Raw genomic sequence first — 53710 nt, 5'->3', positions numbered from 1 at the left:
CACCTCGATGCCTTCCGGCACGTTGATGTTCACGTCGTGGCTGTAGCCGAGCTTCAGGTTCAGATTACGACCCTGCGCTGCGGCACGATAGCCGACGCCGTTGATCAGCAGCTTCTTGGTGAAACCATCCGATACGCCGGTGATCAGGTTCTGCACCATGGTCCGCTGCATGCCCCAGAACGCCCGCGCACGCTTGGTGTCGTTCGCCGGGTTCACTGCGATGCCGCCGTCTTCCAGCACATAGCTGATCTCGTCGCGCATCGGCATGGAGAGAGTGCCCTTGGGGCCCTTCACGCTGAGGATCGCGCCTTCGATGTTCGCCGTCACGCCCGCTGGGATCGTGACCGGCTTTTTGCCGATGCGGCTCATCAGAATACCTCCGCCAGCACTTCACCACCGACATTCTGTTCGCGCGCTTCGGCGTCGGACAGAACGCCACGGGGCGTCGATACGATGGTGATGCCCAGGCCGTTCATGACGCGGGGCAGTTCGGTCGAACCCGAATAGACGCGGCGACCGGGCTTCGAAACGCGGGCGACGTGCTTGATCGCGGGCTGACCCTCGAAATATTTCAGCTCGATGCGGATGCCGGCCGCTGGGCCCATCTGCTCTTCGCTGTAGCCACGGATATAGCCCTCACGCTGCAGCACGTCGAGGACGCGCTGACGCAGCTTGGAACCCGGAGTCAGGACGGAGTCCTTCTTCGCGCGCTGGCCGTTACGGATGCGGGTGAGCATATCACCCAGGGGATCGGTCAATGCCATCTTCTGATCCTTACCAGCTCGACTTCGTGACACCCGGGATCATGCCGCGGACGGCAAGATCGCGCAGCATGACGCGGGCAAGACGGAACTTGCGATAATAAGCGCGCGGACGGCCGGTGATCTCGCAACGGTTGCGGATCCGGGTCGGATTCCCGTTACGGGGAATCTCGGCCATCTTCAGGCGCGCCTCGATGCGTTCGCCATCGCTCAGCGTGCTGTCGGCGGCAATCGCCTTGAGCTTCGCATACTTCGGGGCGTACTTCTTGACGAGCAGCTTGCGGCGCTCGTTCTTGTTGATCGAACTTTTCTTCGCCATCTTACGCCGCCTTCTTTTCGTCTGCGGTTTCTTCGATCGGGAACGGGAAACCGAACAGGCGGAGCAGCTCGCGCGCTTCGTCATCGGTCTTGGCCGTGGTCGTCACGATCACATCCATACCGCGCACCTGATCGACCTGGTCATAGCTGATCTCCGGGAAGATCAGCTGTTCCTTCAGGCCGCAGGCGTAATTGCCACGGCCATCGAACGACTTCGGGTTCAGGCCACGGAAATCGCGGACGCGCGGCAGTGCGATGGTGATGAAGCGATCGAGGAATTCGTACATCCGCTCGCGACGCAGCGTGACCTTCACGCCGATTGGCATGCCTTCGCGCAGCTTGAACTGGGCGATCGACTTCTTGGCCTTGGTCACGACGGGCTTCTGCCCTGCGATCAATTCCATTTCGCCGGCGGCCTTGTCGACCTTCTTCTTATCCTGCGTCGCTTCTCCAACGCCCATGTTCAGGACGATCTTGTCGAGACGGGGGATTTCCATCACGTTCTTGTAACCGAACTTCTCGGTCATCGCCTTGATGATCGTGTCGTCGTACATCTGCCGCATGCGCGGCTTTGCGTTCTGGGCCTCAGCCACCGACTTTCTCCCCGGTCTTGACGGCCACACGGACCTTCTTGCCATCCTGGGTCTCGAAACGGACGCGGGTCGGCTTGCCGTCCGCCGTCACGTGCGCAACCTTGGAGGCGTGCATCGGTGCTTCCGAACGGACCAGGCCACCCTGCGGGTCGCCCTGGCTCGGCTTGGTATGACGAACGTGAATGTTCACGCCCGCAACGATGACCTTGCCGTCGCGCGGCAGAGCCTGAGTGACGTCGCCGGTCTTACCCTTGTCCTTGCCGGACAGGACGATGACGCGGTCACCCTTCTTGATCTTGGCAGCGGCCATTACAGCACCTCCGGCGCAAGCGAGATGATCTTCATGTGCTTCTTGCCCCGCAGCTCGCGCACCACTGGACCGAAGATACGGGTGCCGATCGGCTCCTCGTTCTTGTTGACCAGCACGGCAGCGTTGCCGTCGAAGCGAATCACGGTGCCATCGGCACGACGGATGTCCTTGGCCGTCCGCACGATGACGGCGCGATGAACGTCGCCCTTCTTCACGCGGCCGCGGGGAGCGGCTTCTTTCACGCTGACGACGATGATGTCGCCCACGCCTGCAACACGACGCTTGGACCCGCCAAGCACCTTGATGCACTGAACCCGCTTCGCGCCGCTGTTGTCAGCGACGTCGAGATTGGATTGCATCTGGATCATGTGATCCCGTTCCTTCTCACTATGGCACCGATTCCGACCGGTGCCGCCTACAAATGGCCGTTAGGCCGTTGCGTCGGTCTCGACCCGCTCAGGCGTCGCATGGGTGTTAACCCGATCGATCACCTTCCAGGTCTTCAGCTTGGAAATCGGCGCGGTCTCTTCGATCCGCACGGTCTCGCCCTGCTTGAACTCGTTGCTCTCGTCATGAGCATGATACTTCTTCGAACGACGGATGATCTTGCCGTAGAGCGGGTGCTTGACCTTGCGCTCCACGTTCACGACCACCGTCTTGTCGCCCTTGTCGGAGACGATCAGCCCCGTCAGCACGCGCTTTGGCATGGTCTAATCCTTACTTGGCTGCCGCGTCGCGCGAGCGAGCGGTTTGCAGCGTCTTGATACGAGCGATGTCGCGGCGAACTTCGCGGACCCGGCTCGGCTTTTCGAGCTGGTTGGTCGCGGCCTGGAAGCGCAGGTTGAAGGCCTCGCGCTTCAGGTTGCCGAGCTCTTCGCCCAGCTGGTCCTCGGACTTCGCCTTGAGGTCGTCGATACGGGCCATGTTATGCAACTCCCAGATGCGTGGTGTCGCCGAGACGGGCAACGACCTTCACCTTGATCGGCAGCTTCATCGCTGCACGGCTGAACGCGATCGCCGCGATATCGCCGGGAACACCATCCAGTTCGAACAGGATACGGCCGGGCTTGACGCGCGCCGCCCAATATTCCGGCGAACCCTTGCCCTTACCCATGCGGACTTCCGCCGGCTTGCCGGTGACCGGCAGATCCGGGAACACGCGGATCCACAAACGACCCTGACGCTTGATGTGACGCGTGATCGCGCGGCGGGCCGCTTCGATCTGGCGCGCGGTCAAACGCTCCGGCTCCATCGCCTTCAGCCCGTACGAGCCGAAGTTCAGCGTCGTGCCGCCCTTGGCGTCGCCGTGAATCTTGCCCTTGAAGGCTTTGCGAAACTTGGTTTTCTTCGGTTGAAGCATGTTTCAGTCCTTAGCGGCGGTCGTCGCGCGCCGGGCGCACGCCGGAGGTCTGAGCCTCCATCATGATCCGGTCGGTCGCCATCGGGTCGTGACCCAGGATTTCGCCCTTGAAGATCCACACCTTCACGCCGCACACGCCATAAGCGGTGTGCGCAGAAGCTTCGGCATAATCGACGTTCGCACGCAGCGTGTGCAGCGGGACGCGGCCTTCACGATACCATTCCGAGCGAGCGATTTCGGCGCCGCCGAGACGGCCACCGCAATTGATCCGGATACCCTCGGCACCCAGGCGCATGGCCGACTGAACCGCGCGCTTCATGGCACGACGGAACGCGATACGACGCTCGAGCTGATCGGCAATGCCTTGAGCCACGAGCTTGGCATCGACTTCCGGCTTGCGGATCTCGACGATGTTCAGGCTCACGTCCGACGAGGTCAGCTTGCCGAGCGTGCGGCGCAGCTTCTCGATGTCCGCGCCCTTCTTGCCGATGATCACGCCGGGGCGCGCAGCCAAGATGGACACGCGACACAACTTGGCCGGACGCTCGATCACCACCTTGGAGATCGCGGCCTGCGGCAGCGTCTTCATGATGTAAGCGCGCATCTTGAGGTCTTCGAGAAGGAGACGACCATAGTCGGCGCCTTCCGCATACCAGCGGCTGTCCCACGTGCGGTTGATCTGCAGGCGCAGACCGATGGGATTCGATTTCTGACCCATTAGGCTTCTTCTTCTTGCTGTTCGCGAACGACGATGCGCAGGCGGCTGAAGGGCTTCAGGATGCGCGTCGACTTGCCGCGACCGCGCGTGGCGAACCGCTTCATGGTGATCGACTTGCCAACCGATGCCTCGGCGACGACGAGCGCGTCGACATCGAGATTATGGTTGTTCTCGGCATTGGCGATCGCGGATGCGAGCACCTTGCGCGCATCAACGGCCATGCCCTTGGTCGAGAATTGCAGGATGTTCATCGCATCCCCGACCTTCTTGTTGCGGATCAGCGCAGCAACGAGGCCAAGCTTCTGCGCCGAGCCACGAATCTGCGTGCCGACCGACAACGCTTCGTTGTCGGCGACCTTGCGGGGGGATTTAGGCTTGGACATGTTAGCGCTTGCCCTTCTTGTCGGACGCATGGCCCGGGAAGTAGCGCGTCGGCGCGAACTCGCCGAGCTTCATCCCAACCATATCCTCGTTGACCGTGACCGGCACGAACTTGCGGCCGTTATAGACGCTGAACGTGAGGCCGACGAACTGCGGCAGGATCGTGGAGCGACGTGACCAGGTCTTGATCGCGCCACGCGCATTAGCTTCCTGCGCGGTTTCTGCCTTCTTGAGCAGGTGAAGGTCGACAAACGGACCTTTCCAGACGGAACGTGCCATGAGCTCTTAGCCCTTCTTCTTGGCGTGACGCGACCGGATGATCATCTTGTCGGTCGACTTGTTATGACGAGTGCGAGCACCCTTGGTCGGCTTGCCCCACGGTGTAACCGGATGACGACCACCCGAGGTACGGCCTTCACCACCGCCGTGCGGATGGTCGACCGGGTTCTTGGCGACACCACGCGTCAGCGGGCGGATGCCCTTCCAACGATTGCGGCCGGCCTTCGCGAGGTTGGTGTTGCCGTTGTCCGGGTTGGACACGGCACCGACCGTCGCCATGCAGTTCGCATGGATGTAGCGCTGCTCGCCCGAGTTCAGGCGGATCATCACCATGCCCTTGTCGCGACCGACGACCTGCACATAGGTGCCGGCCGAACGTGCGAGCTGACCACCCTTGCCGGGCTTCATCTCGACGTTATGGACGATCGTGCCAACCGGCATCTGGCCTAGTTCCATCGCGTTGCCAGGCTTCACGTCGGTCTTCTTGGCAGCAATGACCTTGTCACCAACGGCCAAACGCTGCGGCGCGATGATATAGGCAACGTTGTCCTTGCCTGCTTCATCGGCACCATAGTTGATCAGCGCGATGAACGCGGTGCGGTTGGGATCATATTCGATCCGCTCGACCGTGCCTTCGACTTCCCACAGGCGGCGCTTGAAATCGATGATACGATAACGCTGCTTGTGGCCGCCGGCGATGCCGCGCGACGTAACGTGACCCTTGTTGTTACGGCCACCGGTCTTGCGCTTGCCTTCGGTCAGCGCCTTGACGGGGCCGCCCTTGTGCAGACCCGAACGGTCGACGAGGATCAGACCACGCCGTGCCGGGCTGGTCGGATTATAATGCTTGAGTGCCATTACGCGCTGACCCCCTGCGTCACGTCGATCGACTGGCCATCGGCCAGCGTGACGATCGCCTTCTTGATATCGGACTTAGTGTAGGGAACGCCCTTCCACTTCTTGGTCTTGCCCTTCTGGACGATCGTATTGACCCCCAGAACCTTGACCGAGAACAGCGCCTCGACGGCAGCCTTGATCTCGGGCTTGGTCGCGTCGTTGCTGACGCGGAACACGACGGCGTTATTCTCGCTGAGCAAGGTCGCCTTCTCGGTAATGTGCGGGGCAACGATCACGTCGTAATGACGCAGATCGATGTCTCCCTTTTGCTTCTTAGCCATTGAAGCGCGCCTCCAGCATTTCGACGGCAGCGCGGGTCAAGACCAGCGTGTCGTGCTTCAGGATATCGTAAACGTTCGCGCCGGCAGCCGGCAGAACGTTGATCGTGTGAACGTTGCCCGCGGCAAGCGCAAAGCTCTGCTCGACCATGTCGCCATCGATCACGAGAGCGGTCTTGCCGAAGCCGAGGTTCGCCCAATTCGCCAGCAGCGTCTTGGTCTTGTTTTCCTCGACCGTGAGGCTGTCCATGACGACCAGCGTGCCCGCCTTGGCATGGCTGCTGAGCGCCATCTTCAGGCCCAGCGCACGAACTTTCTTGTTCAGCGACGGGTTGAAGTCGCGAACACGGGCACCGTGTGCCTTACCGCCGCCCACGAACACCGGTGCACGGCGATCGCCGTGACGTGCCGTACCGCCGCCCTTCTGGCGACCGAACTTCTTGCCGGTGCGCGCAACATCGGCGCGCTCACGCGTGCCGCGTGCGGTCGCACGGCGCTTCTCCAGCTGCCAAGTGACAACGCGGTGCAGGATGTCCGCGCGCGGATCGAGGCCGAAAACCTCGTCGTTGAGCTCGATGTCGGCGCCGGTGGCGTTCGCATCGAAGGACTGAGTGGTGACCTTCATGTTCAGCCCTCCTGGCCGTCGGTCGCGTCCACGGTCGCGACGTCAGCGGGCGTCTCGGCGGGAGCGGTATCGTTGTTGTTGGCGACCTGGCGCAGACCGGCGGGGTACGGCGCATCGGCGTGACGCGCGACCTTCATCGAATCCTTGACGAGCAGCCAGCCACCCTTCGAGCCAGGGACCGAGCCCTTGACGAAGATCAGGCCGCGCTCGACGTCGGTCGAGACGATTTCCAGGTTCTGCTGGGTGCGGTTCTTGTTACCCATCTGGCCGGCCATCTTCTTGTTCTTGAAGACCTTGCCCGGATCCTGGCGCTGACCGGTCGAACCGAGCGAACGGTGCGAGACGGACACGCCGTGGGTAGCGCGCAGACCGCCGAAGCCCCAACGCTTCATACCGCCGGCGAAGCCCTTACCCTGGGTCACGCCCTGGATATCGACAATCTGGCCAGCGACATAATGGTCGGCGGAAATGGTCGCGCCGACTTCGAGCAGCGCATCGTCGCTGACACGGAATTCGGCGACCTTCGCCTTGGGCTCGACTTCGGCCTTGCCGAAATGGCCACGCTGCGGCTTGGCAACGTTCTTTGCTTTTGCGGTACCCGCGCCCAGCTGGACTGCGACATACCCGTCTCGATCGGCCTCGCGAACGGCCACTACCTGAAGATTCTCCAACGCCAGCACGGTGACGGGCACGTGGCGCCCATCATCCCGGAACAAGCGGGTCATCCCCATTTTCTTCGCGATCACGCCAGTGCGCATGATCATGCTCCTTGTAACAGAGGCACCCCGGGGGAATTCCCGAAGGTGCGTGAAGGCCCCCAGCAAAGCGTTCCGCCTCGCTGGAGACCTAAGTCAGCCCGATAGATTTTATACTGCTGCCCCGACCCGGGCTGGTGCCCCCGTGGGGAGCGTGTCGGGGGACGCAGACCCGAACGAATTCGGCGGTATCCCTGTATCTGGCGCCGCGCCCGCTCAAAGGCGGAAACGGCACCGAATCTCGTGAAGCGCGGCCTTAGGCCAACTTGATCTCAACGTCAACGCCAGCGGCGAGATCGAGCTTCATCAAAGCATCGACCGTCTGCGGCGTTGGCTGCACGATATCGAGCAGGCGCTTGTAGGTGCGAGTCTCGAACTGCTCGCGCGACTTCTTATCGATGTGCGGGCCGCGGTTGACGGTGAACTTGTCGATATGCGTCGGCAACGGAATCGGACCACGGATGAGCGCGCCGGTGCGGCGTGCGGTGTCGGCAATGTCGCCGGCGGCCTGATCGAGCACGCGGTGATCGAAAGCCTTCAGACGAATACGGATATTCTGCGTTTCCATGAGTCCCTACCGATGCGAAAGAGCGGGCGCCGTTGCCGGCGCTCTTGCTGTTGAATGAAATCGAAGGCGGGCCACTACACAGGCCGAGCGGAGAGATCAAGGAGGAAAGCGCGACGCGGCAGATGCGATTAGCATGCAGCCCCTGCCCATTCGTCACCCCGGGCTTGTTCCGGGGTCTGCCGCGCCGCGGATCGCTGCCGGTAACGGCGGAAGTCCAAACCCCACCGCGAGATCATTCCACCCCGGATTTGCCGCCTCGATAAGATTACGTTTCCACTCCCGCCGCCACCGCTTCAGCTGCTTTTCCCGCGCAATCGCAGCCTCCATCGTGCCCGCCACTTCGAAATAGACCAGCCGCGCGATGCCGTACTTCTTGGTATGCCCGTCGAAGCGACCTTCGCGATGCTGGATGATCCGTCCGACCAAGTTCGACGTCACCCCGACATACATCGCTCCATATTCGCGGTTAGCGAGAATATAGACGCAAGGCGTTCGCTCGATCATCGATGACAATGTTTGCCGCGCAGCAGACCCCGGAACAAGTCCGGGGCGACAGAGGGGGTAACCGCGGCCGCTCCCCAGATAGGACGTCACCCCGGACCTGTTCCGGGGTCTGCCGAGCACCAGGACGCCGGCGCTGACGTGAATGCGAACCGCAGCAAGCCGGCCTCGCCGCTGCTACCCAATCCCATCCAGCCCAGACGCAAAGAGCCCGGCCTTCCCATACGGGAAGGCCGGGCCCCTATCTCAAACCCTTGGCGGGTAAGAATTAAGCGGTGATGCCGCTGACGATGCCCGAACCAACGGTGCGGCCACCTTCACGGATCGTGAAGCGCTGGCCCACGTCCATGGCGATCGGTGCGATCAGCTTCACGCCGAGGGCGACGTTGTCGCCTGGCATGACCATTTCGGTGCCCTCAGGCAGCTCGACCGTGCCGGTGACGTCCGTGGTGCGGAAGTAGAACTGCGGGCGATAGTTGGCGAAGAATGGCGTGTGACGGCCACCTTCGTCCTTCGACAGCACGTACACTTCCGACTGGAAGTCGGTGTGCGGCTTGATCGAGCCGGGCTTGCAAAGCACCTGGCCACGCTCGACTTCTTCACGACCAACGCCGCGGATCAGCGCGCCGATGTTGTCGCCAGCCTGGCCCTGATCAAGCAGCTTGCGGAACATTTCAACGCCCGTAACCGTGGTCTTGCGGACGGCTGGCTGGATGCCGACGATCTCGACTTCCTCGCCGACCTTGACGATGCCGGTCTCGACGCGGCCGGTGACAACCGTACCACGACCCGAGATCGAGAACACGTCCTCGATCGGCATCATGAAGGGCTTGTCGAGCGGACGCTCGGGCTGCGGCAGATACGTGTCGACAGCCTGCATCAGCTTGAGCACGGCGTCATGGCCGATCTCGGGCTGCTTGTCGTCGAGCGCGCAAACGGCCGAACCCTGGATGACCGGGATGTTGTCGCCGTCGAAATCATACGACGAGAGCAGCTCGCGGATTTCCAGCTCGACCAGCTCGAGGATCTCGGCGTCGTCGACCAGATCGACCTTGTTCATGAACACGACCATCGTCGGCACGCCGACCTGACGGGCGAGCAGGATGTGCTCGCGGGTCTGTGGCATCGGGCCATCGGTTGCCGAAACGACCAGGATCGCGCCGTCCATCTGTGCCGCGCCGGTGATCATGTTCTTCACATAATCGGCGTGGCCCGGGCAATCGACGTGCGCGTAGTGACGGGCTTCCGTCTCATACTCGACGTGTGCGGTCGAAATCGTGATGCCGCGCTCGCGCTCTTCCGGAGCCTTGTCGATGTTCGCATAGCTCGTGAACGTCGCGCCGCCGGTCTCGGCCAGCACCTTGGTGATCGCTGCGGTCAGCGAGGTCTTGCCATGATCGACGTGACCGATGGTGCCGATGTTGAGATGCGGCTTGTTCCGCTCAAACTTTGCTTTTGCCATTTTCGCCTCTTCTTGATTCAGATTCGCGGCCAAGGGGCTCCACGCGAACGTGGCCCCTTAACGACCTAGTTGATGTTACGCCAGCCCTAGCGGACCTATCCCGAAATTTGGGCCTTAAGCCAATTTCGCCTTAACTTCGTCAGCCACGTTCGACGGCACTTCCTCGTAATGCGAGAACTGCATCGAATATTGCGCACGCCCCTGCGTGAACGAGCGCAGCGCGTTCACATACCCGAACATGTTGGCCAGCGGGACCATCGCGTCGACCGACTGTGCGTTGCCGCGGCTGTCGGTGCCCTGGATCTGGCCACGACGGCTGTTGAGATCGCCGATCACGTCACCGAGATAATCCTCAGGCGTCACCACCTCGACCTTCATCACCGGCTCGAGCAGCGTGATGCCCGATTTCTGCGCCGCTTCGCGCATCGCGCCACGGGCACAGATCTCGAACGCCAGCGCCGACGAATCGACGTCATGATAGGCACCGTCATACAGCAGGATCTCAAAATCGATGATCGGGAAGCCGACCAGCGAACCGGTCGCCGCCGTCTCGCGGAAGCCCTTCTCGATCGCCGGGATATATTCCTTGGGAATATTACCGCCCTTGATCTCATCCTTAAAGATGATGCCCGAACCACGCTCGCCTGGCTGCAGCTTCACCTTCACGCGACCGAACTGGCCGGTGCCGCCCGACTGCTTCTTGTGCGTATAATCGATATCGACCGGCTTCTTGAGATACTCGCGATACGCCACCTGCGGCGCGCCGACATTGGCCTCGACCTTGAACTCGCGCTTCATGCGATCGACCAGGATCTCGAGATGGAGCTCGCCCATGCCCTTGATGATCGTCTGGCCGCTTTCGGCATCCGACGACACGCGGAACGATGGATCCTCGCGCGCCAGACGATTGAGCGCGATACCCATCTTTTCCTGGTCGGCCTTGGTCTTCGGCTCCACCGAGAGCTCGATCACCGGCTCCGGGAATTCCATCCGCTCGAGGATGATCGGTGCGTTCATCGCGCACAGCGTGTCACCGGTCGTGGTATCCTTGAGACCCGCCAGAGCGACGATGTCGCCGGCATAGGCCACCTGGATGTCCTCACGCTCGTTGGCATGCATGAGCAGCATGCGGCCGACCTTTTCCTTCTTGTCCTTGACCGAGTTGGTAACCTGCGATGCGGTCTCCAGCTTGCCCGAATAGATGCGGGCGAACGTCAGCGTGCCGACGAACGGATCGTTCATGATCTTGAACGCCAGCGCCGAGAACGGCACGTCATCCGACGAGGCGCGCTCGTCCGGCGTTACGCCATCGAGCTTGAGGCCCTGAATGGCGGGAACGTCGAGCGGGCTCGGCAGATAATCGACCACGGCGTCGAGCAGGGGCTGCACGCCCTTGTTCTTGAACGCCGAGCCGCACACCACCGGCACGAACGCCATGGCCAGCGCGCCCTTGCGGATCAGCTTCTTGAGGTCGGCCGTGCTCGGCTCGTTGCCCTCGAGATAGGCTTCCATCAGGTCGTCGTCCTGCTCGACGGCCATTTCGATCAGGTCGCTGCGATACTTCGCCGCCTTCTCGACCATGTCCTCAGGGATTTCCTGATATTCGAACTTGGCGCCCAGGCTCTCTTCGAGCCAGATGATCGCGCGGTTCTCGACCAGATCGACCAGGCCCTTGAAGCCGCCTTCGATACCGATCGGCAGATACAGCACGGCAGGACGCGCACCAAGGCGATCGATGATCGAATTGACGCAGAAATAGAAGTCGGCGCCGGTGCGATCCAGCTTGTTGATGAAGCACATGCGCGGCACGCCATACTTGTCGGCCTGGCGCCACACCGTCTCGGACTGCGGCTCGACGCCGGCAACACCATCGAAGCAGGCAACCGCGCCATCGAGCACGCGCAGCGAACGCTCGACTTCGATCGTGAAGTCGACGTGGCCGGGGGTGTCGATGATGTTGATCAGATGCTCTTCGCCCTTGCCCTCTTCGGCGCGCCATTTGCACGTCGTTGCGGCGGACGTGATCGTGATCCCGCGCTCCTGCTCCTGCTCCATCCAATCCATCGTCGCGGTGCCTTCATGCACTTCGCCGATCTTGTAGGACTTGCCGGTGTAATACAGGATACGCTCGGTCGTCGTCGTCTTGCCGGCGTCGATATGCGCCATGATGCCGATGTTGCGATAGCGGTCGAGCGGATGGCTGCGGGCCATGATCGTTATTCCTTGGATGTGGAGAAGCCGGGGTTGCCCCCGGCTCATCCGATATAGGTAGTTTACGTTACCGGAGGAAGGCCTGCCGGCATTGCCGGCGCGTCCCTGACCAGCGCCGCTGTTACCAGCGGTAGTGCGAGAAGGCGCGGTTGGCTTCGGCCATGCGATGCGTATCTTCGCGCTTCTTCACCGCGTTGCCGCGGTTGTTGGCGGCGTCCAGCAGCTCGCCCGACAGCCGTGCGGCCATCGTGTTCTCGCTGCGGTTGCGCGCCGCGCCGATCAGCCAGCGGATGGCCAAGGCCTGCGACCGCTCGAAGCGCACTTCGACCGGCACCTGGTACGTAGCACCACCAACGCGGCGGCTGCGCACTTCGATGTTCGGCTTCACGTTGTTCAGCGCGTCATGGAACACGCTGAGCGGATCCTTCTTCGCACGCGATTCGACGGTCTCGAGCGCACCATAAACGATCAGTTCCGCGACGGACTTCTTGCCGTCGAGCATGACCGAATTCATGAACTTGGAGAGAACCTCATCACCGTACTTAGGATCGGGGAGGATGATACGCTTTTCTGGGCGACGACGACGTGCCATTTCAATTTCCTTCTAAACTTCAGCCTTGGTGGGTCAGATAACTGCCCGGCTTACTTCGGACGCTTGGCGCCGTACTTGGAACGCGACTGGCGACGATCCTTCACACCCTGTGTATCGAGCACGCCGCGCAGGACGTGGTAACGAACACCGGGAAGATCGCGCACACGACCGCCGCGGATCAGGACCACGGAGTGCTCCTGCAGGTTGTGGCCTTCACCCGGAATGTACGAAATCACTTCGCGCTGGTTGGTCAGGCGGACCTTGGCTACCTTGCGCAATGCCGAGTTCGGCTTCTTCGGGGTCGTCGTGTAAACGCGCGTGCAAACGCCGCGCTTCTGCGGGTTCTGTTCCATCGCAGGGACCTTGGATTTGGCCTTCTGCGGATCGCGGCCCTTGCGGACCAGCTGGTTAATCGTCGGCATTGAAGCCTTCACCTTTCAAATGGTTACTTTGCTGGAGCCCTAAAGCGCCGAGGAATACAAAAAGGACCGTTAGAGGCGTTACCGCCTCCCGGGCCCTGGAATGCATCCAGCAATGTTCAAGCTTGCCCAGGAGACACAATGGCCCTCCAAGCAGCCGCGCCTATACAAGCCGACTCGGCACCGGTCAATCTGTTGCACGCCCGATCCTTGGGGCGGGGCGCCAGGTGTCCCAGAGCATCCGGTGACCGGCGGTGGCGCGCACCTTCCCCCGATCGTGGCCCGTGCTTGGTCCCGGTCTACCACGCCGTTGATGCCATCGGCAGCGGCTGAGAATTTTAGGTGCACGCGGCGGCTCGATCAGCGGCGGCAAATTCTCGCCGCAGCGCAGGCCCCGACCCAATCCCTAGGTTACGGCGGTGCGTCAACACTATCCCTTCCGTTTGCCGGGTAGTCGCCCGCCGGCCCATCCGCTAGATGACAGCGGTGACTTACGATCTCCTCATCATCGGCGGCGGTATCAATGGCTGCGCGATCGCGCGGGAAGCGGCGCTGCACGGGCTCAAGGTGCTGCTGGTCGAACGCGACGATCTCGCCGCGCACACCTCGTCGGCCTCGACCAAGCTGATCCATGGCGGCCTGCGCTATCTTGAGTTTTACGACTTCAAGCTGGTGGCGGAAGCGCTGCGCGAGCGCGAGCGGCTGGTGAAGGCCGCGCCGCATATTATCTGGCCGATGCGCTTTGTGCTGCCGCATGGAAACGCCGTCCGCCCGTGGTGGATGGTGCGGCTCGGGCTGTATCTGTACGATTTCCTCGGCGGCAAGATGACGCTGGCGCGGTCGCGCGGGCTGCGGAGCAGCGATGCCGCCTACACCGCGCCGCTCAAGGGCGGGCATAAGGGCTTTGTATATTCCGACGCCTTTGTCGACGATGCGCGGCTGACCGTGCTCAACGCGATGGATGCCGCCGCCAATGGCGCCGACGTTCTGGTCGGCATCGCGGTCGAATCGGCGCGGCGCGAGGACGGCGTGTGGCGCGCGACGCTATCGGACTGGCGCACGGTCGAGGCGCGCGCGATCGTCAATGCCGCCGGGCCCTGGGTGCATGAGATGCTCGGCAGCCTCGGCGTCAACGCGGCGAGCAACGTGCGGCTGGTCAAGGGCAGCCACATCGTCGTGCCCAAATTGTACGAAGGCGACCACGCCTATATCCTGCAGCAGCCCGATCGCCGCATCGTCTTCGCCATTCCCTATCAAGGCGGCACCGAGATCGGCACCACCGACGTGCCGGTCGAGCGCCCCGAGGACGCCCAAATCGACGACGGCGAGATCGCCTATCTGTGCGAGGCCGCGAACCGCCACTTCACCAAGCAGATCGCCCCCGGCGACGTGACCTCGACATGGTCCGGCGTGCGCCCGCTGTATGACGACGGCGCCAGCGAGGCCAAGGAAGTGACGCGCGATTATGTGCTGGAGCTGGACACCAATGGCCCGGCGCTGCTGTCGATCTTCGGCGGCAAGATCACCACCGCGCGGCATCTGGCCGAGGAAGCGCTGGGCAAGCTGGCCGCGCCGCTCGGCTTCCGCGCGCATCCGGTGACGCGTGCGCGCGTTTTCCCCGGCGGGGCGATCACCGACTTCCCCACGTTCCTAACGCAGGTGCGCCAGACCTGGCCGTTTCTGGGCGAGAAGCGCGCCGAGCGAATGGCGCGCGCCTACGGATCGATGCTGGCGGAGATGCTCGCCGGCGTGCAAAGCGAGGCCGATCTCGGCAGCGATCTGGGCGGTGGACTGACGGAACTCGAGGCACGCTGGCTGCATGATCGCGAATGGGCGCGGTCGCCCGACGACGCGCTCATGCGCCGCAGCAAAGTCGGGCTGCACCTGACGCCTGCCGAGCACGACCGGTTCTCCCAGCACTGGGCCGCGTTGTTCGGCTAATATCAACAACGCACCTTGTGACACGCAGGAAGAGCGCCATTTACCGGTCCCCCCTTCCCCGCCCCGATCCGAGGAATTCCGTATCACCACCACCGCCCATGCCTACGCGGCGCCGTCTGCCGACGCGCCCTTCGCCCCCTTCTCATTCGAGCGTCGCGATCCGCTGCCCGATGATGTCGCGATCGACATCCTGTTCTGCGGCGTGTGCCATTCCGATCTGCACACCGCGCGTGGCGAATGGGGCTCGGTCAATTATCCGTGCGTGCCCGGCCACGAGATCGTCGGCCGCGTTTCGGCGGTGGGCAGCAATGTCACCAAGTTTGCCGTCGGCGATCTCGCCGGCGTCGGCTGCATGGTCGATAGCTGCGGGCATTGCCCGTCGTGCACTGACGGCGAAGAGCAATATTGCGAGACGACCGGGTTCGTCGGCACCTATGACGCGCCGGACACCGTCTCGGGCGGCTATACGTTTGGCGGCTATTCCGACCATATCGTGGTCAAGCAGGATTTCGTGCTCAAGGTAGGGCATGACGAAGCGGATCTCGCCGCGGTCGCGCCGTTGCTGTGCGCCGGCATCACCACCTATTCGCCGCTGCATCACTGGAAGGTGGGACCAGGCCAGAAGGTCGGCGTGGTTGGCCTGGGTGGTCTCGGCCATATGGGCGTCAAGATCGCCAAGGCGATGGGCGCCGACGTCTATGTCTTCAGCACCTCACCAACCAAGCGCGACGACGCCAAGCGTTTGGGCGCGACCGATCTGATCGTGTCCAAGGATGACGCGGCGATGGGCGACCATGCCAACAGCTTCGATTTCATCCTCAACACCGTCGCCGCGGCGCATGATCTCGATCCGTTCCTGCGCCTGCTCAAGCGCGATGGCACGATGACGCTCGTCGGTGTGCCGGAGACGCCGCATCCGTCGCCCAGCGTCGGCGATCTGGTGTTCAAGCGGCGCTCGATCGCCGGATCGCTGATCGGCGGCATTCAGGAGACGCAGGAAATGCTCGATTTCTGCGTGCAGCACGGGCTGACCGCGGACATCGAGATGATCGATATCCAGAGCATCGATGGCGCCTATGAGCGGATGGTGAAGAGCGATGTGAAGTATCGCTTCGTCATCGACATGCAGTCGCTGAAGGCGGCGTAATTGCCAGCGGCGGGGGGCGGTCGTACACGCCAGGCGATATGACCGCCCCCGCTCCCCTGCGCGTCACCGCGCTTTACCACTTTACCCGCTTTCCCGATCCCGCCGCGCTGCGCGGGCCATTGCTGGGCGTGTGCACCGCGCAGCGCGTCAAAGGCACGCTGCTGCTGGCGCGCGAGGGGATCAACGGCACGATTGCCGGCAGCGCGGCGGCGATCGATGCCGTGCTGGCGCATATCCGCACACTGCCCGGCTGCGCCGATCTCGTCAGCAAGGACAGCCATGCCGAGACGCCCCCCTTCCTGCGCATGAAGGTGCGGCTCAAGCGCGAGATCGTGACGATGGGCGAGCCCGACATCGATCCGCTCGCCGGCACGGGCCATTACGTCAAACCAGCCGACTGGAACGCGCTGATCGACCGCCCGGACACGGTGGTGATCGACACGCGCAACGATTACGAAGTGCGCGTCGGCACCTTCGCGGGCGCGATCGATCCGCAGACGCACAGCTTCAGCGATTTCCCTGCCTGGTTCCGCGCACATCGCGAGGAGCTCGCCGGTAAGACCATCGCCATGTTCTGCACCGGCGGCATCCGCTGCGAGAAATCGACCGCCTTTCTGAAGGCCGAGGGGATCGAGGACGTCCATCACCTGCAAGGCGGCATCCTCAAATATCTCGAGGAAGTGCCGCCCGAGCAAAGCCGCTGGCACGGCGAATGTTTCGTATTTGATCAGCGCGTCAGCGTTGGTCACGGCCTGGCGCTCGGCACGCACAGCCTGTGCCACGCCTGCCGCATGCCGGTCAGCGCCGAGGAGCGGGCATCGCCGCTGTACGAGGAAGGCGTAAGCTGCCCGGCCTGCCACGACACGCGCGATGCGGCGCAACGCGCCGGCTATGCCGAGCGCCACCGCCAGGTGCAGCTCGCCGAAGCGCGCGGTGCGGCGCATGTCGGCGCCCAGATCGAGACCGCACCGAAGAGATAGCGGTGCGGGGCGTCGTAACGCCCGAACGACGCACTACATGGGGAAAGCGATACCCTGGCCGCCGCCCGAAGCGGCCGACATCGGAGACCCAAGTTGAAAATCCTCGTCGTCCTCACCTCGCATGCCGATCTCGGCGATACCGGCAAGAAAACCGGCTTCTGGCTCGAAGAGCTTGCCGCCCCCTATTACGTGTTCAAGGATGCCGGTGCCGAGCTCACGCTGGCGTCACCCAAGGGCGGCCAGCCGCCACTCGATCCGAACAGCGCGGCGCCCGATGCACAGACAGATGCGACGCGCCGGTTCGAGGCGGATGCCGAGGCGATTGCGGCGCTCGCCGCCACGCACGTGCTAAGCGACATCGATGTCGCAGCCTATGACGCGGTCTTCTATCCGGGTGGCCACGGGCCGCTATGGGATCTCGCCAATGACGCAGCATCGATCGCGCTGATCGAAGACACGCTCGCCGCCGGCAAGCCGGTCGCTCTGGTCTGCCATGCACCCGGCGTGTTGCGCGACGTGCAGGCCACGGATGGCACGCCGCTGGTCAAGGGCAAGTCGGTCACCGGCTTCACCAACACGGAAGAAGCGGCCGTCGGCCTGAGCGATGTGGTGCCGTTCCTGGTCGAGGATATGCTGGCCGAGCGCGGCGGCGTTTATTCAAAGACCGAGGATTGGGGCGTCCATGTCGTGTCGGATGGCCTGCTGATCACCGGGCAGAACCCCGCCTCGTCGGCCAAGGCCGCCGAGACGCTGCTCGCCGCGCTCAAGCACTAAGCACTGCGCCGCCGGGCATATAGTGCCCGGCGGTTGCCGTCAGTAACTGCGCCCGATCAGCACGCGTTCCACCGCCGGTGCGCCGGTGAAGATGCACGTCGTCGCGCCCCCCGCTTGGTCGGGATGGCCCGTCTGCCCCATCGGCGCGTTACGGATCGTCAGCTTGAGTGCCTTCAGCCGCTCCACCACCGCATCGAGCGCCGCGCCGGTCGGCTTCGACCATGGCACATCGACCCAGCCGGGGTTTTTCACGCCCTCGCCGAACGTCGCCTCGACGCCGGCCCAATCTTCCACCGGCGCGATGCTGGCGCGGAGCCGGGCATGCGCTTCGTCGAACAACGCCGTCTGGATCTCCTCCAGCAGAGCGCCCACGCCGCCAACGAAGGCGTCCCGCGCGACGACCGCACTGTCGAGTTTGCCGCTTTCCTGATACAGCCGATCGCGCCGGATCACCGAGAGATTACCGCCGGCCACGTCGCGTCCGCCGATCTCGATGATGATCGGCGCGCCTTTCTTGACCCAGCCCCAGCGCTTGGTCGCTGCCTTGCCGAACTTGAGATCGAGCAGCGCACGGACCGGCTCGCCGAGCCCCGATTGTTTGGCGAGCTCGGCCTGCAACGCCTTGCAATAATCGACGATCGCTTCGTCCTCGGGTTGGTCGCGCAGCATCGGCACGATCACCACTTGCCACGGCGCGACGCGCGGCGGCACGCGCAGCCCATCGTCGTCGCCATGGACCATGATCAGCCCGCCGATCATCCGCGTCGACATGCCCCAGCTGGTGGTCTGCGCCAGCTCAAGCTCGCCCGCGGCATTCTGGAAGCGGATATTCTGCGCATGCGCGAAATTGGTGCCCAGGAAATGCGAGGTGCCGGCCTGCAACGCCTTGCCGTCCTGCATCATCGCCTCGATCGAATAGGTCGCGACGGCGCCCGGGAAGCGTTCATTCTCGGGCTTTTCGCCAGCCACCACCGGCAGCGCGACGCATTCCTCGGCGAAGCTGCGATACACTTCGAGCATCTTCAGCGTCTCGTCCACCGCCTCGGCCTGGGTGGCGTGCGCCGTATGCCCCTCCTGCCACAGGAATTCGGACGTGCGCAGGAACATGCGCGTGCGCATCTCCCACCGCACCACATTGGCCCACTGGTTGATCAGCACCGGCAGATCGCGCCACGATTGCACCCAGCGCGCAAACGCCATGCCGATGACGGTTTCCGAGGTAGGCCGCACGACCAGCGGCTCCTCCAGCTTGGCGGTCGGATCGGGCTTCAGCCCGCCCTTGCCATCGCTAACCAGCCGATGATGCGTGACGACCGCCATTTCCTTGGCAAAGCCTTCGACATGCTCGGCTTCTTTTTCGAAATAGCTGAGCGGGATGAACAACGGGAAATAGCAATTCTCGTGCCCCGTCGCCTTGATGCGATCATCGAGCAGCCGCTGGATCCGCTCCCAGATGCCATAGCCCCAGGGGCGGATGACCATGCAGCCGCGGACGCCGGATTCCTCGGCGAGATCGGCCTCGGTGATGACGGATTGGTACCAGGCGGAGAAATCGGCCTCGCGGGTGACGGGAAGTGCGCGTTTGATCATGCGCCGTGCGATACGGCGCGATGCGCTATCTCGCAAGGAGCAGCGACTTACGCGGCGTATCCATCATGCAAAGCCCGACGCGGATGGCAAAAAGAAAGCTTGAAAAGGGCGACAAACACGCAGGCGGCTATCGCAGCGGACGCCAGTCGGGGTAAATCCAAGCTGCAATGGTCGGGGCGATAGGATTCGAACCTACGACCCCTGGACCCCGAGACCAGTGCGCTACCAGACTGCGCCACGCCCCGACAACATTGCAGGTGGGAGCGCCTAGCGACCCGGCCGGGCGCGATCAAGCCGAAAGTGACGTAGATCGGTAATGGCGGTTTGCGGGGCGCGGTCGATTAGCCCCCGCACGAAGACACGAAGGCGGCAAGATAGCGCGTTTCGGTGCGCGCCACGCGTTAAGCCCGCGAGCTTTTGGCCCGCGCGATTTCGACAGGAACGCTTCGTATCTTCGGGTCTTTGTGCGAGCCTCTTTCTTGCTTTGTTCTGGTTTGTTCAAGCGTCCGCACTTATGTCGGCACGACAATGGCCGACGATCCGCCCCCCCAGCGCAAAGTAATCCATATCGATATGGATGCCTTTTACGCGAGCGTGGAGCAGCGCGACGATCCCAGCCTGAAGGGCAAGCCGGTGGCCGTGGGCAGCGCGCAGGCACGCGGTGTGGTGGCAGCAGCGAGTTACGAGGCGCGCACGTTTGGCGTGAAATCCGCCATGCCCTCGATCACCGCGCTGAAGCGCTGCCCGGATCTGGTGTTCGTGCCGCCGCGCTTCGACGTATATCGCGCGATCAGCCAGCAGATCCGCGCGGTGTTCGCCGATTATACCGCGCTGATCGAGCCGCTGTCGCTCGACGAGGCCTATCTCGACGTGACCGAGGACGTTCGCGGGCTAGGGTCGGCGCGCGCCATCGCCGAGGAAATCCGCGCGCGGATCAAGACGGAGACGGGGCTTACCGCGTCGGCCGGCGTGTCGTACAACAAGTTCATCGCTAAACTGGCCTCGGACCAGAACAAGCCGGATGGCGTTTGCGTGATCCCCCCGGCCAAGGGCGCCGTGTTTGTTGCTGGCCTGCCGGTGCGACGCTTTCACGGCGTCGGGCCGGTGACGGCGGCGAAGATGGAGCGGCTGGGCATTCTGAGCGGCGCGGATCTGCGCGAACAGCCGCTGGAGATGCTACGCGCGCATTTCGGCAGCAGCGCGGATTATCTGTTCGGCGCGGCGCGCGGCATCGATCATCGCCCGGTGCGCGTGGATCGCCCGACCAAATCCGTGGGCGCGGAACGGACCTTCGATCGCGATCTGACCGAGCGCGGCGAATTGCTGGAGGCGATGGCGCGCGTGGCGGAGGCGGCATGGGTGCGGATCGAGCGCAGCGGCGCGCAGGGGCGCACCGTGACGCTCAAGCTGCGCTATGCCGATTTCCGCACGATCACGCGCGCCCGGTCCTCAGGGTCGCCCGTGGCGGACCAAGCGGGTTTCCTGGCGGCGGGAACGATCTTGCTTGAAGCGCTGTTGCCGGTGGCGCCGGGCGTACGATTGCTCGGGCTGACCTTGTCCGCGATTCAGGAAGACGGCGCGACCCCGGGGGAACAGGCAACCTTGCCGCTTTGAACGTGGCCGACGATCAGGCCAACTCCTTCAGCACTTGCGCCGGGTCGGCGAGCCGCGCCGGGTCCGGCGACGCACCGGCCAGCACCAGTGCCCTGCCCTGCCCTGCACATAATCGCGGGTCGCATTGACGCAATCGAGCGCGATCACCTTGCCCCCTGTATAGATCAGCGAAAAGCTGCGCGTCGCGGGGTCGCCGCGCAGCACGGTCTGATCATACCCGGTCGACAGGCCGACGGTCTGTAGTTTGAGATCGTACTGGTTGGACCAGAACCCCGGTGGCGATGCTGTCGGCGAACTTCGCCTGGCGCAGCGCGATCGCCGCCTGCGCGCCGCGCTTGGCCCGCACCGACGATCACGACATCGTAACGCTCCATCACCGCGCCAGCCGCGCCGCGTGCCAGCGCACGTGATCGGCCATGAAGGTCGAGATGAAATAATAGCTGTGATCATAGCCCGGCTGCAGCCGCAGTGTGAGATCGATGCCCGCGGCATCGCAGGCGGCACGGAGCAAATCGGGCTTGAGCTGATCGGTCAGGAATTGATCGGCATCGCCCTGATCAACCAACAGTTCCGGCACGCGCGCGCCATCCTCGATCAGCGCACAGGCATCATAGCCGCGCCACGCCGCACGATCCGGCCCGAGATAGCCACCCAGCGCCTTCTCGCCCCATGGGCAATTGAGCGGCGACACAATCGGCGCGAAGGCGGAGATGCTCTTGAAGCGATCCGGGTTTCGCAAGCCGATGGTCAGCGCGCCGTGCCCACCCATCGAATGGCCGGTAATGCCCTGCCGCGCCATGTCCGCCGGAAACGTCGCCGCGATCAGCGCGGGCAGTTCCTCCTCGATATACATGCGCATGCGGAAATTGGCCGCCCACGGCGCCTGCGTGGCATCGACATAGAAGCCCGCACCCTGGCCGAAATCATAGGCATCGTCATCTGGCACGTCCGCGCCGCGCGGGCTCGTATCGGGCGCGACGAAGATGATCCCGGCCTCGGCGCAAGCGGCGCGATACTCGCCCTTGTCGGTGACGTTGGCGTGCGTGCAGGTGAGCCCCGAGAGATACCACAAGACCGGCAGCTTCGCACCGGGCGCGTGCGGCGGCACATAAACCGAAAAAGTCATGTCGGTGCCGGTGGCGCTCGACGCATGACGGTACACGCCCTGCGTGCCGCCGAACGCGATCGCCGCGCCGGACTGAACCAAAGCACTGTTGCTGTCGTAACCATCTGAGCGCACGAAGATTATCCCGTTTCGAACTGTGACCTAGGTTCACGCTAGACCAAAGTTCGGCCGGTTGCACGACGGCTCCTGCCCAATCCACGATGCGTCGGCGGCGATTCCCCCCCGGCCAGCGATGGGTCCGATCGATACAGCGGGCACCACGTGGACGGCCGCGCAATCAGCCGCGGCTGGGATCAAGCGTGGTGCGCAAGACGATCAGCGACGCATCGCCCTCACAGGCCGACCCGACCCATCCCATGTCACGCTCCAGCTGGATCGCCTCGTGATTTTCACGACTTTCGACCGACTCGAGCGTCTTGATGCCCTTGGCCGCGGCGCACCGGGCGACGTGATCGAGCAACGTCCAGCTGATCCCCCGACGCTTGAATTCCGATCGTATCGCGATCGCCACCTCGGCGCTGGTCAGCGTGGCATCCGCTGCCAGCATCGCCGTGGCGATAATCCTCCCGGTCTCCGGTTCAATGGCCAGGAAATTCTCGGTGCGGGTATGATCGAGCGTTACCAATGCTTTCAGCTGATCGGGGGCGACGTTCTGCGCGGCACTGAGGAAGCGGAAGCGCAAATCGTCCTTATCGACATGGTGGAACAGATCGGCCAGCGCTTGCTCATCCGCCGGCGTGGCGGGGCGGACGTGAAAGCGATAGCCATCGCGCGCGACCAGGTCCGCGCTGCCATCCCCATCCTGTGACGGCGCGCTGGCGGCATCGGGCGTTGCAGAGCTTGTAGGGGTAAGTTGGGTCACGACAGATACCTCGACGGTGGGCGCGCATGAACGATCCACTGGCTAACGGCCGTTCGACACGATGATACGCGACAGCGGGATCGCATCGTAGCCTCGGAAAACACGTAGAGCCGGAGGCCGATTCAGTTGGCACGCAGCGCGCAACGGCGTAGTTTTCCGATCGAGTGCGGGGCGTCGCTTACGCCACCATCGGCATGGCGATGCGCTCGAAATGTGCCGGGGCGCATCCGCGTGACCGCCGCAGGAGACGATAATGCCACCGGATCGCGCAACGAGCCAAATCGGCGAGCACATGACGCTCGGTACGCCCCGACCCGACGCCGGTGAGCACCAGGCCCGCCCCGAACCGCCGCTCGCCTATTTGGCCTTCGGCGTGCTTGCCGCCGTAGTATCGGTGATCTTCGTCTGGTCGGTGTGGGCTTTTTTGGGCGCGATCCTGTGGAGCGTGGTCGCGGCGATCATGTTCTGGCCGCTCAATAATCGGCTGCTCGCGCGCTTCCCCGCGCGCCCCAATCTCGCGGCGATCCTGACGCTGCTGGTGGTGATCGCCATGGCGGTGTTGCCGACCGTCGCGCTGTCGATGTTTCTGATCGATCAGGCCGGAACGATCTATGCCGGGATCCAATCGGGGCAAATCGATATCCCGGCAACGTTCGCACGCGTCCAGGCGGTCCTGCCCAATGCCGCCACCCGACTGCTGCGCGAGACGGGCATCACCGATCTCGATTCGCTGCGCAACCAACTGTCGATGGGCATCAGTTCACGGCTGCAGGTGATCAGCGCACACGCGCTGACCATCGGCCAGGGCGCCGCGAGTTTTCTGCTGTCGCTGGCGGTGATGCTGTATGTGACGTTCTTCCTGCTACGCGACGGACGATCGCTGACGGCAAGCGCCGGCGCGGCGGTACCGCTCGCCCCCGGTGATCGCCGGATGCTGGCCGAGCGCTTCGTGGCGGTGGTGCGCGCCACCGTGAAGGGCGGCGTGTTGGTTGGCGCGGCACAAGGTTCGGTCGGAGGCGCGATCATGGCGCTGCTCGGTGTGCCTAATGCGCTGCTCTGGGCCGTCGTCATGGCGCTCTCGTCGCTACTGCCCGCGGTGGGCACCGGTCTGGTCTGGGTGCCCGTTTCGCTTTATTTGTTCGCCACGGCGGAGATCTGGCGCGGAATGGCGATGGCGCTCGCCGGGGTTTTGGTGATCGGCTCGATCGATAATATCCTTCGACCAATCCTCATCGGGCGGGACACCAAAATTCCCGATTTCGTGGTCCTCGTCACCACCCTGGGTGGCCTGTCGGCTTTTGGCTTCAATGGGTTGTTGATCGGCCCCGTCGCGGCCGCGTTGTTCATCTCGGTGTGGCAGCGGCTATCCTGGCACAACGGCGCCGGCGATTGAGGTCGACACGGCGGGCCGGGGGACGGTCGTTTCCGCGTCAGCCCGCCGGCGACAGGTAATCCTCGAGCATCGAGCGCACATCGACCCGCGCCCGCAAGCGTGCCGCGAGCAGCGCGGTGCCGCTGATCTTGCGCTGCACGAACAGGATATCCGCCGGCGGAATATGCCACGCCGCCTGATCCGCGGCGACGTCCATCCCCTGATCGCGTAACGCGCCGACAAAGCGCCGGTCGCTGAAGTCGAACGCACCGGGCCGGCGCAGCTCGCCGATGACCACATCGATCATCTGATCAAGCTTGGCGCCATGCCGCGCGATTGCGCCGTCGCCGAGAAAACCGGCCTCCAGCGCAGCGGCGCGGGTGGCATCGCGATCCCCCGCCATCGCCGCACGCAATAAACCGCGATACCCCTCAATGGTAGCGGACGCGACCGGCCGGGAGGCACCGAAATCGAGCAGCACCAGCCGCCCCGTCTCGGACTGGATACGGTAATTGGCGAAATTGGGGTCGGTCTGCATCACGCCGAACTCGAACAGTTCGCGCAGCACCAGGGCGATCAACGCGCGGGTCGCGGCATCGCGTTGCTCCTGCGGAGCGTCGATCAAGCTCTCGATGGGTCGCCCTTCGACAAAGCTCATCGCGAGCACGGTCCCGCGCGTGAATTCGGCGTCGAGCAGCGGTACGACATAATCGGGCGCATCGGCGAGCAGGCGACCGAACAGTGTCATCTGCTCGCCCTCGCGGACGTAATCGGCTTCTTCGCGTAATTGCTCCTTGGCCACGACGAGCAGGGGCGCGATGTCCAGCGCCCGCGGCAGCAACCCCGAGACGCGCAGCAGGGTCGCGACATTATCGACATCGGCATCAATGCTCTCGCGCACGCCGGGATATTGCACCTTGATCGCGAGGTCACGCCCATCGCGCGTCTGCGCACGATGGACCTGGCCGATCGAGGCGGCGGCGATCGGCGTGGCATCGAAGCGCGCGAAGCGTGTTCGCCAGTCCTTGCCCCATTCCGCCGCCAGCACCTGCTGCAGCTGCTGTGGTGGCATACGGTGTGCGTTCTGGCGCAGCTGCGCCATGATCTCGGCCAGTTCGGGCGGGAGCATATCCCCGGCGTCCATCGAGATCATTTGCCCGAGCTTCATCGCCGCGCCGCGCAAATGCGACAGACGATCGGCGACACGCCCGACATTGGCCGGCGTGAGCATCATACCGCGCAGCGTGGGCCGCTCGCCATCGGCCAGCCGCCGCGCGCCTTCGGCGAGCATGCCGCCCGCGACACCACCGGCCAGCCGCCCGAAATGGCCGAAGCGTGACAGTCGCCCGCTGGGAACTGCGCGGCTCTTTGGGTCGTCGCTCACGTCTTCACCATCCTATGCTGTCGGCTATGCCCCGAACGGAGCTGCCGCCGCGCGTGATCCGACCGCAGCAAACCTTGCGGTTGGGGAACCACGCCTTCACCGTCAACGCCGCAGCGGTCGAAAGGCCCCGTCCGGCATCGAAACAAAGGTGTGACATCTGAGACGGCTCAAATACCGTAGAATGTGCGATCGCCACGGCATGCCGGTGACAAATCGCCGCAAAAGCACCGGCTATTCGACGGTTACCGATTTGGCCAGGTTGCGTGGCTGATCGACGTCGGTGCCCTTGAACACGGCGACATGATAAGCGAGCAACTGTACCGGCACGGCATAGACAAGCGGCGCGATCAGCGGATGGACCTTGGGCATCTCGATCGTCGCTATTGTGTTCTCGCCGGCCTGCGCGATGCCCTCGGCGTCCGAGATCAGCACGACCTGCGCGCCGCGCGCCTGCGCTTCCTGCATGTTGCTCACCGTCTTGTCGAACAGCGGGCCGGAGGGGGCGATGACGATCAGCGGCACGCTATCGTCGATCAGCGCGATGGGCCCGTGCTTCATCTCCCCGCTGGCATAGCCCTCGGCGTGGATATAGCTGATCTCCTTCAGCTTCAGCGCGCCCTCCAGCGCCATCGGGTATTCCGGCCCCCGACCGAGATACAGCACGTCGCGCGCAACCGCGATTTTCGGCGCGATCGCCTCGATCTCGGCGTCGTGACCCAGCGCCTTGCTCATCGCCTCGGGCACTTCGCGCAGATGGCGAACGATATCGCGCTCGTCTTCACGGCTAAGCCTGCCCTTGGCCCGCGCGAGATTGACCGCCAGCGCCGCCATCACCGCGAGCTGGCAGGTGAACGCCTTGGTTGAGGCGACGCCAATCTCGGGGCCGGCATGCGTAGGGAGCAGAAGATCGACTTCCCGCGCCATGCTGCTGGTCGGCACGTTGATGATCCCGCCGGTGGTCAGGCCGGATTCTTTCATGTGGCGCAGCGCCGCCAGCGTGTCGGCCGTCTCGCCTGATTGCGAGATGACCAGGCCGAGCATGCTGGGGGTGAAGACCGGATCGCGATAGCGAAACTCGCTGGCGAAATCGATCTCGACGGGCACGCGGGCGAGCTGCTCGATCCAGTATTTGCCGATCATGCCGACATAATAAGCCGTGCCGCAAGCAACGATCGCGACACGCTCGACCCCCGCCAGATCGAACTCCATATCGGGCAGTGCGACCTGCTCCTCAAGCGGGCGCAGATACGAGCGCAGCGTCTGCGCGACGACCACCGGCTGCTCGTAAATCTCCTTCTGCATGAAGTGGCGATGATTGCCCTTGTCCATGAGTTGGCCGGAGGCGCCCGAGTTGACGATCGGGCGCTCCACGGGATCATTGTTCTTGTCATAGACTTGGACATGCGCGCGGGTGACGACCGCCCAGTCACCTTCCTCGAGATAGGCGATGCGCTGCGTCAACGGGGCCAGCGCGAGCGCATCGGAGCCGATGAAATTCTCGCCGTCGCCATAGCCGACCGTAAGCGGCGCGCCCAATCGCGCGCCAATGAGCAGATCGGGTTCCGATTTGAACATCACGCCGAGCGCAAACGCACCGTGCAGGCGCGGAAGGACATTGGCGACCGCTTCGCGCGGTTTGAACCCGCGGCCCAGTTCGCGATCGATCAGATGCGCGACCACCTCGGTATCGGTTTGCGACAGGAACTGACGGCCCTCGGCGATCAGCTCATCGCGCAACGGCTTGAAATTCTCGATGATGCCGTTGTGCACCAGAACCACGTCGCCGACGATATGCGGGTGCGCATTGTCCTCGGTCGGCGCGCCGTGCGTCGCCCAGCGCGTGTGCGCGATACCGCTATCGCCGGGAAGCGGATCCTCCTGCAGCCGCCGCGCAAGGTTGACGAGCTTGCCCGGCGCCCGTCGGCGATCGAACATGCCGTCGTGCACGGTGCACATGCCCGACGAATCATAGCCACGATATTCGAGCCGCTTGAGCCCGTCGAGCAAGCGATCCGCCACCGGGCCCTGGCCCAGGATTCCTACGATGCCGCACATGTGTCTGGCCTGCCGTTAGAGAGAATAAGGAACGCGGATGCCCGGCATGTCGACGGGGAAATCCTTGGTGTTGCGGGTGACGAGGATGCGGCCATGATGCTGGGCCGACGCAAGGATGATAGCGTCCGGTGATTTCAGCCCGCGCCGCTGATGGCGCAGCGCCGCCGCCCGCCGCGCTATGCCCTCCTCGATCTCGCACATGGCGAACAGGCCAAGAAAGCGTTCGGTCTCCGCACCGGCCGTGTCGGGTACACCGGACATGACCTCGATCCACGTCATGCGACTGATCCACGACCGTGTCGCCAGACGGAGCTCGGCCCAGGCCACCGGACGATTATGCAGCACGTCGATGACGATATTGGTGTCGAAGAACCGCTCGCTCACGCCACGTCGGACCGGGATGACCGGTCCAAGCCTTCGGCTGTCGGCCACTCCTCGCGCAGTTCCCGCTCGTAGGCCAGTCCATCGACGCGCGACCCGTGCCGTTCCCACAGGCCGAAATACTGCTCCATCTCCGTCTTGTTCTCGGCATGACGAAAGGCGGTAATCGCTTCTCTGACCACTGCAGTTCGGGACTTACCTTCCGCTCGAGCAACGCCATCGAGCCAGGCCACGTCATCGTCCGGTAGATCAACCAAGGTGCGCATCAGGAACTGATATCATGGGACGATATCACTTTCCAGCCTTCTTCGCCGTCATCGCCGCACGGAAGCGCCTGGCCCAGCCGGGTTTCGCGATCTGTGGCGGTCTTACTATGCACAAAGCATCGGCGTCGACATCTGTCGTCACCACCGACCCCGCGGCGACGATCGCCCCCCCACCGATCGTAACGGGGGCAACCAGCGCGCTGTTCGAGCCGATGAACGCGCCCGCGCCAATCACGGTCCTGGCTTTGAAGAACCCGTCATAATTGCACGTGATCGTGCCGGCACCGATATTGGCCCCCGCGCCGATGTCGGCATCGCCGAGATAGGTCAGATGGCTGGCCTTGGCGCCGGCGCCGAGCACGGCCTTCTTCATCTCGACGAAATTGCCGACCTTTGATTGCGCGCCCAGCACCGCGCCGGGGCGCAGCCGCGCATACGGGCCGACTTCGGCGCGCGCGCCGATCGTGGCGCCGGTGATATGGCTGAAGCCGTGGATGACCGCGCCATCGGCAATGGTGACACCAGGGCCGAAAATCACATTGGGCTCGATCACCACGTCACGGCCGACGACCGTGTCGTAAGCGAACCACACCGTCTCGGGCGCGATCAACGTGGCCCCGTCTGCCATCGCCTGCGCGCGGCGCCCCGCCTGCCACGACGCCTCGACCACGGCGAGTTCGGCGCGGCTGTTGACGCCAGCGACTTCATCGGCGGCGGTCTCGATCACGATCGAGCGGGCGCCTTCGGCCTGCGCGAGCATTACGATATCGGGCAGATAATATTCCCTCGCCGCATTGTCGTTACCGACCAGCGCCAGCAAGCGGAACAGATCGCGCGCACGCACCGCCATCAGCCCGGAATTGCACAGCGTTTCGGTTAGCTCCGCAGGCGTCGCATCCTTGGCTTCGACCATCTTGCGGATGCCGCCATCCGCATCGGCGATGATCCGGCCGTAGGCGCCGGGCGTCGCCGGCCGGAAACCAAGCACCACCGCGATGGGCGCCGTTTCCCCCTGCACCGCATCGAGCATGCGGCGCATCGTACTGGAGCTGACCAACGGGACATCGCCATAGAGGATCAGCACGATCCCGTCGAAACCGCGCAGCGCGTCCTGCGCCTGCAACACGGCGTGCGCGGTGCCGCGTTGCTCCGACTGCAACGCGGTCGCGATGCCCAGCAGCCCAACCGCCGCCTCGACCTGTTCGCGCCCCGCGCCGGTGACCACCACAGTGCGTTCCGTGCCCAGATCCGCGACGGCGGCAGCGAGATGCAGCAGCATCGGCCGCCCGGCGATTGGATGCAGCACCTTATGCAGATCGGATTTCATCCGCGTGCCCTTGCCCGCGGCAAGGATGATCGCGGCGATCGGTGTAGTCCCAGCGGTCATCGTGGCTCCCATCACCCCGCCGCCTGCCACCAAAGCCTTGTCATTTCCAGCGCAATGCTGGCACGCCCGCCATCATGACCAATTTTCCCTTCGCGATCATCGGCTTCGACCTCGACGGCACGTTCCTCGATACGTCGGGCGATCTCACCGCGGCGGTCAATCACGCGCTGGCCTCAGCAGGACGGCCGGCGCTGACCACCGCGCAGGTCAAGACGATGATCGGCGGCGGCGCCAGACATATGCTGACGCAGGGGCTGGAGGCCACGGGCGGCTGCGACCCCGATGCCTTCCGCCCGCTCTACAAACGCATGCTCGCCTATTACGACGCACATATCGCGGTTCACTCACGACCCTATCCGGGCGCGCTGGCGGCGCTCGATGAACTCGATGCGCGGGGCGTGAAGACCGCCATCGTCACAAACAAGTTCGAAAGCATGGCGCGTAAGCTGCTGACCGAACTCGGTCTGCTCGATCGCTTCGCCACGCTGATCGGCGGGGACACGCTGGGCCCCGACCTGGCCAAACCCCATCGCGCGCCAATCGACGAGATGACCCGGCGATTGGGCGGCGGCAGCGCCGCGTTCGTTGGAGACTCGATCTATGACATCATGGCGGCGAGAAACGCCGGCATCCCCAGCATCGCCGTCAGCTTCGGCTTCCTGTTGCAGCCGATCGGCGAACTCGGCGCCGACGCCATTATAGACGCCTATGCGGAGCTGATCCCCACGCTGGCGCAAATGAAGCATCGCCCAAGCTGATAATACGAAAAAGGGCTCCTACCGCCGGGGTAGGAGCCCTAAATCGTGAAACGTCGAAAAGCTTACTTTTCGCCGTTGTCCTTTACACCGATCGTCGGCACGTCGACGGTTTCGGTTTCGGTCTTGACCTTGGGCACTTCGACTTCGGTCTTCTTGGTGCCGACGACGACTTCCTTCGAATCCATGTCGACCGACGGCAGCTCACCGCCCTGGACCGACACTTGCGGCAACGCGCCGTCCTTCTTGACGTCCGCGCTCCAGAAGCCGGTGGCGAACAACAGACCGACGATGACGGCGATCGCCACCACGATGATGGCGATCGTCGTGCCCGCACCGCGGCGCTTTTCGACAACCACGGTCTCGTTGTTGCGATAATCGGACATAGCTCTACTCCCTGTTTGTAACGGCATGGAAACAGAGTGCCGGGGTTATTGTTCCGCGAACTCGATCACGGCGACATCGGCCACTATCCGTTCCGCCTTGAACTGGCGCGGCTTGGTGAGCCCCAGCATCTGCATCCGGGCGCGTGTGGCCTCCTGCGAGCGCTGCAAATCGGCGGCGATCCGTGGCACCGTCTGCCCCGCGGCGACGCGCGTACGCAAATCTTCGACATCCTCGGTGGTCCAGCGCTTGTTGGCCATCATGCGGCCCTTTCTTCAATTGTTCCTCTATGGGCGGGTTTTGCCGCTGTCCGCATGTCGGCGTGCTGAACTCGCTAGTCAGCTTGCGGACATATATCGCCTCGGCCGGGCGGCGTTGCCGCCGGAACGACCGCGCCGTCCGCCGTAATGGCGGATCTCGCGCGCCCGGCATCCGACATAGGCATAGCACAATTCTAGACCGCGGTATTGGCTGAACAAGCGTAGGGCGGATAACGGCACTACCGCGGAAATTTCGGCGCTGATCGTCACCAGACCTTTCAAAATCCCGCAAAACTGGCAAGCGGGCCCAGTCTGGTTAGGCACGGTAGCGTCAAGGATCACTCCCATGTTCCACGGTTTCGGACTGCGCACGCTCACCGCGATTGGCATCATCGTCATCGCCGCCATTGCCGTGTTCCTGCTCAGCCATGACGTGCAGCCGACGCTCGTCACGTTGGTTGGCGGAGTGGCGGCGGTTTTGGCGGCGGCGGGCACGAGCGAAGCCGTGACGGACGACGCTCCCACGCCCAGCCCGGCCGAAACCCCCGCGCCCGGGCTGGACGACGTGCTGGAAGTGATCGTCGAGCCGATCCTGATCGTTGCCGATGGGCAGGTGGCGCAGGCCAACGCGCCGGCGCGCGCGCTGCTCGGGCGGCATATCGTGGGCGAAGACGTGCGCATGGCGATCCGCCACCCGGCCGCCGCCGAACGCCTGGTCGGCCCGCTCGAGCCCGGCGTGTCCGAGCCGATCGATCTGGTCGGGCTCGGCACGCTCGATCAGCGCTGGCAGATGCGCGTCGGCGCCGGGGCCGACGGGCAACGCATCGTGCAGCTGATCGATCAGACCAACAATTATGCTGCCGAGCGCATGCGCGTCGATTTCGTCGCCAATGCCAGCCACGAATTGCGCACGCCATTGGCATCGATCCTGGGCTATATCGAAACGCTCAATGAGGAAGCCGGTGACGACCCGGCAATCCGCGCGCGATTCCTGAAGATCATGAACGACGAGGCGCGCCGCATGCAGCGGCTGGTCGAGGATCTCATCTCGCTCAGCCGGATCGAGGCGGAGAAATACCGCCTGCCCGATCGCGCCGTGGATTTGACCGATCTGATCGAGGAAGTGCGCAGCGAGATCATCAAGGGCGAGGTGGTGCTGGAGATCGCCGAGGACGTGCCGGCGGTGGCCGGCGATCGTGTTCAACTCAGCCAGATGCTGCACAATTTGATCGGCAACGGCATCAAATATGGCCGCAAGGACATGCCGGTGACGGTACGACTGGAGCAGGATCTGGCGGGCATGATCCGGCTGAGCGTGGCTGATCGTGGCGAAGGTATTGCCGCAGAACATCTGCCGCGGCTCACCGAACGCTTCTACCGTGTCGATCCCGGCCGCAGCCGCGCCGCAGGTGGCACCGGGCTTGGGCTTGCCATCGTCAAGCACATCGTCGAGCGGCATCGCGGACGGCTCGATATTACTAGCCTGGTGGGCACCGGCACGACCGTGTCGATCCTGCTCCCCGCGCATCGCGCCGAACCCAAGCGCCCGGGAGGCGTGTCATAAAAGGGTAACCTCACTGTCACACTGCGGCGATGATCGCGGTGCTAGGCGATCCATGCCGGGCCGATAAACGCCTTTCGCTGGAGACGCTATTTCGTGCTGAGGTTCCTCGCTTTATCCATCGTCGCGCTGAGCGTCTCCGCGTGTGCCGATCAGGCAAGCGGCGGCGGCGCGGGCTCACGGGACTATATAACCGCTGTGGGCTCCTCGACGGTCTATCCCTTCACCACGATCGTGGCCGAACAGTTCGTCAACGGCACGCCGGGGGCCAAGGCGCCAGTAATCGAATCGACCGGCACCGGCTCCGGCATGAAATTGTTTTGCGAGGGCATCGGCGCGGCGCATCCCGATATCGTCAACGCCTCGCGCCGGATGAAGGCGTCGGAATATAAGGCCTGCGCCGCCAACGGCGTGAGCGATATTCTGGAAATCCAGGTCGGGCTGGATGGGATCGCGTTTGCCGAGGCCAAGAACGGCCCCAAGATGACGCTGACCCCGGCCGAAATATATCGCGCGCTTGCCGCCGCACCAGGCGGCCGGCGCAATACCAGCCGATTGTGGAGCGACATCAATCCTGCGCTGCCGGCGACGCCCATCCAGGTTTACGGCCCGCCCTCAACCAGCGGCACGCGCGACGCGCTGACCGAATTGATCCTCGACACGGGCTGCGCCGCCGAAGTCCCGCAGGCCGAGGCGATGAAGGACAGCGACAAGGACGGCTATGCCGCTTTGTGCAACCGCATCCGCGAAGACGGCGCCTATATCGACGCCGGCGAGAACGACAATCTCATCGTCCAAAAGCTGCAATCAAACCCCAATGCGATCGGCATCTTCGGCTATTCCTATCTCGAAGAGAATCGCGACAATGTGAACGGCGTGCCGCTCAACGGCGTGGTGCCGACCTATGCGGCGATCGCCGACGGCCAATATCCCGGATCACGACCGCTGTTCATCTATGCCAAGAAGGCGCACCTGACCGCCATTCCCTTTCTGGCCAATTTCCTTAAAGCCTATGTGGCAGCATGGAACCCCGGCGGTCCGCTGACCGCCAAGGGGCTGATCGCCGCACCGCCCGAGGTCCGCGCCGCCGCCGCGGCGGTGGTGGCGAACGGCACGCTGCTCGATGCAAAGCAGCTTCACTGATGTCCGGCCTAACCCTGTTCTTCCTCATCATCGGGCTCGGCCTGATCGGCTGGTTGTCAGCGCGCGTTCGCGCGGTCAGTTTCCGCCGCCAGACCAGCGCCCGCTTCGGTTCGCTGCCCTCGCATCACGCGACGCATGTCGCGTTGTGGACCGTGCTGCCCGCCGCCCTGTTCATCGCCATATGGGCATTCACCTCGCCCGCGTTGGTCACCGATCTGGTGCTGACCAACCCGGCGGCGCAACAGCTTCCGCCCCAGGGGTTCGAACGCGCGGCGATCCTGTCCGAGGCGCGCAATCTGGCGGAGGGCCGCAGCTTCGGCGCGTTTCATCCCTTGGCGCAGACGCTCTCCCCGGCTTACGCTGCGGCGCGATCGCGATACGACTGGATCGGCAGCGCCGTCGCGCTGCTGCTCGCCTTCGCTTGCGGCGCCTGGGCCTATACCCGCGTCCGCGCCGACTATCGTGCGCGCAGCAAGATCGAGCGCGTGGTGATGCTCCTCCTCCTCGCCGCATCGTTGATCGCAATCCTCACCACCGTCGGCATCGTCGCCTCGTTACTGTTCGAATCGTGGCGATTCTTCCGCATCGTGCCGATCACCGATTTCCTGTTCGGCACGCATTGGAGCCCACAGGTGATCTCGGCGCGCGATCCCGGCGCGTCGCTCGGCGCGGTACCGTTATTCTGGGGCACGTTCTTCATCGGCGCGGTGATCGCGATGATCGTCGCCATCCCGTTCGGGCTGATGAGCGCGATCTATCTGACGCAATATGCCGCGCCGCGCGTGCGCCGCTGGATGAAGCCGATCCTCGAAATGCTCGCCGGCGTGCCCACCGTGGTTTATGGCTATTTCGCTGCGCTCACGGTCGCCCCCGCGGTGCGCGATCTCGCCGTGTCGATGGGCATCAGCTGGGCCAGCTCGGAAAGCGCGCTGGCCGCCGGACTCGTCATGGGGGTAATGATCATTCCCTTCGTCTCCTCCATGGCAGACGATTCGATCGCCGCGGTGCCCGCTTCGATGCGCGACGGCAGCCTGGCCATGGGCGCGACCAGCAGCGAGACGATCCGCAAGGTCGTGCTGCCCGCCGCGCTGCCGGGCGTCGTCGGCGGCATCCTGCTGGCGATCAGCCGCGCGATCGGCGAGACGATGATTGTCGTGATGGCTGCCTCGGGCGTGGCGACGATGACGCTCAACCCGTTCGCCAGCGCTACCACGGTGACCAAGCAGATCGTTGATCTGCTCACCGGCGAAGCGGAATTCAACAGCCCCAAGACGCTCGCCGCCTTCGCGCTCGGCCTCACGCTGTTCGTCATCACTCTACTGCTCAACATCGTCGCGCTCAGCGTCGTCAAACGGTACCGCGAAGCCTATGACTGACACGCTCGTCCCCGGCCTGCCGCTGGCATCGACGCCGCTCGCCGAGCGCGCGCCGACCGATTGGCGCACCGATTCGATGCAGCGCCGCATCCGCAAGCGCTATGCCTCGGAACGGCGCTTCCGCTTCTTCGGTCTGGCGGCAGTGATCATGTCGGCCGGGTTCCTCGCCTTTTTGCTCATCACCATGCTGAGCAACGGTCTTGGTGGCTTCACGCAGACGCAGCTCAAGCTGCGCGTCGATTTCCCGGCGGCCGGGCTGACGCTCGATCCGGCGCGGCTCGCCGGCCCCGGCGCCGATTTTGCGCTTGCCGCCGCGGGCATCGAACGCGCCACCGATGCGGCTGCCACCGCGCAATTCGGCACCGACGGCTATAAACTGCTGTCCGACGGCGCGTGGCTGCGCGTGCGCGCCGCGGTCAAGGCCGATCCCAAGCTGCTGCAAGGCGTGGCGACGATCGACGTGCCCGCATCCGATTCGCTGGATATTGCCGCCAAGGGCCAGGGATCAGCAGAAGCAGAGGCGATCGTTGCCGAACTTGAGGCGCAGAAACTGATCTCCACCAGCTTCAACCCCAATTTCCTGACCGCATCGGATTCGACCGATCCCACCACCGTGGGCATCTGGGGCGCGCTCAAGGGCTCGCTGTATACCATGCTGGTCACGCTGCTGATCGCTTTCCCGATCGGCGTGCTGTCGGCGCTGTATCTCGAGGAATATGCGCCCAAGAACCGCTGGACCGATCTGATCGAAGTCTCGATCAACAATCTTGCCGCGGTTCCCTCAATCATCTTCGGTCTGCTTGGCCTGGCTGTGTTCCTCAACGTGTTCCACCTGCCCCGCTCGGCGGCGTTGGTCGGCGGCCTGACGCTGGCGCTGATGACCATGCCGGTCATCGTCATCGCCGGGCGGAACGCGATCAAGAGCGTGCCACCATCGATCCGCGATGCCGCGCTGGCGGTCGGCGCCAGCCCGATCCAGGTCGTATTCCACCACGTTCTGCCCCTGGCGCTGCCCGGCATCCTCACCGGCACGATCATCGGCATGGCGCGCGCGCTCGGCGAAACCGCGCCGTTGCTGATGATTGGCATGCGCGCCTTCATGGTCTCACCGCCGGCGCGCATCACCGATCCGGCGACCGTGCTGCCGGTGCAGATCTTCCTGTGGTCCGATCAGGTCAATCGCGGCTTTATCGAGAAGACCAGCGCGGCGATCATCGTGCTGCTCGTCTTCCTGCTCGCGATGAACGGGCTCGCCATCTATCTCCGCAACAAATTCGAGACCCGCTGGTCATGACCATCAAAATGTCCGCCCATCACGTCAACGTGTTCTACGGGGCCAAACAAGCGATCAACGACGTCTCGATCGATGTCGACCAGGATGAGGTCACCGCGTTCATCGGCCCATCGGGCTGCGGCAAATCGACGTTCCTGCGCACGCTCAACCGCATGAACGATACCGTCGCCAGCGCGCGGGTAACGGGCGACATACGCCTGGACGGCGCCGATATCTACGCGCCCGAAATGGACGTGGTGCAGCTGCGCGCGCGCGTCGGCATGGTGTTTCAGAAGCCCAATCCGTTTCCCAAATCGATCTTCGAAAACGTCGCATATGGCCCGCGCATCCACGGTTTGGCCGCCAACAAGACCGATCTCGCCGCGATCGTCGAAAAATCGCTCAAGCGCGCCGGGCTGTGGGACGAGGTCAAGGATCGGCTGACCGAAAGCGGCACCGCGCTGTCCGGCGGCCAGCAGCAGCGGCTGTGCATCGCCCGCGCCATCGCGGTCGATCCCGAAGTGATCCTGATGGACGAGCCGTGCAGCGCGCTCGATCCGATCGCCACCGCGCGCATCGAAGAGCTGATCCACGAACTGAAAGGTCGCTACGCGATCGTCATCGTCACGCACAACATGCAGCAGGCGGCGCGCGTCTCGCAGCGCACCGCCTTCTTCCATCTCGGCACCCTGGTCGAATACGGCAACACGTCGGACATCTTCACCAATCCGCGCCAGGAGCGCACCAAGGATTACATCACCGGCCGCTACGGCTGAGAGGAACGGCACCGTGAACACGCATACCGTAAAAGCCTTCGATCAGGATATCGGCGAGCTGCGCGCGCTGATCGCGCAGATGGGCGGTCTGGCCGAGCAGGCGATCCGCGATGCCGTGCAGGCGCTCACCCGGCACGATCTGGAGGCCGCGGCGCAAATCGTCGTTGGCGACAAGGCAATCGATGCGATCGAGATGAAGGTCGAGCAGCTCGCCGTACAGATCATCGCGCTGCGCGCCCCGATGGCGGACGACCTGCGCGAAGTGGTCGCCGCGATCAAGATCGGCGGCGTGATCGAGCGCATTGGCGATTACGCCAAGAATATCGCCAAGCGCGTGCCGCTGGTCGAAAATCACGGCGATCTCGCGCCGTTATCGATCCTGCCCGCGATGGCCAACCTGGCCATCAGCATGGTGCACGATGTGCTCGATGCGTTTGCCGCACGCGATGCCGAAGCCGCGCTCGACGTGTGCCAGCGCGATCGCCAGGTGGATGATTTCTACAACAGCCTGTTCCGCGTGCTCGTCACGCACATGATGGAAAATCCGGCCACGATCGGCCAGATGGCGCATCTGCTGTTCATCGCCAAGAATCTCGAACGGGTCGGGGATCACGCGACCAATGTCGCGGAGATGGTCTATTTTGCCGCCACGGGGCAGCATATGGTAGAGCGCGACCGCGGCGCACCACAGACGGGGGAGATCTGATATGGCACGCGCACGAATGCTATTGGTGGAAGACGATGCGGCACTCGCCGAGCTGCTCGTCTACCATTTCAAGCGTGAGGATTTCGAGATCGCGCACACCCCCGATGGCGAGGAGGCGCTGCTGCTGGCCAAGGAAAAAACCCCCGACATCGTGCTGCTCGACTGGATGGTCGAAAGTCTGTCCGGCATCGAAGTATGCCGCCGCCTGCGCCGCATGCCCGAGACGCAGAACGTGCCGATCATCATGCTGACGGCGCGTGGCGAAGAAGAAGACCGCGTCCGCGGGCTGGAAACCGGCGCGGACGATTATGTCACCAAGCCGTTCTCACCGCGCGAACTGGTCGCGCGTGTCGGCGCGGTGCTGCGCCGCGTCCGCCCGGCGCTGGCCGGCGAGCAACTGACCTACTCGGATATCGAGATGGACACGGTGGGCCACAAGGTCCGTCGTGGCGGCGAAGTCGTCCCGCTCGGACCAACGGAATTCCGCTTGCTGAAGCATTTCCTGGAGCATCCGGGCTGGGTGTTCAGCCGTGAGCGTCTGCTCGATGCGGTGTGGGGGCATGACAGCGATATCGAATCGCGCACCGTTGACGTGCACATCCGGCGCCTGCGCAAGGCGATCAACGGCGAGGACCGGCCGGACATCATCCGCACGGTGCGCTCGGCCGGTTATGCGCTGGATACTGGCGCATAGAAGACGAATCGTTGCCGTAACGATGGAGCCATGCCGCCGAACGTGCGTTTGCCCCCCATCGCCGCGTTGGCGTGACCGTTCTAGAGGAGACTTCCATGAAGATCATGCTCATCGCCGCATTGGCGTTCGCTGCCCCGGCATTCGCTCAGACGACCCCGCCAGCGGCAGACCCCGCCATGCAGGCCCCTGCCACCGATCCGGCCATGCCGGCTGCACCCGCCGATCCCGCCATGCCGGCCCCAGCGACCAGCACTACGACGACCATGACGATGGGTGCGCCGACGGTGACCCCGGCGCCAGCTCCCAAGGAAAGCTATCCGCGCTGCTCGAAGACCGTGACCGACGGCTGCATCCAGCGCGGCGGCAAGTAATCTGCGCGGGCGGATGCTGCACGGCGTCCGCCCTTGCTACCGGCGCTCGATCGCCTAGGAATGCGCTCACCATATTTGGCACCATATTTGGGGAGCGCTCTTTTTATGTCCATTCGTTTTGATGACCGTGTCGCGATCGTCACCGGCGCTGGTGGTGGTCTGGGCCGCGCCTATGCGCTCGACCTCGCCAAGCGCGGCGCCAAGGTGGTGGTCAACGATCTCGGCGCCGCGCGCGACGGCGCCGGCCAGTCCGATGCCGCGCTAAGCGTCGTTGCGGAGATCGAGGCAGCCGGCGGCATCGCGATGGCCAATGGCGGCAGCGTCACCGACTATGAACAGATGGTCGAGATGGTCGCCAAGGCGCAGGAAGCGTGGGGCGGCGTGCATATCGTCATCAACAATGCCGGCGTGCTGCGCGACAAGAGCTTCGCCAAGATGGAGCCAGCCGACTTCAAATTCGTCGTTGATGTTCATCTGAATGGCTCGGCCAACGTCACCAAGGCGGCGTGGGATGTGATGCGCGCGCAAAATTATGGCCGTGTGCTGATGACCGCCTCGTCGACCGGATTGTACGGCAATTTCGGGCAGGCCAATTATGGCGCGGCCAAACTCGGGCTGGCCGGGCTGACCAAGACGCTCGCCATTGAGGGCGCCAAGAACAACATCAAGGTCAACACCATCGCGCCGACCGCGGGCACGCGCATGACCGAGGACATCTTCCCCGCCGAAGCCTTCGCGGCCTTCTCGCCCGACAAGGTAGCGCCCGCCGCCCTGTATCTGGTGTCGGAGGACGCGCCCACCAACATGATTATCGGCGCCGGCGCCGGCGTGTTCCAGGCCGCCTATGTCACGCTGACGCAGGGTGCATTGCTCAGCGGCGATGACCTCTCGCCCGAGGGGATCGCGGCGCATTGGGCCGCGATTACCGATCGCAGCGGGGAAATGGTGCCGCAGAACGGCGCTGAGCAATCGATGAGCATCCTGAAGAAGCTGCAGGGGGCTTAAGCCTCCGCCGCGCGCAGCGGCGGCCCAAAGGTGTATTGCCAAGCTAAGCCACCCATGTCATCCTCAGCCAGCAACACAGGGATCGATCATGTATAGCGAAAGCGACATCGAGGGCGCCGTCGTGGCCGGGGCGATCAGCCCGCAGGCCGCCGCCGCGCTGCGCGCGCATATCGCGGTAACGCGCGACGCGCCGGCGGTGGACGAGGAAAGCTTCCGGCTGCTTACCGGCTTCAACGATATCTTCGTGTCGATCGCCATCGCTTTGCTGCTGGTGGCGTTGGCGCAGATCGGATCAACCTATTCGGTGGCCCTGGGTGGCGCGGCGGTTGCTGGCGCATCATGGTTGCTCGGCGAATATTTCACCCGCCGGCGCCGGATGGCCTTGCCCAGCATCCTGTTGTTGCTGGGCTTTACCGGCGGCGTGGCGGCAACGCTGCTGGGCCTGCTGATCGATACGCAGGCCGATGTCTCGCAGCAGACGCAGGCGATCATCAGCGCCGGCATCGGACTCCTCACGGCGGGCGCGGCATGGCTGCACTGGCGGCGCTTCATGGTGCCGATCACGATCGCCGCCGGCGCTGTGGCGCTGGTCGGCACCGCGGTGTCGCTGGTCATGGCCGCGGTTCCGGCGACGCGCGAGGCGATCTACCCGATCCTGCTCGCCGCCGGGCTGGCGGTGTTCGCGCTCGCCATGTGGTGGGACCTGTCCGACTCCAGACGGCTCACGCGGCGCGCCGATGTGGCCTTCTGGCTGCACCTCGCCGCCGCCCCGATGATCGCGCACTCGGTGTTCCAGATGCTCGGCGTGTTCGATCATAACAGCGGCGTGGGCATGGGCGTGATCGTGCTCGCGCTATACCTGCTGTTCGGCTTCATCGCGCTGGCCATCGATCGCCGCGCCTTGCTCGTCTCGAGCCTCGTCTACGTGCTGTATGCGATGTATGCGATCATCCGTTCGGCCGGCGCGGTCGAGCTTGGTGCGGCAATTACCGGGCTGATCATCGGCTCAGCGCTGCTCGTGCTTTCGGCTTTTTGGCATCGCATGCGTGGGCTGGTGGTGGGTACGCTGGGGGATCTCGGCCGCCGCTTGCCGCCGGTATCGGGGTTGGCGATGGCGAGCGCCTGATCGCGAACGTCACGCCAGCGAAAGCTGGGGTCTCAATTGGGCGGCGCAGCGCCCGCTCCATGAGATCCCAGCTTTCGCTGGGATGACGCCCTATCTAGGCGCTCACTCCGCCACCAGCTTCATCAGCCGCCGTTCGACCGGCGCCAGTACCGCCGCCAGCTCCTGCCCGCGCTTCAGCACCACGCCCGCCTCGCCGATCAGTGCCCACATGCCCTGGCGATTGCGCAGCGCCGGGCGCTTCTCGATGCGAAATTCGGGCCGCTCGGCCGCTCGGCGAAAGGCCGAGAAGATCGCCGCGTCGCGACCCAGATCCATGGCATAATCCTTCCAATGCCCGGCCGAGACCATGCGGCCATAAAGATCGAGGATGCGGTTCAGCTCGGCGCGTTCAAAGCCGACCTGCGTCGGCCCGCGAAACGGCAATGGAAAGGGCGTTACAACGCCCACTCAGGCGCGATCCCGCAGCGTGTCATTCTCTGCCAGCAGCGCGTCGAGCCGCTTGCGCATCGTCTCCAGTTCGCAGCGCAGCATTTCGACCTTCTGCGTTGCCGGATCGAACATGTCGCTGCACGGCGTGCCATAGGCGAGGAAGCCCGGCTCCTTGCGCCCGCCCTCGACCATCGTCGCGCGTGCCGGGATACCGACCATCACCGCGCCTTCGGGGACATCCTTGGTGACCACCGCGTTGGCGCCGACACGCCCGCCCTTGCCGACGATGATCGGCCCCAACACCTGCGCGCCCGAGCCGATGATCACGCCATCCGACAGCGTCGGGTGCCGCTTGCCCGCCACGCCATTGTCCGGGCTGGTGCCGCCCAGCGTCACGCATTGATAGATCGTGACGTTGTCGCCGATATGCGCGGTCTCGCCGATCACCACGAAACCGTGATCGATGAAGAAATTGCGCCCGATCGTGGCACCGGGATGGATATCGATGGCGGTCAGCATGCGCGACCAGTGATTGACGAGCCGCGCCAGGAAGAACCAGTTGGCCCTGAACAGGCGGTGCGCGATACGGTGATAGCCAAGCGCCCACACGCCCGGATAGGTCAGGATTTCCAGCCGCGATCGCGGCGCCGGATCGCGCGCCTTGATCGAATCGAGATAGGCGATCAGCCCCATGTGCGTCGTCTGCCCCTGTATGCGTCGTACGCAATCTAGGCGCTCCGATCGGCGATTTAAAGCACCGCCCCATGGGAAGTTTCCCGCCGCAAACCCTATCTTGCTTGTAGGATTTGCGCTGCTACGCAATCGAGAGGGGATAACGCCGTGTGGGGATTGCCTTGAGCCCGTATTTTTCGATCACCACCATCGAGGCGATTCTGCCGTTTATTGCGGTCGGTTTCGCCGCGCAGATGGTGGATGGGGCGCTCGGCATGGCCTTTGGCGTTATCTCCAACAGCCTGCTGTTGTGGCTCGGCGTGCCCCCCGCCATGGCCTCGGCCGGGGTCCACACGGTGGAGACGTTTACCACCGCGGTCTCGGGCATCAGCCACACGATCCATCGCAACGTCAATTGGCGGATGTTTTTCCGTTTGATGATCCCGGGCGTGATCGGCGGTGTGATCGGCGCCTATGTGCTGTCCAATCTCGATGCGGCGGCCGTGAAGCCGTATATCCTTGCCTATCTGGCGAGCATCGGCCTGTATCTGCTGTGGCGTTCGACGCATTATCCGGCGAAGGAACGCAAGCCCAAGGTGGTCGAGCCGCTGGGCCTGATCGGCGGTTTCCTCGATGCCGCCGGCGGCGGCGGCTGGGGGCCGGTGGTGACCTCCAATCTGCTGGTGCAGGGCGCCTCGCCGCGGATGACCGTGGGCACCGTCAACACCGCCGAGTTCTTCCTGACGACGACGATCTCCGCCACGTTCATCACGCAGCTCGGCTGGGAAGCATTCACGCTGGCGACGCTGGGGCTGCTGATCGGCGGCGTCATCGCCGCACCGTTCGGTGCGTTGCTCGCCAAACGCGTGCCGGCACAGCGCCTGATGTTCCTGGTCGGCGTGATCCTCACGCTGACCAGCGCGTTCAATCTGTATCAGGCGGTCAAGTAGGCGGGCACTACCCCAAGCCAATGGTCACCCCAGCGGAAGCTGGGGTCTCCGCGGGGCGAGCGCATCGCCCGCCCCGCAAAGATCCCAGCTTGCGCTGGGATGACGCCTGCTGTTCCCAAGACGATCAGTTCACCGATGCGTGCACGGTCGCCACGGCCTTCATCACCGCGCCGATGCGCACGGAGGTCTGGATCGCCTCCGCCGTGACGCCGGCCTTTTTCAGGATCTGCTCATGGCTGTCGATGCACATGCCGCAGCCGTTCATCGCGCTGACGGCCAGGCTGAACAGCTCGAAATCGACCTTGTCGATGCCCGGCTGGCCGATCACGTTCATGCGCAATTTGGCCGGCATGCGCTGATATTCGTCATTCCCTGCGAGATGCGTGAAACGATAATAGACGTTGTTCATCGCCATCACCGCCGCTGCGGCGCGCGCCGCGGTCGCGGCTTCGAGGGTCAGCTTGCCCGCGCATTCGGCTTCGGCGGCATCGACCAGCGGCTTATAGCCCGAGCCGTGCGCGCAGGTCAGCAACAAACCGTATTTCTGCTGATCGGGCAGATGCGTCTCGTTGAGCAGCGAGCCGACATTGAGCCGGATATCCTTGGCGTAATCCGGGAGCGTCCCGGCGAAATCCTTGAGTGACATGGTGCTTCCTATCCATAAACGCGTCACCCCAGCGCAGGCCGGGGTCTCGATGGGGCCGTCGCTCCGCGCGCCTCATAAAGACCCCGGCTTGCGCTGGGGTGACGGAGAATGGCCGGGGCAATTGCCCCGGCCGGTATCGATTACGCCGCCAGATGGAGGACGTCGTCGCCCTTGTTCCAGTTGCATGGGCACAGCTCGTCGGTCTGCAGCGCGTCGAGCACGCGGAGCGTCTCGGCGGGGTTGCGGCCGACGTTCAGCCCGTTGACCTGCACCGCCTGGATCACGTTGTCGGGATCGATGATGAACGTGGCGCGGAACGCGACATGCTCGTTCTTGTCGACGATGCCGAGCTGCGATGCCAGCACCGCGCCGTTATCCGCCAGCCACGGGAAATCGGCTGCGGCCAGATCGGGATCCGACTTGCGCCAGGCGAGGTGGACGTGCGCAGTATCGGTCGAGGCACCGATCAGCACGGCATCACGATCCTCGAAATCGCCCTTGAGGCCGGCATAGCCGACGATCTCGGTCGGGCAGACGAAAGTGAAATCCTTTGGCCAGTAGAACAGCACCTTCCACTTGCCCGGGAATGCATCCTGGCTGAGCGTCTCGCCGGCGGGGAGCGCCGAGGTGCCCTGCTGAACGGGGATGGTGAAGTCGGGGAGTTTGTCGCCGATGGTAAGCATGGGTGAGGCCTTTCTCTGAGAAAATCGGCCTTTGCAGATGCACCCCCTCGCAGCGCCTTGGCTGGCACTGTCATTGTTACCTTTGATATATAGGATAGCTTTTAATCGATCCAACAGGTTATTTAGCGCCGGTTGATCGATTGGAACGATAATGGCGACTTACCTGCCGACCCTGAAACAGCTGCAGTATCTCGTCGCGTTGAAAGACGCCGGGCATTTCGGGCGCGCCGCCGAAACGTGTTTCGTCACGCAATCCACGCTGTCGGCCGGCATCCGCGAGCTCGAGACGCTGATCGGCGTCGTGCTGGTCGAGCGCACGCGCCGCGTGGTGCGTTTTACGCCGCTGGGCGATCGCATCGCCGATAAGGCGCGCATCGTGCTGCGCGAGGCCGATGAACTGGGCGATATGGCGCGCGCCGCCGGGCGGCCGCTGTCGGGCGACATGCGCATGAGCGTGATCCCGACGATCGCGCCCTTCATGCTGCCGCGCATCCTGCCGCGGCTGCGCGAGAATTATCCCGATCTCAAACTGTTCCTACGCGAGGAGCCGAGCGGCGCGGCGTGCGAGGGCCTGCAGAACGGGCGCACCGATTGCGTGCTGCTGGCGCTGCCCTATACCTGCGGCGACGTGGCCAGCGCGCTGCTGTTCCACGATCGGCTGTTCGTCGCAGGGACCCCGGCGGAGCTGGGCGGCGACATGCCGACGATCCGCGCGCGCGATATCGATGAGACGCGCCTATTGCTGCTCGAAGACGGCCATTGCCTCAAGGATCACGCGCTCGCCGCCTGCAACCGCCCGGAAATACGCGCCGAGGCGACGATGCTGGGCACGTCGCTGCACACCATCGTGCAAATGGTTGATAACGGCCTTGGGGTGACATTGCTGCCCGAAATGGCGCTCAAGGCAGGCATTCTCGATCATACGGGGCTTACCGCGCGGCCGCTGGAGGCGGACAGCCCATCGCGCCAGATCGCACTCGTCTGGCGCCGCGCTTCCCCGCGCGAAAAGGACTTTCAGCTGCTCGCCAAGGTACTCGCCGAGGCGCGCTGATTGCGCATAAGTGAAACAAATTGCCGGTTGAATCGTATTTCTGGGGTGCGCTAGGCCTGAAGGCGCGCCAAACAATCCGGAGAATTTCATGACGTCCTACACCAAACTTCCCCTCGTCGCGCTGGTTGCAGCGTTCTCGATCGGCACCGTTTCGGCCCAGACGACGACAGCACCAACCGCCGCGCCCGCAGCGCCCACCGCTCAGGCTGCGCATGCTGCGGCTGTACCGAACCCCGATGTCGGCGGCGTAAAAATGGAGGCGACCAACACGATCGTCGCCAACGCAGCCGCCGCACCCAATCTGACGACCTTGGTCAAGGCCGTACAGGCCGCCGAGCTTTCCGCAACGCTGTCCGGCCCTGGTCCATTCACCGTGTTCGCACCCACTAACGATGCGTTCGGTCGCCTCGCCCCGGGCACCGTCGATACGTTGCTCAAGCCGGAGAACAAGGCACTGCTGACCAAGGCGCTGACTTATCACGTCGTGGCCGGCAGCATCTCGGCTGAGCAGTTGAAGGCGCAGATCACCGCCGGCGGCGGCAAGGCCACGCTGACCACCGTCGAAGGTGAGCCGCTGGTCGCTGAGTTCGTCAACAACGCGCTCAGCCTGACGGATGTGCATGGCAACAAGAGCTATGTCGAAACGCCCGATGTGCGCCAGTCGAACGGCATCGTCCATGTCGTTAACGGCGTGCTGCTGCCGAAGCTGACCTAAGCGCTCCACCGCGCGGCGGCGGCATCGTCGCTGTCGCGCGGTTCTACCCACTGGGCATCGGCCCCGCGGGTTTCGCGCTTCCAGAACGGCGCCTCGGTCTTCAGCCGATCGATCAGGAAGGCGCACGCCTCCAGCGCCGCCGCGCGATGCGGCGCGCTGACGCCCACGAACACGATGCGCTCCCCGGGATGCATCACCCCCACGCGGTGGACGATCGTCGCGGCCAGCAGCGACCAGCGCGCCTTTGCTAGTTCCGCCAGCCCGACCAGCGCCGCATTGGTTGCGCCCGGGTAATGTTCAAGCTCGAGCGTGCCCACGCCGTCATCGGCCCGCACCAGCCCGCTGAACGTTGCTACGGCCCCCGCCCCGTCCGCCTCGATCACGCTCATTTCCCGCGCGATGTCGATTGCGTCCGTATTGACGACGACGCGGATCATCCGCCGGTTACCGGAGGGAAGATCGCCACTTCGCGCGCGCCGACGATCGACGCGTCGGTGCCCACGAACAGCTGATCTACCGCCGCGCGCAGCCGCGTGCGATCGGCCAGCGCCTGCGCGTGGCCCGCGCTTAGCGTCGCCAGCCAGTCGATCAGCGCGGCGACCGTGTCGGTGCCGGCGGGCGGATCGACGCGCTCCTGCCCGGCGCCCACCGCTTCACGCACCCAGGCGAAATACAGCACATCCAGCGCCATGATCAGTCCATATGCTTCAGGCCGACGCGGAGATAATCCCAGCCGGTGATCACGGTCAGCACCGCCGCCGCCCACAAGGCCGCCAGCGAAATCGTCTGTAGCGCAGGCCAGGCGGGCAATCCGCCGGCCAGGATCAGCCCGCCGAGCGACACGAGCTGTAGCGTCGTCTTCCATTTGGCGAGCTTGGAGACCGGCACGGAAACCTGCAATTGCGCCAGGAATTCACGCAGGCCCGAAACGGCGATCTCGCGCAGCAGGATGACGAGCGCGGCGATCTGGTGGATGCCGGGGATCAGCGCCGGTTGCGCATCGCGGGTACCGACCAGCAGCAGGATCACCGCCGCCACCATGATCTTGTCGGCGATCGGATCAAGGAACACGCCGAGTTTTGAAACGGCGCCCTGCGCGCGGGCCAGATAGCCGTCGAAATAATCGGTGATGCCCATCAGGCAGTACAGGACGAACCCGGCGAGATAGCCGTCCGCCCAACCGGGCCACCACAACAAGGCAGCGAGCAACGGGATCGCCACGATTCGTGACAGGGTGAGGAGATTGGGCAGCGTCCACATCACCTTGCCCTATACCCGCCGGGCCGCTGGCGAAACCCCAGCGGCCCGCGGCACAGCGATAGCGGTTGCCGCTCATACATCCGCTCGGCTATGCCGCGGCCACGGTATCGCCACATCAAAGGCCATTTTCGACCATGCTCAATGCGCTCGGCCTTCTCAAAGAGCGCCGCTTCCTGCCGTTGTTCACCACCCAGTTTCTTGGCGCGTTCAACGACAATCTGTTCAAGCAGGCGATGGTGCTGTTCGCCACCTACAACATCTTCAACGATGCCAAGGCCGAGCAAGGGTTCAACGCGCTAGCCACCGGTCTGTCGACACTACCGTTCATCCTGTTTTCGGCGTTGGCCGGGCAACTGGCCGACACCAACGACAAAGCGAAGATCATCCGCATCGTGAAGACGGCGGAAATCCTCATCATGTTGGTCGGCGCTGCTGGTCTGTTGCTGGCCAAGGCCGGGCATACCCAGGCGGGCATTGTCTTCATGCTCGGCGCAGTATTCCTGCTCGGCGTGCACTCAACATTCCTGGGCCCGATCAAATACGCCATTTTGCCGCAGCATCTCGGCAAGAATGACGTGCTTGGCGGCACCGGGCTGGTCGAAGCGGGCACCTATATCGCCATCCTGATGGGCACGATTCTCGCTGGATACATATCGATCGAAACGGCGGCGATTGCCGTTCTCGTGGTTGCCGGGATCGGCTGGTTCGCCGGTCGCGAAGTTCCTCCCGCGCCACGCGAGGGCGCGAATCTGGAGATCAATTACAACCCGATCACCTCATCGTGGCGGCTGATCAGCGCGACGATGCATATCCCCCGGCTGTTCCTGGCGATTTGCGCGATCAGCTTTTTCTGGACGATCGGCGCCGTGCTGATCATCATCTTCCCGCCGCTGGTAAAAAACCTGCTGACCACCACGCAGGAGGTTGCCAGCCTGTTCACCGCCACGCTGTCGATCGGCATCGCCATCGGGTCGGTGGTCATCAACAGCCTGCTCAAGGGCCGGATCTCGGCCAAATACGGCGCGGCATCGGTGATCGCCATGGGCGTGTGCGTCGTCATCTTCTCGACCTTGGTCCGGATGTGGACTCCCGCCGCCCCCGGCCAGCTCTACGACTGGCGAGATTTCATCGCCCAGCCGAGCGCCATTCCGGTGATGCTGTCGCTGCTGGCCATCGCCGTCACCGGCGGCATGTTCGTCGTGCCGCTCTACGCTTTTCTCACCACAACGGTGACCAAAGACCAGACCGCGCGCACCGTCGCGGCCAACAACGTGGTCAACTGCACGTCGATGACGATCGGTGCGGTGGCGGTGATTTTCATCTCCTCGCTCGGTGTCACCCCGGAGGACATGCTGCTGCTCGTCGCCGCGATGTGCCTCGTCGCGGCCTGGCTGGCGCACAAGCTGCACAAGGCCTGCGACTAAGTCGCTATTAGCCTCTGCCCATCGTCATCCCAGCGAACGCTGGGATCTCATGCGGCATAGGGGGCAGGAAACGCACGAGACCCCAGCTTTCGCTGGGGCGACGCGCATTGCTCAGCCGCGGCCTGCGCCAGGGCGAATTCAGAAGATCAGCGTGTAGATGCAGATGAAGAAAGCAGTGAAGCTCAGCGCAAACAGCTTGAGATCGCTGTCATCAGGGTTGGCGCGCTTGACGCGCGGCGCACGGATGAGACGCGCGCGGATCGGGTGGCGCGGCGCGATGACGGAGAGATTCGGGCTGGACATGGGCGAGAGTTAACTAGTTGTTTACTATCCCGACAAGCGCTTTGCGCGGCGGCATTGTACAGACTTGGGACGCCGCATAGGCCCCGCAGCATTGGCAAACATTCCTGCCTCGTGCCTTACCCCTTGCCCCGCCCCGCCCGCATCGGCCACAGCGCCCAGCATGACGGTACAGGTGGATATGGGAATGGATTCGGGCGGCAGCCCCGTGTCCATGGACCTCGAGGAGCTCCTCGCCACCCGCTTGCTGGTGCAAGGCAATTCCGGATCGGGCAAATCACATCTGCTGCGCCGCCTGCTCGAAAAGAGCGCCGGCCATGTGCAGCAGATCATCATCGATCCCGAAGGTGATTTCGTCACGCTCGCCGAGCCGTACGGCCATGTCGTGGTAGAGGCAGTCAATTATTCGGTGGTCGAGATCGTCCGCTTCGCCGCGCGCTGCCGCGAATCGCGCGCTTCGGTGGTGCTCGATCTCGAAGGTCTCGATGCCGAAGGCCAGATGCGCTGCGCCGCGGCCTTTCTGGGGGCATTGTTCGATGCCCCGCGCGAGCATTGGTATCCCGCGCTGGTGATCGTCGACGAAGCGCAGGTCTTTGCGCCATCGGTCGGCGGCGATGTGGCCGAGGATGTGCGCAAGGCATCGCTCGCCGCGATGACCAACCTGATGTGCCGCGGGCGCAAACGCGGGCTGGCCGGCGTCATCGCCACGCAGCGGCTCGCCAAATTGGCCAAGAACGTCGCTGCCGAGGCCTCCAACTTCCTCATGGGCCGCACCTTCCTCGATATCGACATGGCGCGCGCGGCGGATCTGCTCGGCATGGAACGCCGCCAGGCCGAGGCGATTCGCGATCTTGCGCGCGGCACCTTCCTGGCGCTCGGCCCCGCCGTGTCGCGCCGCCCGGTCTCGATCCGCATCGGCGCGGTCGAAACATCGGCGCGAAGCGGCAGCCCGATCCTCACCCCGCTCCCCGCCAAACCGGGCCGCGACATGCAGGACATGCTGGCGGCGGAGGCGGAACAGCCGCAATTCGTCATGCCTGCGCGCGCGCCCAAACCGGCGCCGGTCGAGCAAGTGCTGGGCGATATGGACGAGGACGCGCCCCCCGCCCCCTCCTCGCTGCCCGACCAGCCCGAGATCGACACCGCGCAGGTCACCGCCGATGTGCTGCGCGCGATCGTCGCCGACGACGAGGGTGCATCGCGCTCGGCGGCGGTGCTGTTCCAGGATTTTCAGGTGCGCTGCCGCATGGTCGGCGTGCAGCGTTCGCCGCTCGATCTGTCGGCCTTTGCCCGCCGCCTGGCCGCCGCCCGGGCGGGCATTTTCGACGGGCTGGAGGAGGAATGGGCGCCGGTGATCGAGATCGCGCAGGATCTGCCCGATGACATGCTGGGCGCGTTCCTGCTCATCGCCCGCGCCGCACGCGATGGCGATCTGTGCCCGACCGACCATGACGTGGCGCGGATTTACGGCACCAGCTCGCTCGGCCGGGCGCGGCGCGTGATGAGCTATATCGAGGGGCGCAACATGTTCGTGACGCGCATCGATCTGGCCGGCAAGCGCTCGATCACCATCCCGCGGCTCGGCTGGACGACGCAGGCGGCGGACGCGGCCTGAACTGCGCTTCGGCGATCCCGGGCGGCGGGCGTACCCGCATTTATAGATAGAATTAGGGAAATGGTGGAGCCGAGGGGGATCGAACCCCTGACCTTTCGCATGCCATGCGAACGCTCTCCCAGCTGAGCTACGGCCCCATCTCCCGGGTGGGTTGGCCCCGGGAAGGCGCTGCCCCTAAACGGGCCTCGCCGCTTTGGCAAGCGGTGTCGAACACCGCTTGCCGATTAACTTAATGCTCGTCCTGCTCGACCGGCGTTTCCACGCCCAGATCGTCGTCACCGCCGAGATCGACCTCGTCGTCGGGCGAGGGCTCCTCGTCTTCACCGGTGTCGATATCCTCGTCGTCGCCGGCGAGATCGTCGTCCTTCTTGACCAGCTCAGGCTTGGCCTGCTCGAACGGCAGCGGCTGCTTGGATTTCAGGATCGGTTCGGGCGTCCAGGTCGAGCTGCATTCGATGCAGGTGACCGGATCTTCCTTGCCCAGATCGTAGAAGCGCGTTGCGCATTTCGGGCACGTGCGCTTCGTGCCCCATTCGGCCTTGACCATGGCTTGGTTGAACCTTTCGAAATTCGGGAGTTTGCTAAGGGATACTCAGCAAAGTGGGGCGCGCCTTGCCATAGCACAAGCGCACTGTCAAAGCGCAGGGCCGATGCCACACCCCGCCCCCACCCCCCGCACCATCCATCGTTCCGGCCCGCTCACCGGCCGAGTCAGCGTCCCCGGCGACAAGTCGATCAGCCACCGCGCGCTGATGCTGTCGGCGCTGGCGGTGGGGACAAGCCGCATCGAGGGGCTGCTGGAGGGCGAGGACGTGCTGGCCACCGCCGCGGCGATGCGCCAGATGGGCGCGGAGATCACGCGCGACGAAGACGGCGTGTGGCATGTCCACGGCGTCGGCGTCGGCGGGCTGATGCAGCCGGCGCAGGCGCTGGAGATGGGCAATTCCGGCACCTCGACCCGCCTGCTGATGGGCCTGATCGCCAGCCATGCCATCACCGCGACCTTGACCGGCGATGCCTCGCTCTCCGCCCGCCCAATGGCGCGGGTGATCGAACCGCTGTCGCAGATGGGCGCGGATATCACCGCCAGCCCCGGCGGGCGCCTGCCGCTGATGGTGCGGGGCATGAACCCCGCCGTGCCGATCAGCTACACGCTTCCGGTCGCCTCGGCGCAGGTCAAATCCGCAATCCTGCTCGCCGGGCTCAACACCCCCGGCATCACGCGCGTGATCGAGCCGGTGGCGACGCGCGATCATAGCGAGCGCATGCTTGCCGGGTTCGGCGCGGATCTCACCGTGGAGCAGACGGCGGAAGGCCGCGTCATCTCGCTGGTCGGCGAGGCCGAGCTCAAGCCGCAGCATATCGTCGTGCCGGGTGATCCCTCCTCCGCCGCGTTCCTGGTGGTCGCAGCAACGATCGTGCCCGGCTCCGACATCCTGGTCACCAATGTCGGGCTCAACCCGACCCGCGCCGGCATCTTCACCGCGCTGCGGCTGATGGGCGCCGACATCACCGAGCAGGACGCGCGCACCGTGGGCGGCGAGCCGGTCGCCGATCTGCGCGTGCGCCATGCGCCGCTCCATGCGATCGAGGTGCCGCCCGAACTCGCGCCAAGCATGATCGACGAATATCCCGTGTTGTTCGTCGCCGCCGCCTGCGCCACCGGGCGCACGGTCGCGCGGGGGGCACACGAATTGCGCGTCAAGGAATCGGATCGCATCGCCGCGATGGTCGCCGCGCTCGGCGCGATCGGCGTGGCCACCGAGGAGTTTGACGATGGGCTGGCGATCACCGGCAGCGGTGGAGCCCCCCTCCCCGGCGGCGGCACGATCGCCTCTTTGCTCGATCATCGCATCGCCATGAGCCTGGCGGTCGCGGCGATGGTCTGCGCAGGCCCGGTGACGATCGACGATGTCGCGCCGGTCGCCACCAGCTATCCGATCTTCTTCGCGACGCTCGACACGCTCAAGGAAACGACCGAATTGGCTGCCTCATGATCATTGCCGTCGATGGACCCGCCGCCTCGGGCAAGGGCACGATCGCCCGCGCGCTGGCGCGGCATTTCGGGCTGCCGCAACTCGATACCGGGTTGCTGTACCGCGCGGTGGCGGAGAAGGTGACGCGGATGGAACTGGATCACAGCATCGAGGCGGATGCGGTGGCGGCGTGCGATTTCGACGATGCGTTGCTGGACGATCCGGTGTTGCGCCAGGACGAGGTCGGCAAGCTCGCCTCGATCGTCTCGGCGCATCCGCTGGTCCGCGCGGCGCTGTTTCACCGCCAGAAGCGCTTCGCCGCGCAGCCCGGTGGCGCGGTGCTCGACGGGCGCGACATCGGCACAGTAATCGCGCCCGACGCCGACGCCAAATTGTTCGTCCGCGCCACCCCCTCGATCCGCGCCAAGCGCCGCCATGCCGAACTGCGCGCGCAGGGCTCGACGCTCAGCCTCGACAAGGTGCTGGCGGACATCCGCGCGCGCGATCTGCGCGATTCGACCCGCAGCACGGCGCCGCTGGTGGCAGCGCAGGATGCGGCGTTGCTGGATACCAGCTTCCTGTCGATCGAGGCCTCGGTGCAGCGCGCGATCGAGCTGGTCGAGCGGCAAGTGGCGCTGAAGGCGGAGCGGGA

At 64.4% G+C, this 53710-nt stretch carries 65 protein-coding genes, 2 tRNA genes and 1 pseudogene (2 of these 68 running past the window's edge); 24 read left to right on the top strand and 44 right to left on the bottom strand.

The window, feature by feature from the left end:
• The 22 genes from rplF to rpsL form a co-directional block, all read right to left on the bottom strand.
• A protein-coding gene (rplF, locus tag ABC969_RS13630; RefSeq protein ID WP_260598057.1) for a 50S ribosomal protein L6 crosses the window boundary here: on the bottom strand, window positions 1-369 show its 5' portion. It extends 165 nt beyond the left edge of the window; 369 of the gene's 534 nt are visible here — the first part of the coding sequence; it begins with the start codon at window positions 367-369; the stop codon falls past the left edge of the window.
• Complete coding sequence (gene rpsH, locus ABC969_RS13625; protein WP_332706060.1) at window positions 369-764, bottom strand: 30S ribosomal protein S8; 396 nt, start codon at window positions 762-764, stop codon at window positions 369-371. The genes rplF and rpsH overlap by 1 nt, the downstream gene beginning before the upstream one ends.
• Before the next feature lie 10 nt (window positions 765-774).
• A complete protein-coding gene (rpsN, locus tag ABC969_RS13620) occupies window positions 775-1080 on the bottom strand; it encodes a 30S ribosomal protein S14 (RefSeq protein ID WP_345865621.1) in 306 nt (101 codons plus the stop codon).
• Between the two features lies 1 nt (window position 1081).
• A complete protein-coding gene (gene rplE, locus ABC969_RS13615) occupies window positions 1082-1642 on the bottom strand; it encodes a 50S ribosomal protein L5 (protein WP_345865862.1) in 561 nt (186 codons plus the stop codon).
• Window positions 1643-1664: 22 nt separating this feature from the next.
• A complete protein-coding gene (gene rplX, locus ABC969_RS13610) occupies window positions 1665-1982 on the bottom strand; it encodes a 50S ribosomal protein L24 (protein WP_345865620.1) in 318 nt (105 codons plus the stop codon).
• Window positions 1982-2350, bottom strand: coding sequence for a 50S ribosomal protein L14 (rplN, locus tag ABC969_RS13605; RefSeq protein ID WP_202095168.1), 369 nt, complete (start codon window positions 2348-2350; stop codon window positions 1982-1984). Before rplN ends, rplX begins: the two co-directional genes overlap by 1 nt.
• Before the next feature lie 60 nt (window positions 2351-2410).
• A complete protein-coding gene (rpsQ, locus tag ABC969_RS13600) occupies window positions 2411-2689 on the bottom strand; it encodes a 30S ribosomal protein S17 (protein ID WP_332706066.1) in 279 nt (92 codons plus the stop codon).
• A 10-nt stretch (window positions 2690-2699) separates the two neighbouring features.
• Window positions 2700-2906, bottom strand: a complete 207-nt coding sequence (gene rpmC / locus ABC969_RS13595; protein WP_261292486.1) for a 50S ribosomal protein L29 — start codon at window positions 2904-2906, stop codon at window positions 2700-2702.
• Window position 2907: 1 nt separating this feature from the next.
• Complete coding sequence (gene rplP / locus ABC969_RS13590; protein ID WP_345865614.1) at window positions 2908-3342, bottom strand: 50S ribosomal protein L16; 435 nt, start codon at window positions 3340-3342, stop codon at window positions 2908-2910.
• A gap of 10 nt (window positions 3343-3352) precedes the next feature.
• Window positions 3353-4060, bottom strand: a complete 708-nt coding sequence (rpsC, locus tag ABC969_RS13585; RefSeq protein ID WP_345865613.1) for a 30S ribosomal protein S3 — start codon at window positions 4058-4060, stop codon at window positions 3353-3355.
• Entirely contained in the window at window positions 4060-4443 is a 384-nt protein-coding gene (rplV, locus tag ABC969_RS13580) for a 50S ribosomal protein L22 (protein ID WP_345865611.1), read from the bottom strand. Before rplV ends, rpsC begins: the two co-directional genes overlap by 1 nt.
• A 1-nt stretch (window position 4444) precedes the next feature.
• Window positions 4445-4720: a 30S ribosomal protein S19 gene (rpsS, locus tag ABC969_RS13575; protein ID WP_261292483.1), complete on the bottom strand. Its 276-nt coding sequence runs from the start codon at window positions 4718-4720 to the stop codon at window positions 4445-4447.
• Window positions 4721-4726: 6 nt separating this feature from the next.
• Complete coding sequence (rplB, locus tag ABC969_RS13570; protein WP_345865609.1) at window positions 4727-5578, bottom strand: 50S ribosomal protein L2; 852 nt, start codon at window positions 5576-5578, stop codon at window positions 4727-4729.
• Window positions 5578-5898: a 50S ribosomal protein L23 gene (locus ABC969_RS13565; RefSeq protein WP_260598042.1), complete on the bottom strand. Its 321-nt coding sequence runs from the start codon at window positions 5896-5898 to the stop codon at window positions 5578-5580. The genes rplB and ABC969_RS13565 overlap by 1 nt, the downstream gene beginning before the upstream one ends.
• Window positions 5891-6520, bottom strand: a complete 630-nt coding sequence (rplD, locus tag ABC969_RS13560) for a 50S ribosomal protein L4 (protein ID WP_345865608.1) — start codon at window positions 6518-6520, stop codon at window positions 5891-5893. The genes ABC969_RS13565 and rplD overlap by 8 nt, the downstream gene beginning before the upstream one ends.
• Window positions 6521-6522: 2 nt before the next feature.
• Window positions 6523-7278: a 50S ribosomal protein L3 gene (gene rplC / locus ABC969_RS13555; RefSeq protein ID WP_345865606.1), complete on the bottom strand. Its 756-nt coding sequence runs from the start codon at window positions 7276-7278 to the stop codon at window positions 6523-6525.
• 253 nt (window positions 7279-7531) lie between these two features.
• Complete coding sequence (gene rpsJ, locus ABC969_RS13550) at window positions 7532-7843, bottom strand: 30S ribosomal protein S10 (RefSeq protein ID WP_345865605.1); 312 nt, start codon at window positions 7841-7843, stop codon at window positions 7532-7534.
• Between the two features lie 153 nt (window positions 7844-7996).
• Entirely contained in the window at window positions 7997-8347 is a 351-nt protein-coding gene (locus tag ABC969_RS13545) for a GIY-YIG nuclease family protein (RefSeq protein WP_345865603.1), read from the bottom strand.
• Between the two features lie 265 nt (window positions 8348-8612).
• A complete protein-coding gene (gene tuf, locus ABC969_RS13540; RefSeq protein ID WP_261293049.1) occupies window positions 8613-9806 on the bottom strand; it encodes an elongation factor Tu in 1194 nt (397 codons plus the stop codon).
• Window positions 9807-9920: 114 nt separating this feature from the next.
• Window positions 9921-12017: an elongation factor G gene (gene fusA, locus ABC969_RS13535; protein WP_345865602.1), complete on the bottom strand. Its 2097-nt coding sequence runs from the start codon at window positions 12015-12017 to the stop codon at window positions 9921-9923.
• Window positions 12018-12138: 121 nt separating this feature from the next.
• Complete coding sequence (gene rpsG, locus ABC969_RS13530) at window positions 12139-12609, bottom strand: 30S ribosomal protein S7 (RefSeq protein WP_260598031.1); 471 nt, start codon at window positions 12607-12609, stop codon at window positions 12139-12141.
• A gap of 50 nt (window positions 12610-12659) precedes the next feature.
• Window positions 12660-13031 (bottom strand): 30S ribosomal protein S12, encoded by a 372-nt coding sequence (gene rpsL / locus ABC969_RS13525; RefSeq protein ID WP_019516007.1) that lies wholly within the window; start codon window positions 13029-13031, stop codon window positions 12660-12662.
• A 474-nt stretch (window positions 13032-13505) separates the two neighbouring features.
• Between rpsL and glpD the strand changes: the two genes are divergently transcribed.
• The 4 genes from glpD (at window position 13506) to ABC969_RS13505 (ending at window position 17870) form a co-directional block, all read left to right on the top strand.
• A complete protein-coding gene (gene glpD, locus ABC969_RS13520; protein WP_380807865.1) occupies window positions 13506-14969 on the top strand; it encodes a glycerol-3-phosphate dehydrogenase in 1464 nt (487 codons plus the stop codon).
• An 82-nt stretch (window positions 14970-15051) separates the two neighbouring features.
• Window positions 15052-16116 (top strand): NAD(P)-dependent alcohol dehydrogenase, encoded by a 1065-nt coding sequence (locus ABC969_RS13515; RefSeq protein ID WP_345865861.1) that lies wholly within the window; start codon window positions 15052-15054, stop codon window positions 16114-16116.
• Between the two features lie 38 nt (window positions 16117-16154).
• A complete protein-coding gene (gene trhO, locus ABC969_RS13510; protein ID WP_345865599.1) occupies window positions 16155-17096 on the top strand; it encodes an oxygen-dependent tRNA uridine(34) hydroxylase TrhO in 942 nt (313 codons plus the stop codon).
• Window positions 17097-17189: 93 nt separating this feature from the next.
• A complete protein-coding gene (locus ABC969_RS13505) occupies window positions 17190-17870 on the top strand; it encodes a type 1 glutamine amidotransferase domain-containing protein (RefSeq protein ID WP_345865597.1) in 681 nt (226 codons plus the stop codon).
• A 39-nt stretch (window positions 17871-17909) separates the two neighbouring features.
• Here the strand turns inward: ABC969_RS13505 and proS are convergent, their stop codons facing one another.
• Both proS and ABC969_RS13495 read right to left on the bottom strand, forming a co-directional pair.
• Complete coding sequence (proS, locus tag ABC969_RS13500) at window positions 17910-19460, bottom strand: proline--tRNA ligase (RefSeq protein ID WP_345865595.1); 1551 nt, start codon at window positions 19458-19460, stop codon at window positions 17910-17912.
• Window positions 19461-19628: 168 nt separating this feature from the next.
• A tRNA-Pro gene (locus ABC969_RS13495) sits at window positions 19629-19705 on the bottom strand.
• Between the two features lie 283 nt (window positions 19706-19988).
• On the opposite strand from ABC969_RS13495, the gene dinB reads away from it, so the two are divergent.
• The gene (dinB, locus tag ABC969_RS13490) at window positions 19989-21074 is read left to right on the top strand and encodes a DNA polymerase IV (protein ID WP_345865593.1); all 1086 of its coding nucleotides are present in this window, start codon (window positions 19989-19991) and stop codon (window positions 21072-21074) included.
• Window positions 21075-21087: 13 nt separating this feature from the next.
• On the opposite strand, the pseudogene ABC969_RS13485 reads toward dinB, so the two are convergent.
• The 3 genes and pseudogenes from ABC969_RS13485 to ABC969_RS13475 form a co-directional block, all read right to left on the bottom strand.
• Window positions 21088-21350: pseudogene (locus ABC969_RS13485) on the bottom strand (oxidoreductase C-terminal domain-containing protein); the annotation flags it as partial.
• A gap of 97 nt (window positions 21351-21447) precedes the next feature.
• Window positions 21448-22281 carry an S-formylglutathione hydrolase gene (fghA, locus tag ABC969_RS13480; protein ID WP_345865860.1) on the bottom strand — a complete coding sequence of 278 codons (834 nt, stop codon included), beginning with the start codon at window positions 22279-22281 and terminating at the stop codon, window positions 21448-21450.
• A 196-nt stretch (window positions 22282-22477) separates the two neighbouring features.
• Complete coding sequence (locus ABC969_RS13475) at window positions 22478-23062, bottom strand: GNAT family N-acetyltransferase (protein ID WP_345865592.1); 585 nt, start codon at window positions 23060-23062, stop codon at window positions 22478-22480.
• A gap of 253 nt (window positions 23063-23315) precedes the next feature.
• On the opposite strand from ABC969_RS13475, the gene ABC969_RS13470 reads away from it, so the two are divergent.
• Entirely contained in the window at window positions 23316-24455 is a 1140-nt protein-coding gene (locus tag ABC969_RS13470) for an AI-2E family transporter (protein WP_345865590.1), read from the top strand.
• A gap of 37 nt (window positions 24456-24492) precedes the next feature.
• Here ABC969_RS13470 and ABC969_RS13465 read toward each other — a convergent pair whose 3' ends face one another.
• The 5 genes from ABC969_RS13465 to glmU form a co-directional block, all read right to left on the bottom strand.
• Window positions 24493-25818 carry an ABC1 kinase family protein gene (locus ABC969_RS13465; RefSeq protein ID WP_345865588.1) on the bottom strand — a complete coding sequence of 442 codons (1326 nt, stop codon included), beginning with the start codon at window positions 25816-25818 and terminating at the stop codon, window positions 24493-24495.
• 231 nt (window positions 25819-26049) lie between these two features.
• On the bottom strand, window positions 26050-27873 hold the full coding sequence (gene glmS / locus ABC969_RS13460) for a glutamine--fructose-6-phosphate transaminase (isomerizing) (RefSeq protein ID WP_345865586.1): 1824 nt from the start codon (window positions 27871-27873) through the stop codon (window positions 26050-26052).
• A gap of 15 nt (window positions 27874-27888) precedes the next feature.
• Entirely contained in the window at window positions 27889-28257 is a 369-nt protein-coding gene (locus ABC969_RS13455) for a type II toxin-antitoxin system VapC family toxin (RefSeq protein WP_345865584.1), read from the bottom strand.
• Window positions 28254-28520: a ribbon-helix-helix protein, CopG family gene (locus ABC969_RS13450; RefSeq protein ID WP_345865582.1), complete on the bottom strand. Its 267-nt coding sequence runs from the start codon at window positions 28518-28520 to the stop codon at window positions 28254-28256. The genes ABC969_RS13455 and ABC969_RS13450 overlap by 4 nt, the downstream gene beginning before the upstream one ends.
• Window positions 28521-28545: 25 nt before the next feature.
• On the bottom strand, window positions 28546-29907 hold the full coding sequence (gene glmU, locus ABC969_RS13445; RefSeq protein ID WP_345865581.1) for a bifunctional UDP-N-acetylglucosamine diphosphorylase/glucosamine-1-phosphate N-acetyltransferase GlmU: 1362 nt from the start codon (window positions 29905-29907) through the stop codon (window positions 28546-28548).
• 74 nt (window positions 29908-29981) lie between these two features.
• Here glmU and ABC969_RS13440 point away from each other — a divergent pair, with 74 nt between their 5' ends.
• The gene (locus ABC969_RS13440; protein WP_345865579.1) at window positions 29982-30665 is read left to right on the top strand and encodes an HAD-IA family hydrolase; all 684 of its coding nucleotides are present in this window, start codon (window positions 29982-29984) and stop codon (window positions 30663-30665) included.
• 62 nt (window positions 30666-30727) lie between these two features.
• Here ABC969_RS13440 and ABC969_RS13435 read toward each other — a convergent pair whose 3' ends face one another.
• Both ABC969_RS13435 and ABC969_RS13430 read right to left on the bottom strand, forming a co-directional pair.
• Window positions 30728-31048, bottom strand: a complete 321-nt coding sequence (locus tag ABC969_RS13435; RefSeq protein ID WP_345865577.1) for a hypothetical protein — start codon at window positions 31046-31048, stop codon at window positions 30728-30730.
• Between the two features lie 45 nt (window positions 31049-31093).
• Window positions 31094-31309, bottom strand: a complete 216-nt coding sequence (locus tag ABC969_RS13430; protein WP_345865575.1) for a hypothetical protein — start codon at window positions 31307-31309, stop codon at window positions 31094-31096.
• Window positions 31310-31652: 343 nt separating this feature from the next.
• On the opposite strand from ABC969_RS13430, the gene ABC969_RS13425 reads away from it, so the two are divergent.
• The 10 genes from ABC969_RS13425 (at window position 31653) to ABC969_RS13380 (ending at window position 41337) form a co-directional block, all read left to right on the top strand.
• Window positions 31653-32870 carry an ATP-binding protein gene (locus ABC969_RS13425; RefSeq protein ID WP_345865573.1) on the top strand — a complete coding sequence of 406 codons (1218 nt, stop codon included), beginning with the start codon at window positions 31653-31655 and terminating at the stop codon, window positions 32868-32870.
• A gap of 96 nt (window positions 32871-32966) precedes the next feature.
• Window positions 32967-34010 carry a substrate-binding domain-containing protein gene (locus ABC969_RS13420; protein ID WP_380808141.1) on the top strand — a complete coding sequence of 348 codons (1044 nt, stop codon included), beginning with the start codon at window positions 32967-32969 and terminating at the stop codon, window positions 34008-34010.
• Window positions 34010-35386, top strand: a complete 1377-nt coding sequence (gene pstC, locus ABC969_RS13415; RefSeq protein WP_345865571.1) for a phosphate ABC transporter permease subunit PstC — start codon at window positions 34010-34012, stop codon at window positions 35384-35386. Before ABC969_RS13420 ends, pstC begins: the two co-directional genes overlap by 1 nt.
• A complete protein-coding gene (gene pstA / locus ABC969_RS13410) occupies window positions 35379-36680 on the top strand; it encodes a phosphate ABC transporter permease PstA (protein ID WP_345865569.1) in 1302 nt (433 codons plus the stop codon). Before pstC ends, pstA begins: the two co-directional genes overlap by 8 nt.
• Complete coding sequence (pstB, locus tag ABC969_RS13405) at window positions 36677-37435, top strand: phosphate ABC transporter ATP-binding protein PstB (RefSeq protein WP_345865568.1); 759 nt, start codon at window positions 36677-36679, stop codon at window positions 37433-37435. Before pstA ends, pstB begins: the two co-directional genes overlap by 4 nt.
• A 13-nt stretch (window positions 37436-37448) precedes the next feature.
• A complete protein-coding gene (gene phoU / locus ABC969_RS13400; RefSeq protein ID WP_345865567.1) occupies window positions 37449-38141 on the top strand; it encodes a phosphate signaling complex protein PhoU in 693 nt (230 codons plus the stop codon).
• A gap of 1 nt (window position 38142) precedes the next feature.
• A complete protein-coding gene (gene phoB, locus ABC969_RS13395; RefSeq protein ID WP_261292443.1) occupies window positions 38143-38835 on the top strand; it encodes a phosphate regulon transcriptional regulator PhoB in 693 nt (230 codons plus the stop codon).
• Window positions 38836-38930: 95 nt separating this feature from the next.
• Window positions 38931-39206 (top strand): hypothetical protein, encoded by a 276-nt coding sequence (locus tag ABC969_RS13390; protein WP_345865564.1) that lies wholly within the window; start codon window positions 38931-38933, stop codon window positions 39204-39206.
• Window positions 39207-39311: 105 nt separating this feature from the next.
• On the top strand, window positions 39312-40211 hold the full coding sequence (locus tag ABC969_RS13385) for an SDR family NAD(P)-dependent oxidoreductase (RefSeq protein WP_345865562.1): 900 nt from the start codon (window positions 39312-39314) through the stop codon (window positions 40209-40211).
• Window positions 40212-40299: 88 nt separating this feature from the next.
• Window positions 40300-41337, top strand: a complete 1038-nt coding sequence (locus ABC969_RS13380; protein WP_345865561.1) for a hypothetical protein — start codon at window positions 40300-40302, stop codon at window positions 41335-41337.
• A gap of 102 nt (window positions 41338-41439) precedes the next feature.
• Here the strand turns inward: ABC969_RS13380 and ABC969_RS13375 are convergent, their stop codons facing one another.
• The gene (locus tag ABC969_RS13375; RefSeq protein WP_345865559.1) at window positions 41440-41784 is read right to left on the bottom strand and encodes a DUF2794 domain-containing protein; all 345 of its coding nucleotides are present in this window, start codon (window positions 41782-41784) and stop codon (window positions 41440-41442) included.
• Window positions 41785-42459 (bottom strand): serine O-acetyltransferase EpsC, encoded by a 675-nt coding sequence (gene epsC, locus ABC969_RS13370; protein WP_345865558.1) that lies wholly within the window; start codon window positions 42457-42459, stop codon window positions 41785-41787.
• A 161-nt stretch (window positions 42460-42620) separates the two neighbouring features.
• Here epsC and ABC969_RS13365 point away from each other — a divergent pair, with 161 nt between their 5' ends.
• A complete protein-coding gene (locus ABC969_RS13365) occupies window positions 42621-43388 on the top strand; it encodes a sulfite exporter TauE/SafE family protein (protein WP_345865557.1) in 768 nt (255 codons plus the stop codon).
• A gap of 124 nt (window positions 43389-43512) precedes the next feature.
• On the opposite strand, the gene ahpD is transcribed toward ABC969_RS13365, so the two are convergent.
• Window positions 43513-44034 carry an alkylhydroperoxidase, AhpD family gene (ahpD, locus tag ABC969_RS13360; protein ID WP_345865555.1) on the bottom strand — a complete coding sequence of 174 codons (522 nt, stop codon included), beginning with the start codon at window positions 44032-44034 and terminating at the stop codon, window positions 43513-43515.
• A 140-nt stretch (window positions 44035-44174) separates the two neighbouring features.
• Complete coding sequence (locus tag ABC969_RS13355; RefSeq protein WP_345865553.1) at window positions 44175-44717, bottom strand: peroxiredoxin; 543 nt, start codon at window positions 44715-44717, stop codon at window positions 44175-44177.
• A gap of 151 nt (window positions 44718-44868) precedes the next feature.
• Here ABC969_RS13355 and ABC969_RS13350 point away from each other — a divergent pair, with 151 nt between their 5' ends.
• Both ABC969_RS13350 and ABC969_RS13345 read left to right on the top strand, forming a co-directional pair.
• Window positions 44869-45768 (top strand): hydrogen peroxide-inducible genes activator, encoded by a 900-nt coding sequence (locus tag ABC969_RS13350; protein WP_345865552.1) that lies wholly within the window; start codon window positions 44869-44871, stop codon window positions 45766-45768.
• An 88-nt stretch (window positions 45769-45856) separates the two neighbouring features.
• Complete coding sequence (locus tag ABC969_RS13345; RefSeq protein ID WP_345865550.1) at window positions 45857-46483, top strand: fasciclin domain-containing protein; 627 nt, start codon at window positions 45857-45859, stop codon at window positions 46481-46483.
• On the opposite strand, the gene ABC969_RS13340 is transcribed toward ABC969_RS13345, so the two are convergent.
• Genes ABC969_RS13340 through pgsA form a run of 3 tightly spaced genes read right to left on the bottom strand, consistent with a single transcriptional unit; the run spans window position 46480 to window position 47743 of the window.
• Entirely contained in the window at window positions 46480-46920 is a 441-nt protein-coding gene (locus tag ABC969_RS13340; protein WP_345865548.1) for a molybdenum cofactor biosynthesis protein MoaE, read from the bottom strand. The genes ABC969_RS13345 and ABC969_RS13340 overlap by 4 nt on opposite strands.
• Window positions 46917-47174 carry a molybdopterin converting factor subunit 1 gene (gene moaD, locus ABC969_RS13335; RefSeq protein WP_345865547.1) on the bottom strand — a complete coding sequence of 86 codons (258 nt, stop codon included), beginning with the start codon at window positions 47172-47174 and terminating at the stop codon, window positions 46917-46919. Before moaD ends, ABC969_RS13340 begins: the two co-directional genes overlap by 4 nt.
• A gap of 2 nt (window positions 47175-47176) precedes the next feature.
• The gene (pgsA, locus tag ABC969_RS13330) at window positions 47177-47743 is read right to left on the bottom strand and encodes a CDP-diacylglycerol--glycerol-3-phosphate 3-phosphatidyltransferase (RefSeq protein WP_345865545.1); all 567 of its coding nucleotides are present in this window, start codon (window positions 47741-47743) and stop codon (window positions 47177-47179) included.
• A gap of 134 nt (window positions 47744-47877) precedes the next feature.
• Between pgsA and ABC969_RS13325 the strand changes: the two genes are divergently transcribed.
• Window positions 47878-49167 (top strand): MFS transporter, encoded by a 1290-nt coding sequence (locus tag ABC969_RS13325; RefSeq protein WP_345865859.1) that lies wholly within the window; start codon window positions 47878-47880, stop codon window positions 49165-49167.
• A 138-nt stretch (window positions 49168-49305) separates the two neighbouring features.
• Here ABC969_RS13325 and ABC969_RS13320 read toward each other — a convergent pair whose 3' ends face one another.
• On the bottom strand, window positions 49306-49470 hold the full coding sequence (locus ABC969_RS13320; RefSeq protein ID WP_345865543.1) for a hypothetical protein: 165 nt from the start codon (window positions 49468-49470) through the stop codon (window positions 49306-49308).
• A 160-nt stretch (window positions 49471-49630) separates the two neighbouring features.
• Between ABC969_RS13320 and ABC969_RS13315 the strand changes: the two genes are divergently transcribed.
• On the top strand, window positions 49631-51082 hold the full coding sequence (locus tag ABC969_RS13315) for an ATP-binding protein (RefSeq protein ID WP_345865541.1): 1452 nt from the start codon (window positions 49631-49633) through the stop codon (window positions 51080-51082).
• A 61-nt stretch (window positions 51083-51143) separates the two neighbouring features.
• Here ABC969_RS13315 and ABC969_RS13310 read toward each other — a convergent pair.
• Together ABC969_RS13310 and ABC969_RS13305 are read right to left on the bottom strand one after the other, a co-directional pair.
• A tRNA-Ala gene (locus ABC969_RS13310) sits at window positions 51144-51219 on the bottom strand.
• 92 nt (window positions 51220-51311) lie between these two features.
• A complete protein-coding gene (locus ABC969_RS13305) occupies window positions 51312-51629 on the bottom strand; it encodes an FYDLN acid domain-containing protein (protein WP_332706317.1) in 318 nt (105 codons plus the stop codon).
• Window positions 51630-51732: 103 nt separating this feature from the next.
• Between ABC969_RS13305 and aroA the strand changes: the two genes are divergently transcribed.
• On the top strand, window positions 51733-53079 hold the full coding sequence (gene aroA, locus ABC969_RS13300; RefSeq protein WP_345865539.1) for a 3-phosphoshikimate 1-carboxyvinyltransferase: 1347 nt from the start codon (window positions 51733-51735) through the stop codon (window positions 53077-53079).
• Window positions 53076-53710, top strand: partial view of a (d)CMP kinase gene (locus ABC969_RS13295; protein WP_345865538.1) — the 5' portion only. Its footprint extends 16 nt past the window's final position; the window shows 635 of its 651 coding nt (coding positions 1-635); its start codon is at window positions 53076-53078; its stop codon lies beyond the right edge, outside the window. Before aroA ends, ABC969_RS13295 begins: the two co-directional genes overlap by 4 nt.

The organism is Sphingomonas qilianensis, from assembly GCF_039614825.1.
Classification (GTDB): domain Bacteria; phylum Pseudomonadota; class Alphaproteobacteria; order Sphingomonadales; family Sphingomonadaceae; genus Sphingomonas; species Sphingomonas qilianensis.
The sequence above is the reverse complement of the archived record's forward strand: the minus strand, read 5'-3'. Positions and strand labels throughout refer to the sequence as shown.

Excerpts from the sequence above, each read along its gene's own strand:
- ABC969_RS13380 (WP_345865561.1), top strand. The coding sequence starts at position 40,300 with ATGTATAGCGAAAGCGACATCGAGGGCGCCGTCGTGGCCGGGGCGATC.
- trhO (WP_345865599.1), top strand. The coding sequence starts at position 16,155 with ATGACCGCCCCCGCTCCCCTGCGCGTCACCGCGCTTTACCACTTTACC.
- ABC969_RS13385 (WP_345865562.1), top strand. The coding sequence starts at position 39,312 with ATGTCCATTCGTTTTGATGACCGTGTCGCGATCGTCACCGGCGCTGGT.
- ABC969_RS13355 (WP_345865553.1), bottom strand. The coding sequence starts at position 44,717 with ATGCTTACCATCGGCGACAAACTCCCCGACTTCACCATCCCCGTTCAG.
- ABC969_RS13435 (WP_345865577.1), bottom strand. The coding sequence starts at position 31,048 with ATGTCCGATTATCGCAACAACGAGACCGTGGTTGTCGAAAAGCGCCGC.
- tuf (WP_261293049.1), bottom strand. The coding sequence starts at position 9,806 with ATGGCAAAAGCAAAGTTTGAGCGGAACAAGCCGCATCTCAACATCGGC.
- glmU (WP_345865581.1), bottom strand. The coding sequence starts at position 29,907 with ATGACCGCTGGGACTACACCGATCGCCGCGATCATCCTTGCCGCGGGC.
- glmS (WP_345865586.1), bottom strand. The coding sequence starts at position 27,873 with ATGTGCGGCATCGTAGGAATCCTGGGCCAGGGCCCGGTGGCGGATCGC.
- aroA (WP_345865539.1), top strand. The coding sequence starts at position 51,733 with ATGCCACACCCCGCCCCCACCCCCCGCACCATCCATCGTTCCGGCCCG.
- fusA (WP_345865602.1), bottom strand. The coding sequence starts at position 12,017 with ATGGCCCGCAGCCATCCGCTCGACCGCTATCGCAACATCGGCATCATG.
- rplD (WP_345865608.1), bottom strand. The coding sequence starts at position 6,520 with ATGAAGGTCACCACTCAGTCCTTCGATGCGAACGCCACCGGCGCCGAC.
- rplN (WP_202095168.1), bottom strand. The coding sequence starts at position 2,350 with ATGATCCAGATGCAATCCAATCTCGACGTCGCTGACAACAGCGGCGCG.
- ABC969_RS13325 (WP_345865859.1), top strand. The coding sequence starts at position 47,878 with ATGCTCAATGCGCTCGGCCTTCTCAAAGAGCGCCGCTTCCTGCCGTTG.
- rpsH (WP_332706060.1), bottom strand. The coding sequence starts at position 764 with ATGGCATTGACCGATCCCCTGGGTGATATGCTCACCCGCATCCGTAAC.
- phoB (WP_261292443.1), top strand. The coding sequence starts at position 38,143 with ATGGCACGCGCACGAATGCTATTGGTGGAAGACGATGCGGCACTCGCC.
- rpsN (WP_345865621.1), bottom strand. The coding sequence starts at position 1,080 with ATGGCGAAGAAAAGTTCGATCAACAAGAACGAGCGCCGCAAGCTGCTC.
- ahpD (WP_345865555.1), bottom strand. The coding sequence starts at position 44,034 with ATGTCACTCAAGGATTTCGCCGGGACGCTCCCGGATTACGCCAAGGAT.
- pstB (WP_345865568.1), top strand. The coding sequence starts at position 36,677 with ATGACCATCAAAATGTCCGCCCATCACGTCAACGTGTTCTACGGGGCC.
- rpmC (WP_261292486.1), bottom strand. The coding sequence starts at position 2,906 with ATGGCCCGTATCGACGACCTCAAGGCGAAGTCCGAGGACCAGCTGGGC.
- rpsJ (WP_345865605.1), bottom strand. The coding sequence starts at position 7,843 with ATGGAAACGCAGAATATCCGTATTCGTCTGAAGGCTTTCGATCACCGC.
- ABC969_RS13390 (WP_345865564.1), top strand. The coding sequence starts at position 38,931 with ATGAAGATCATGCTCATCGCCGCATTGGCGTTCGCTGCCCCGGCATTC.
- ABC969_RS13440 (WP_345865579.1), top strand. The coding sequence starts at position 29,982 with ATGACCAATTTTCCCTTCGCGATCATCGGCTTCGACCTCGACGGCACG.
- epsC (WP_345865558.1), bottom strand. The coding sequence starts at position 42,459 with ATGGGGCTGATCGCCTATCTCGATTCGATCAAGGCGCGCGATCCGGCG.
- glpD (WP_380807865.1), top strand. The coding sequence starts at position 13,506 with ATGACAGCGGTGACTTACGATCTCCTCATCATCGGCGGCGGTATCAAT.
- ABC969_RS13430 (WP_345865575.1), bottom strand. The coding sequence starts at position 31,309 with ATGATGGCCAACAAGCGCTGGACCACCGAGGATGTCGAAGATTTGCGT.
- rpsL (WP_019516007.1), bottom strand. The coding sequence starts at position 13,031 with ATGCCGACGATTAACCAGCTGGTCCGCAAGGGCCGCGATCCGCAGAAG.
- ABC969_RS13305 (WP_332706317.1), bottom strand. The coding sequence starts at position 51,629 with ATGGTCAAGGCCGAATGGGGCACGAAGCGCACGTGCCCGAAATGCGCA.
- ABC969_RS13425 (WP_345865573.1), top strand. The coding sequence starts at position 31,653 with ATGTTCCACGGTTTCGGACTGCGCACGCTCACCGCGATTGGCATCATC.
- ABC969_RS13350 (WP_345865552.1), top strand. The coding sequence starts at position 44,869 with ATGGCGACTTACCTGCCGACCCTGAAACAGCTGCAGTATCTCGTCGCG.
- ABC969_RS13340 (WP_345865548.1), bottom strand. The coding sequence starts at position 46,920 with ATGATCCGCGTCGTCGTCAATACGGACGCAATCGACATCGCGCGGGAA.
- rpsG (WP_260598031.1), bottom strand. The coding sequence starts at position 12,609 with ATGGCACGTCGTCGTCGCCCAGAAAAGCGTATCATCCTCCCCGATCCT.
- ABC969_RS13345 (WP_345865550.1), top strand. The coding sequence starts at position 45,857 with ATGACGTCCTACACCAAACTTCCCCTCGTCGCGCTGGTTGCAGCGTTC.
- moaD (WP_345865547.1), bottom strand. The coding sequence starts at position 47,174 with ATGGCGCTGGATGTGCTGTATTTCGCCTGGGTGCGTGAAGCGGTGGGC.
- rpsS (WP_261292483.1), bottom strand. The coding sequence starts at position 4,720 with ATGGCACGTTCCGTCTGGAAAGGTCCGTTTGTCGACCTTCACCTGCTC.
- pstC (WP_345865571.1), top strand. The coding sequence starts at position 34,010 with ATGTCCGGCCTAACCCTGTTCTTCCTCATCATCGGGCTCGGCCTGATC.
- ABC969_RS13545 (WP_345865603.1), bottom strand. The coding sequence starts at position 8,347 with ATGATCGAGCGAACGCCTTGCGTCTATATTCTCGCTAACCGCGAATAT.
- rpsC (WP_345865613.1), bottom strand. The coding sequence starts at position 4,060 with ATGGGTCAGAAATCGAATCCCATCGGTCTGCGCCTGCAGATCAACCGC.
- ABC969_RS13450 (WP_345865582.1), bottom strand. The coding sequence starts at position 28,520 with ATGCGCACCTTGGTTGATCTACCGGACGATGACGTGGCCTGGCTCGAT.
- rplX (WP_345865620.1), bottom strand. The coding sequence starts at position 1,982 with ATGGCCGCTGCCAAGATCAAGAAGGGTGACCGCGTCATCGTCCTGTCC.
- proS (WP_345865595.1), bottom strand. The coding sequence starts at position 19,460 with ATGATCAAACGCGCACTTCCCGTCACCCGCGAGGCCGATTTCTCCGCC.
- rplV (WP_345865611.1), bottom strand. The coding sequence starts at position 4,443 with ATGTCCAAGCCTAAATCCCCCCGCAAGGTCGCCGACAACGAAGCGTTG.
- ABC969_RS13320 (WP_345865543.1), bottom strand. The coding sequence starts at position 49,470 with ATGTCCAGCCCGAATCTCTCCGTCATCGCGCCGCGCCACCCGATCCGC.
- rpsQ (WP_332706066.1), bottom strand. The coding sequence starts at position 2,689 with ATGCCAAAGCGCGTGCTGACGGGGCTGATCGTCTCCGACAAGGGCGAC.
- pstA (WP_345865569.1), top strand. The coding sequence starts at position 35,379 with ATGACTGACACGCTCGTCCCCGGCCTGCCGCTGGCATCGACGCCGCTC.
- dinB (WP_345865593.1), top strand. The coding sequence starts at position 19,989 with ATGGCCGACGATCCGCCCCCCCAGCGCAAAGTAATCCATATCGATATG.
- rplC (WP_345865606.1), bottom strand. The coding sequence starts at position 7,278 with ATGCGCACTGGCGTGATCGCGAAGAAAATGGGGATGACCCGCTTGTTC.
- ABC969_RS13315 (WP_345865541.1), top strand. The coding sequence starts at position 49,631 with ATGACGGTACAGGTGGATATGGGAATGGATTCGGGCGGCAGCCCCGTG.
- pgsA (WP_345865545.1), bottom strand. The coding sequence starts at position 47,743 with ATGTGGACGCTGCCCAATCTCCTCACCCTGTCACGAATCGTGGCGATC.
- ABC969_RS13470 (WP_345865590.1), top strand. The coding sequence starts at position 23,316 with ATGCCACCGGATCGCGCAACGAGCCAAATCGGCGAGCACATGACGCTC.
- rplP (WP_345865614.1), bottom strand. The coding sequence starts at position 3,342 with ATGCTTCAACCGAAGAAAACCAAGTTTCGCAAAGCCTTCAAGGGCAAG.
- rplE (WP_345865862.1), bottom strand. The coding sequence starts at position 1,642 with ATGCGGCAGATGTACGACGACACGATCATCAAGGCGATGACCGAGAAG.
- rplB (WP_345865609.1), bottom strand. The coding sequence starts at position 5,578 with ATGGCACTCAAGCATTATAATCCGACCAGCCCGGCACGGCGTGGTCTG.
- ABC969_RS13565 (WP_260598042.1), bottom strand. The coding sequence starts at position 5,898 with ATGGCTAAGAAGCAAAAGGGAGACATCGATCTGCGTCATTACGACGTG.